Genomic DNA, 57,671 nt, shown 5'->3' with positions numbered 1-57,671 from the left:
CCAAGAAGCCCGAGCCCAAGCCCGAGCCGAAGCGCGAGGACCTCGCCAAGCTCATCGAGGACACCAAGCCGCAGGAGAAGCCGGCCCCCGCGAAATCGCAGGAGCCGGACCGCAAGTTCAGCCCGAACGACATCCGCAAGCTGCTCGAGAGCAAGGACAAGCCACAGAACGCGGCCGCCACGGGGCAGGAGGTGAACCGCACCGCCTCGCTCGGCACGCGCACGGGCAACGCCGCCCGGCTGTCGCCCGCCGATGCCGACATCCTCGGCGGCATCGTGCGCGAGCAACTGGCCCAGTGCTGGTCGCCGCCGCCGGGCGCCAATCCCGCGGTCAAGCCGATCGTGCGCATGAGCCTCAATCCGGACGGCTCGCTGAAGGCGACGCCTTCCCTGGCGAACGCGTCCGGCGAGGCCGCCTTCCGTTCGGTGGCGGACAGCGCGCTCAGGGCCGTGCGGCGCTGTGCGCCCTTCCGCATTCCCGAGCGCTTCCAGCCGTTCTATGCCGACTGGCAGGAATGGAACGTGATCCTCGATCCGAGCGAATTCCTGGGCTGACATGGTTTCGCCGTCAGCCTCATCCATAACCAACGCCCCACGGACGTCATGTCTCTCCCGGCAAGAGCCAAGAAAAGCCCGATGATGAAGACCCTGATGGCGCGCCTCGCGCTGCCGCTGATCGCGGCAATGACCCTGGTGCCGGCGGTGCTGACACCGGCGCGCGCGGAGATCACCATCACGCTCGACCGTGCGAACTTCCAGCCGCTGCCGATCGCCATCACCAATTTCGGCGGCGACGTCGAGTTCGGCGCGCGCATCGCCGAGGTCATCACCGCCAACCTGCGCCGCTGCGGCTATTTCGTGCCCATCGATGCGCAGGCCTTCGTCGAGCCCTCGCCGGCCTTCGACGCCGCGCCCCAGTTCAGCGCCTGGCAGGCGATCAACGCCCAGGCGCTGGTAACGGGGCGGGTGACGCGCGAGGGGGGCGGGCGGCTCAAGGCCGAGTTCCGCCTGTGGGACGTCTTCGCCGGCCAGCAGCTCACCGGTCAGCAGTATTTCACCGACCCGAACAACTGGCGCCGCATCGCGCATATCATCTCCGACGCCATCTTCACGCGCATCACCGGCCTCAAGGGCTTCTTCGACACGCGCGTCGTCTTCGTCGATGAATCCGGGCCGAAGGAGCAGCGGCGCAAGCGCCTCGCCATCATGGACCAGGACGGCGCCAACCTGCGCTATCTCACGCGCGGCGAGGACCTCGTCGTCACCCCGCGTTTCTCGCCGGTGGCGCAGGAGATCACCTTCATGTCGCAGCGCACGGGCGAGCAGCCGCACGTGCAGCTCCTCAACCTCGACACCGGGCAGCGCGAGATCGTCGGCAACTTCCCCGACATGACGTCGAGCCCGCGCTTCTCGCCGGACGGGCAGCGCATCGTCATGAGCCTGCAGCAGGGCGGCAACGCCAACATCTACATCATGGACCTGCGCTCGCGCACGACGACGCGCGTCACCTCGACGAACGCCATCGACACCTCGCCGTCCTTCTCGCCCGACGGCGCGCGCATCGCCTTCGAATCCGACCGCGGCGGCCGGCAGCAGATCTACGTGATGAACGTCGACGGCTCGGACGTGCAGCGCGTCTCCTTCGGCGAGGGCTCCTACGCCCAGCCGGTCTGGTCGCCGCGCGGCGACTACATCGCCTTCACGCGCCAGAAGGGCGGCACCTTCTCCATCGGCATCATGCGGCCGGACGGCACGGGCGAGCGCATCCTGACCGAGGGCTTCCACAACGAGGGGCCGAGCTGGGCGCCGAACGGCCAGTACATCATGTTCTGGCGCGATCCCGGCGGGCAGGGCGGCGGCAAGCTCTACATGGTGGACGTGACCGGCCGCGTCGAAGTGCCGGTGCCGACGCCGTCCTTCGGCTCCGACCCCGCGTGGTCGCCGCTTCTGACGGAAGTGCGCTGAGCGGGCGCGTTTACCAGCGGTTAACCCCAAGGCGAGCTTTACGGCACCTGTCGCTTTTGGGTCCCTGTCGTCAACCTCTCGTCAAGGTTGACGGCTCATTGATCAGGCTTCGTTCCGCGTCTGTCCGGTGGTCGCCGACAGCCGGAGGTGCGTCAAGGAGTTGTCAGATGATGTCCTCGCTCTTCTCGTCGGGCGGCCTCAAGGTGGCGGCCGCCGTGGCTGCGGCCCTGACGCTGGCCGCCTGCTCGTCCGACCCCAACAAGGACGGCCTCGCCGGCGGCGCCGGCGCTGCCGGCGGCTATGCCGCCCCCGGCACGGCCCAGGACTTCGTGGTGAACGTCGGCGATCGCGTCTTCTTCGAGACCGATTCCTCCGACCTGACGCCGACCGCGGTCGCGACCTTGAACAAGCAGGCGCAGTGGCTGGCGCAATATCCGCGCTACACCTTCCTCATCGAGGGCCATGCCGACGAGCGCGGCACGCGCGAGTACAACTTCTCGCTCGGCGCCCGCCGCGCGCAGACGGTGCGCGACTATCTCGCCTCGCGCGGCGTGCCCGCCTCGCGCATGCGCACGATCTCCTACGGCAAGGAGCGGCCGGTCGCGGTGTGCAACGACATCTCCTGCTGGTCGCAGAACCGTCGCGCCGTCACGGTGCTCGACGGCGGGGCCGGCGTCTGACCGGCGCTGCCCGCGCCGGAAGCGGCGCTTGCGTGGAAAGGGCCGGGCTGCAGCCATATTGTGGCCGCAACCGGCCTGTTCTGCTAGGCAAACGCGACAACCGCGGCTAATCGAATGCATCGCATGATCCAGACACTCCGAAGCATCGCCGTCGCGCTCCTCGCGGCGGCCGCTGCCATTGTCGTCCTGCCTCAAGGCGCACGCGCGCAGGATGCTGCCGACATGTTCGTGCGCCTCAACCGGCTCGAAGGGCAGGTGCGGGAGCTCTCCGGCCAGGTGGAGCAACTGCAGCACCAGAACCGGCAGCTCATGCAGACGCTGCAGCGCTTCCAGGAAGACGTGGAATTCCGCTTCCAGGAAGGGGGCGGCGCCGGCCGCTCCGGCGCGACGACGCCGCGCACCCAGCCGGCGCCTGCGCCGCAGCGGCGCGGCGACGCCTTCGACCCCTCGGCGGCGCCCGCGGCGCCGGGGGCCCCGCGCAATCTCGGCGAGGCGCCGGTCAACACGGACAACAGCGCCACGGGCGGCATCGCCATCATCGGCGACGATCCCGCGCCGGGTGCCGGCGCGCCGCTCGACATCAACTCGCTCGCGCGGGAGGCGATGGCGGCCTCCGCGCCGGCGGCGCGCAGCGGCCCGAGCATCGCCGCCACGGGCTCGACCAACCCGGCGCAGGACTACGACACGGCCGTCGCCCTGCTGCGCCAGCGCCAGTACGATGCGGCGGAGATGAGCCTGCGCCAGTTCCTCCAGTCACATCCCCGCGACCGGCTCGTGCCCGACGCGACCTTTTTCCTCGGCGAGACCTATTACCAGCGCAAGCGCTACAACGAGGCGGCCGAGCAGTACCTGAAGCTCGCCACCGACTATCCCACTGCCGGCCGCGCCCCCGAGGGGCTGCTCAAGCTCGGACAGGCGCTCAATGCCATCGGCGCCCGCGAGCAGGCCTGCGCCACCTTCGGCGAAGTCACCCGCAAATATCCGCAGGCTCCCGGAGCCGTGCGCCAGGCGGCCGAGCGCGAGCGGGCGCGCTGCTGACCCGTGAGCGGGTCTTCGCATCCTAACGACGAGCCTCTCGCGCCCGATGAGGTCGACGCAGCCTTCGCGAACCTCGCCGACAGCCGCCATCTTCTCCTTGCCGTCTCGGGCGGCCCCGATTCCCTTGCCCTTCTGATCACCGTCGCCGGCTGGCTGGACCGTGCCGGACGCAAGCCGTGCGTCAGCGTCGCCACCGTCGACCATGGCCTCAGGGCCGAAAGCACGGCCGAGGCGGAAGCTGTGGCGCGTATCTCGGCCGGCTTCGGCCTGGCGCACGCGACCCTGTGCTGGCATGGCGAGAAGCCGGCGCACGGCATCCAGGAAGCCGCCCGCGCCGCGCGCTATCGCCTGCTCGCCGACCATGCCGCCGCGATCGGCGCCGACTGCATCGTCACGGCCCATCACCGCGACGACCAGGCCGAGACGGTGCTCATGCGCCTTGCCGCGGGCAGCGGCATCGCCGGCCTGGCCGCCATGCGACCTCGGGTCGCGGCCGCGCCCGGCCTCGCGCTCGCGCGGCCGTTCCTCGCCTTCCCCAAGGCGCGCCTCGTGGCGACGGTGACGGCGGCCGGCCTTGCGGCTGCGGACGATCCCTCGAACCGGGATGCGGCCTATGCGCGGGGGCGCCTGCGCAGCCCGGTAGCTCGGGCCGCCGCCGAGACGCTCGGGTTGACGCAGGAGCGGCTCGCCCGCCTTGCCGCGCGTGCCGCGAGGGCGGACGAGGCCCTCGCGTCGGTTGCGCAGGCCGAGGCGGCCCGGCTCATCCGGCCCCTTGCGAAGGGGGGAGGGGGAGTGGAGGTGTCGGCTGAAACCTTCAACCTGCCGGAGGAGTTGATGCTACGGGTGCTCGAGCGTGCCATTGCGGAAGCCGTGGGTGCGGCGACCCGGCCGGCGGTTCCCTTGCGCCTCGAGCGGCTGGAGGCGCTGGCGGTGTCGTTGCGGCGGGCGCGCGCGGCCGGGAGCGCCATGCGCGCGACGCTGGCGGGGGCGCTCGTCGCCCTCGATGTCGCAGGTCGCGTGCACATCGGCCCCGAGCCGCCACGCAGACGCGGCCGGCACGCCCTAGAAAAGCCGCCGGTGTCTGGCTGATACGAAGGTGATACGAACTTTCCCTTAAGGGTGCTCGCGGATTGGGTTTCCCTTGGCAAGGGTTTAGCGCGATCTTAAATTAGCTTGGACATGAGTGCGGCCCGGGTTCCGGTGCCGGAAGAACAAAGCGACAGGGAAACGATGAATCCCAATTTCCGTAATTTTGCCCTCTGGGTGGTCATCTTTCTCCTGGTGCTGGCACTGGTCACGCTCTTCCAGAACCCGGGGCAGCGGCAGGCCGCGAACGAAATTCCCTATTCGCAGCTCATCGCCGACGCGGAGAACGGCCGCATCGGCTCGGTGGTGATCTCGGGCCAGAACATCACCGGCACCTATATCGGCGGGGGCGGCACCTTCACCACCTACGCGCCCTACGATCCCAACCTGATCAGCAAGCTGTCGCAGAAGGGCGTGCAGATCACGGCCAAGCCGCCGCAGGATTCGACGCCCTGGTTCATCGCGCTGCTCGTCAACTGGCTGCCGCTGCTCGTCTTCATCGGCGCCTGGATCTTCCTGTCGCGGCAGATGCAGAACGGCGCCGGCCGCGCCATGGGCTTCGGCAAGTCCAAGGCCAAGCTCCTGACCGAGGCGCACGGGCGCGTGACCTTCGAGGATGTCGCGGGCATCGAGGAGGCCAAGGAGGACCTGCAGGAGATCGTGGAGTTCCTCCGCGATCCGCAGAAGTTCCAGCGCCTCGGCGGGCGCATCCCGCGCGGCTGCCTGCTCGTCGGCCCGCCCGGCACCGGCAAGACGCTGACCGCCCGTGCCGTCGCGGGTGAAGCGAACGTGCCCTTCTTCACGATTTCGGGATCGGACTTCGTCGAGATGTTCGTCGGCGTCGGCGCGAGTCGCGTGCGCGACATGTTCGAGCAGGCGAAGAAGAACGCGCCCTGCATCATCTTCATCGACGAGATCGACGCGGTCGGCCGCCACCGCGGCGCCGGCCTCGGCGGCGGCAACGACGAGCGCGAGCAGACCCTGAACCAGCTCCTCGTCGAGATGGACGGCTTCGAGGCCAACGAGGGCGTCATCATCATCGCCGCCACCAACCGCCCGGACGTGCTGGACCCGGCGCTGCTGCGCCCCGGCCGCTTCGACCGGCAGATCGTCGTGCCGAACCCGGATGTCGCCGGCCGCGAGAAGATCCTGCGCGTGCATGTGCGCAAGGTGCCGCTCGCCCCGGATGTCGACCTCAAGGTCATCGCCCGCGGCACGCCGGGCTTCTCCGGCGCCGACCTGATGAACCTCGTCAACGAGGCGGCCCTGCTTGCCGCCCGCCGCTCCAAGCGCATCGTCACCATGCGCGAGTTCGAGGACGCCAAGGACAAGGTGATGATGGGCGCCGAGCGCCGCACCCTCGTCATGAGCGAGGAGGAGAAGCGCCTCACCGCCTATCACGAGGCCGGCCACGCCGTCGTCGCCCTCAACGTCCCGGCGACGGACCCGGTGCACAAGGCGACCATCATCCCGCGCGGCCGCGCGCTCGGCATGGTCATGCAGCTGCCGGAGCGCGACAAGCTCTCCATGAGCTACGAGCAGATGACCTCGCGCCTCGCCATCATGATGGGCGGCCGCGTGGCCGAGGAGCTCATCTTCGGCAAGGACAAGGTGACCTCCGGCGCCGCCTCCGACATCCAGCAGGCGACCAAGCTCGCCCGCATGATGGTGACGCAGTGGGGCTTCTCGGACGAGCTCGGCACCGTCATGTACGGCGAGAACCAGGACGAGGTCTTCCTCGGCATGTCCGTGGCGCGCCAGCAGAACGTCTCCGAGGCCACCTCCCAGAAGATCGACGCCGAGATCCGCCGCTTCGTCGAGGCGGGCTATGCCGAGGCGACGCGCATCCTCAAGGAGAAGGCCGAGCAGCTGGAGCTCCTGGCCAAGGGCCTGCTCGAATACGAGACGCTGACCGGCGAGGAGATCCGGGACCTGCTCGACGGCAAGCCGCCCGTGCGCGATGCCGGCGAGCCGGCGGCGCCCACGCGCCACTCGCCCGTGCCGTCGGCCGGCTTCAACCGCCCCCGCGGCGAGCCGGACGCCGGCCTCGAGCCGCAACCGCAGGCCTGATACACAATCATCCATCCCAGGCCGAACGGCGCCGTCGGGCGCCGTTCGTCTTTCTGGTCGCACGGTTGTAACCTGCGCTCATACTTTGTGAACAAAACGCGCGCATCCTTGGCCGATGCCGGATGATATATTCGCGCGGGTTCAGATAAGAGTGACCTCTTCTTGCACGCACCGAGCTCTACGCACATGACACGCAGCTTCTTCGGAACCGACGGCATCCGCGGCCGGGCCAACGGCACCATCACGCCGGAACTTGCCCTGCGCGTCGGCCAGGCGGCCGGCCTCGTCTTCCACCGCGGCGACTATCGCCACCGTGTCGTCATCGGCAAGGACACGCGCCTGTCCGGCTACATGATCGAATCGGCCCTGCAGGCCGGCTTCACCTCGGTCGGCATGGACGTGCTGCTGCTCGGGCCCGTGCCGACGCCGGCGGTCGCCATGCTGACGCGGTCCATGCGCTGCGACCTCGGCGTGATGATCTCCGCCTCGCACAACCCTTACGAGGACAACGGCATCAAGCTCTTCGGCCCGGATGGCTACAAGCTGTCCGACGAGGTGGAGAGCGAGATCGAGACGCTGATGACGAGCGACCTGACGAGCCGGCTGGCGCCGCCCGCGGGCCTCGGCCGGGCCAAGCGCATCGAGAGCGTGCACGCGCGCTACATCGAATTCGCCAAGCGCACCCTGCCGCGCCAGCTCGACCTCGAGGGCCTGCGCATCGTCGTCGACTGCGCCAACGGCGCCGCCTACAAGGTCGCGCCCGAGGCGCTTTGGGAACTGGGTGCCGAGGTCATCACCATCGGCGACGAGCCGGACGGCTTCAACATCAACCACGAGGTGGGCTCGACGGCGCCCGAGGCGCTGGTGCGCAAGGTGCGCGAGACGCGCGCCGACATCGGCATCGCGCTCGACGGCGATGCCGACCGCGTGCTCATCGTCGACGAGAAGGGCCATCTCGTGGACGGCGATCAGCTGATGGCCGTCATCGCCTCGAGCTGGCAGACCGACGGGCGCCTGTCCAAGCCCGGCATCGTCGCCACCATCATGTCGAACCTCGGCCTCGAGCGCTATCTCGCCGGCCGCGGGCTCGAGCTCGCCCGCACGGCGGTGGGCGACCGTTACGTGCTCGAGCACATGCGGGCGCACGGCTACAACCTCGGCGGCGAGCAGTCCGGCCACATCATCCTGTCCGACCATACGACGACCGGCGACGGCCTCATCGCGGCCCTGCAGCTGCTGGCCGTCCTCAAGGCGCAGGATCGGCCGGTAAGCGAGGTCTGCCATTGCTTCGAGCCGCTGCCGCAGGTCCTGAAGAACGTGCGCTACAAGGACGGCCAGCCGCTGAAGAACGATTCCGTCGTCAACGCCGTCGATGCGGCGCGCGAGCGGCTTGGCAGCAACGGACGCCTCGTCATCCGGCCCTCGGGCACCGAGCCGGTGATCCGCGTGATGGCCGAGGGCGACGACCGTGACCTCGTGGAGCAGGTGGTGGGCGACGTCTGCGACGCGCTGACCAGGGCCGCCGCCTGACGCCGGCCCAAGCCCCAGCGTCGTCCGCACAAGAGCACCAGCAACGATCGGCGATGCGGTAGCACTTCCCACCCCCGCGGGGAGGGAAGGCTGCCGGTTGCCGTCTTGCGCCATCCCGGCGGCCGGCGGCGTCGATGGCGTCTTAACGGATCGGTAGGGTTAAGCGTTAGGCTTAAGCGATATTTAACGAGTGATGCCTAGATTGCCTTCGTCTGCGGTTTTGCGGGCAAACATGATTTGCCTGGTACGAAGGAAATACTCATGGGCAGCCTGAAATCCATCGCGTGCGCCGGCCTCATGGCCGCCGGGCTCGTCTCCGGCGCCCGGGCGGCCGATCTCCTGCCTGCGCCGGCGCCATTGCCGGTGCCGGAGCCCGTCGCCTTCGGCGGCTGGTATCTGCGTGGCGACATCGGCTTCAGCAACCAGGAAGTCGACAGCCTCGACAACGCGCTCTACGACGCCAGCGTCGTGAACATCGACAAGGCCTTCGATGCGGCGCCGTTCTTCGGCGTCGGCGTCGGCTACCAGTTCAACAGCTGGTTCCGTTTCGACGTCACGGGTGAGTATCGCGCCCGGGCGAACTTCCACGGCTACGACGTCTATCCGGCCGGTCCCGGCTATTCCGCCGGCTCCAACAATTATTCGGGCTCGAAGTCCGAATGGCTGTTCCTCGCCAATGCCTATCTCGATCTCGGCACGTGGAGCGGCCTGACGCCCTTCATCGGCGCCGGCATCGGCGGCTCCTACAACACCATCCACAGCTTCCGCGACGAGAACGTGCCGAACCTCGGCTCGGCCTATGCGCGCGATGCCTCGAAGTGGAACTTCGCCTGGGCGCTCTATGCGGGCCTTGCCTATGCCGTGACGCCGAATTTCACGGTGGAACTCGGCTATCGCTACGTCAATCTGGGCGATGCGCAGAGCGGCGACATCATCACGTACACGGGCACGAACAACGTGTACAACCCGATGAAGTTCAAGGACCTGTCCTCGCACGATGTGAAGCTCGGCGTGCGCTGGATGTTCGGCGGCCCCGTGGTCGCCGAGAGCTACGAGCCGATCGTCGCCAAATACTGATCGGCTGCAGAGCGGGCCATCATCGCAGTTCTAGGAGCGCGGCGTCCTACGCCGCGCTTTTTCTTTTTGCCGACCGTCGGCGAAAGGTGTCGAGATCTTCGGTCAACATTCGTTAAGGTTAATGGTCACTTAACTTCTTGGCGGCAAGCTCCCGGCAAACGGTGGTGCCTCCCTTGCCCACGCCCATTGCGTCCGTCCCGGGAGTATTTCTCGATGCGTCATGCCTTTCTCGTCGCAGCCCTGTCCCTCGTCGTGGCGGCCCCCGTCGCTGCGGCCGAGCTTCCGCCGGCGCCGGTGCTCGATCCCGAGCCGGGGATGCTGGCGAGCGGGGAGGGGTTCTACCTGCGCGGCGACGTCGGCTACGCCATGCCGATCGACCCCGCGCTGTCCATCAACGGCCTCGGTTACATCGGGGAGCGGCTGGACAAGAACGCCACCTTCGGGCTCGGTCTCGGCTACGACTTCGGCTGGCTGCGGGCGGACGTGACGGGGGACGTCTTCGCCGAGCGCAGCCTCTCGGCCTCTGCCCCGGGCCTTGCCGCCACGGCCAAGCTCAATTCCGTCGCGGTGCTCGCCAATCTCTATGCCGACCTCGGCACGTGGTCCGGCATCACGCCCTATGTCGGCGCGGGCGCCGGTCTTGCGGTCAACCGGCTCGGTTCGGTCCGGGAGACCGTGACGGCGACCGGTGCGGACATCGCCTACGGCGGCGGCACGCGCACCGGATTCGCCTGGGCGCTGATGGCGGGTGCGGCCATCGACATCACCACCTCGCTCAAGTTCGACATCGGCTATCGCTTCGCCGATCTCGGCAAGGCGCGGGCGGCGGGCGGGGCGGTGCGCGTCGGCGACCTGCGCAGCCACGAGGTGCGCTTCGGCCTGCGCTACACCTTCGACTGAGCGGCATTCGCAACGGAATATTAAGGTTAACGAGCAATGATCAGGACCGTACTGAGGGTTGGGGAGTTCTGATCGATGCGCGCGCTTCTTCCGGGCCTGGTCATTGGTCTCGGCTGGGCTTTCGCGGCTCCGGCCGCTCACGCCGCCGATCTCGGCGACAGCTGGCTGCGCGGCTCGATGCCCGCCTATGGCGACAGCGAGCCGACCGGCGCCTGGGGCGGCTTCTACATCGGCGTGCAGGGCGGCTATTCCAACGCCAATATCGATTTCGGCACGGCGAACAGCAGCCAGATCGCCTATATCCTGCGCAATACGACGGTCGAATCCGAAGGGCGGGTGTCCAGCTGGACGACCCTGCCGGAACGCGACATGCGTAATGGCAGCTACGGCTTCCTCGTCGGCTACAACAGCCAGTGGGAGGATGTCGTCCTCGGCGTCGAGCTCAACTACAACCATACCAACCTCGACGCGCGCGCGAGCGACAGCCTTGGCCGCAGCTATGTGACGTCGGACCAGTACCGCTACAACGTCAATATCGATGCCGAGAGCCGGGTGCGCATGACGGATTACGCCACCTTGCGGGCGCGCGCCGGCTATGACCTCGGCAACTTCCTGCCCTATGCAACGCTCGGCTTCGCCATCGGCCGGGCCGACGTGTGGCGCACCACCTCGGTCGCCGCGACGGCCGTCGATCAATCGGGTGCCGGGCGGCCGAACCTGGCCCTCAACCCGAATCCGACGGTGGTGACCGAACGCAAGAAGGACACGTTCGCCTACGGTATCTCCGCGGGTCTCGGCCTCGACATCCTGCTGACCGAGAACCTCTTCCTGCGCGGCGAATACGAATACGTGCGCTTCGCCTCCTTCAGCGACGTCAACCTCAACATCCACAACGTTCGCGGTGCGCTCGCCGCGAAGTTCTGAGCGGGCGGTAACGGGCTTCGCGGGGTCTTCTGCCGCGCAACCTGCGCCTTTCACGCCACGCGCCCCCTCGCGTCCCGGACACACCGCAGCATGTGAATGATGCGGTGTGTCCGGGGCCCATTTCCATGGTGCCTTCGGCAGATTTATGTGCTGGTTCCCGGGCCGCATTCCGCTTCGCTGCATGCGCCCGGGAAACGAGGTTGCTCGTGAGCGAGCGGTGGGGGATCCCTCGACTGCCGACTGCCGACTGCCGACTGCCCCTCTGGCCCTGCGGCATCGTTGTCCAATTCCGTCGTTGACGCGGGGGCGGGGCTCGCGTATCCCCATCCGCGGGACACTTCCCCCCAACGGGAAGCGCCCATCTGAGAGGATGGATACATGTCGACGAATGCTCCCGCCGCGCGGCCCGCGCGCGCGCAGTTTTCTTCCGGCCCCTGCGCCAAGCGCCCCGGCTGGACCCTCGAAGCTCTCAACGACGCGCCGCTCGGCCGCTCCCACCGCGCCAAGGTGGGCAAGGCGAAGCTGAAGCTCGCCATCGACCTCACCCGCGAAGTGCTGAACGTGCCGGCGGACTACCGCATCGGCATCGTGCCGGCCTCCGACACCGGCGCCGTCGAGATGGCGCTGTGGTCGATGCTCGGCGCCCGCGGCGTCGACATGCTCGCCTGGGAGTCGTTCGGTGAGGGTTGGGTCACCGACGTCGTCAAGCAGCTCAAGCTCACCGACGCGCGCGTCATCAAGGCGCCCTACGGCACGCTGCCGAACCTCGCCGAGGTCGACACCAGGACGCGCGACGTCGTCTTCACCTGGAACGGCACGACCTCGGGCGTGCGCGTGCCGAATGCCGACTGGATCGCGGCCGACCGCGAAGGCCTCGCCATCTGCGACGCGACCTCCGCCGCCTTCGCGCAGGATCTCGACTGGCAGAAGCTCGATGTCGTCACCTTCTCCTGGCAGAAGGTGCTCGGCGGCGAGGCGGCGCACGGCATGCTGATCCTCTCCCCGCGCGCCGTCGCGCGGCTCGAGAGCTACACGCCGGCCTGGCCTCTGCCCAAGATCTTCCGCATGACCAAGGGCGGCAAGCTCGTTGAAGGCATCTTCCAGGGCGAGACGATCAACACGCCGTCGATGCTCTGCGTCGAGGACTATATCGACGCGCTCCAATGGGCGAAGTCGCTCGGCGGCCTCAAGGCGCTCGTCGCGAAGGCCGATGCCAATGCGAAGGCGCTCCTCGACTGGGTCGAGGCAAGCCCGTGGATCGCCAATCTCGCCGAGGATCCGGCGACGGCCTCCAATACCTCCGTCTGCCTCAAGATCGTCGATCCCGAGGTGGTGGCGAAGGGGCCCGAGACGGTCGCCGCGGTCGCCAAGGGCATCGCCGCCGCCCTCGAGAAGGAGGGCGTCGCCTATGACATCGGCGCCTATCGCGACGCGCCTCCCGGCCTGCGTATCTGGTGCGGCGCCACCGTCGAGGCGGATGACGTCAAGGCCCTGGCGGCCTGGCTCGACTGGGCCTTCGCCGCCGAGAAGGCGAAGCTCGCCGCTGCCGCCTGACGGCGGGGGCAGTCGGGAATGGGCAGTCGGCAATCGTCGATCTGCCTTCTCCGACTGCCTATCGCCTATCTGCCGATTGCCGACTGCCCAATTCCATCGAGGCGAAAACCCATGACCGCCCCCAAGGTTCTCATTTCCGACGCCCTGTCGCCCGCCGCCGTGCAGATCTTCAAGGATCGCGGCATCGAGGTCGACTTCCAGCCGAACCTCGGCAAGGACAAGGACAAGCTGGCCGAGATCATCGGCAATTACGACGGCCTCGCCATCCGCTCGGCCACCAAGGTCACGCCCAAGATCCTGGAGCAGGCCTCGCGCCTCAAGGTCATCGGCCGGGCCGGCATCGGCGTCGACAATGTCGACATCCCGGCCGCGACCGCCAAGGGTATCATCGTGATGAACACGCCCTTCGGCAATTCGATCACGACCGCCGAGCACGCGATCGCCATGATGTTCGCGCTCGCGCGCGAGATCCCCGCCGCCGACGCCTCGACCCAGGCCGGCAAGTGGGAGAAGAACCGCTTCATGGGCGTCGAGATCACCGGCAAGACGCTGGGCATCATCGGCTGCGGCAACATCGGCTCCATCGTCGCCGAGCGGGCGCTCGGCCTCAGGATGAAGGTCGTCGCCTATGATCCGTTCCTGTCGCCGGAGCGCGCGCTCGACATCGGCGTCGAGAAGGTGGAACTGGACGACCTCCTGGCCCGGGCCGACATCATCACCCTGCACACGCCGCTCACCGAAAAGACCAAGAACGTCCTCTCGGCCGAGAACATCGCCAAGACGAAGAAGGGCGTGCGCATCGTCAACTGCGCCCGCGGCGGCCTCGTGGACGAGGCGGCGCTGCGCAAGGCGCTCGACGAGGGCCATGTGGCGGGCGCGGCCTTCGACGTCTTCACCATCGAGCCGGCGACGGAGAACCCGCTCTTCGGCCACCCGAACGTCGTGTGCACGCCGCATCTCGGCGCGGCGACCACGGAGGCGCAGGAAAACGTCGCCCTGCAGGTCGCCGAGCAGATGTCGGACTACCTGCTGCGCGGCGCCATCTCCAACGCGGTGAACTTCCCCTCGATCACGGCGGAAGAGGCGCCCAAGCTCAAGCCCTTCATCGCGCTCGCGGAGAAGCTCGGCTCCTTCGCCGGTCAGCTCACCGAGACCGGCATGAAGAGCGTGCACATCACCTACGAGGGCACGGTGGCGCATCTCAACACGCGCGCCCTTTCGTCGGCGGCCATCGCCGGCCTGCTGCGCCCGATCCTGCAGGACGTCAACGTCGTGTCGGCGCCGGTCGTCGCCAAGGAACGCGGCATCGTCGTCGAGGAGACGGTGCGCGAGGCCGAGCACGACTACGACGCGCTCGTCACCCTGACGGTCGTCACCGAGCGGCAGACCCGCTCGGTCGCCGGCACGGTCTTCGCCAACGGCAAGCCGCGCATCGTCAACATCAAGGGCATCACGGTCGACGCCGAGTTCGCCCCGTCGATGATCTATGTGACGAACGAGGACAAGCCCGGCTTCATCGGCCGCTTCGCCGGCATCCTGGGCAATGCGGGCGTCAACATCGCCACCTTCGCCCTCGGCCGCGACGCCCCCGGCGGCTCCGCCATCGCGCTCGTCGAGGTGGACGGCGAGGTGCCCGCCAAGGTGCTGGAGGACATCCAGACCATCCCGGGCGTGAAGCAGGCCAAGGCGCTGACGTTCTGAGCCTCGCTCTCTCGCATGTATCTTGTGATGCCCGGCCTCGTGCCGGGCATTTACGTTTGGGTGATTGGCACGCGTCCGGTGTCGATGCCGGCAGGGCCCACGGGAGGCTGCTATCCCCTGCAATCAAACGCCAGGCACGGGTGCAGTGGCTTCCGCTGTCCTGGCCGGGCTTGTCCCGGCCATCCATGCCTTCGGCCATGGTCCCGTGGCTGCGTGGATGCCCGCGACAAGCGCGGGCATGACACGACGGGAGCCGTTGTTCCGCGACCGACGCTTCCGTCTCTAGCCGATCTTCCGCCCCAGGCGCTCGGCGATGAAGATGCCGCCGAGCACCATGGCCATGGCGACCGCGTGGTGCCAGCCGAAGGGCTCGCCGACGATGAGGACGGCGAGCAGGGCGCCGAAGACCGGCACGAGATTGACGAAGACGCCCGCGCGGCTCGGCCCGATGAGCTCGACCCCGCGCATGAAGGTGATCTGCGAGAGCAGGGACGGAAACAGCGCGACGAAGACGAGGACGAGATAGCCCTGCCAGGTCGGCCAGTAGGCGTCGCCGGCGCTGATCTCCCAGGCCAGCAGCGGCAGGGAGGTGAGGCAGGCGACGATGGCGAGCGCCAGGAAGAAGACGAGCCCGGGCACGTCCGGGCGGCCGCGCAGGGCCAGCGTGTAGCCGGTGTAGAACACGCAGGCGATCAGCATCCACACGTCGCCGATGTTGAAGGCGAGCTGCGTGATGGTGGCGATGTCGCCGTGGGTCGCCGTCATGGCGACGCCGCCGAGCGTCACGATGACGCCGACGATCTGCAGCCAGGTGGCCCTGACGCCGAAGAAGACGAGCGCGCCGATGAGCACGAGGATCGGCATCGATCCTTGCATGATCGAGATGTTGACGGCGCTCGTGTGGTGGCCGGCGAGATAGAAGAGCGCGTTGAAGCCGGTGAAGCCGAAGGCACCCATCAGGATCACGCGGAGCCGGTGGGAGGCGATCTTGCCCCAGTTGTCGCGCAGGGCCCGGCCGTAGAGCGGCAGCAGGATGAGGCAGACGACGATCCAGCGCGCCGAAGTCAGCACCATCGGCGTGATATGGCCGACCGCGAGCTTGCTCGCGACGGCATTGCCACCCCACATGAGCGTGGTGAGCGTCAGGAGCAGGTAGGCGTGATCGAGGCGATGGCGGGCGGCGGTCAACGGCTGCAGGGTCAAGGGCGGCTTCCGTGAAGATGGCGTTGCAGACTAGGGTGCTTGCCGCCGGCCCGTAAGGGGCCTAGACGCAGGGGAGCATTGCGGCAGAAGGTGTCACAGGATGCGGTTGCTGATCGTCGATGGTTATCCCGAAGATGCACGCGAGCGCCACCGCGCGGGCTTCGGCCTGACGCCGGGTGAGGCCTATGCGGCGGTCGTGAAGCGCATCGTTCCGGCCGCCGCCTGCGATATCGCATTGCCGGCCGATGCCGATGCGCAGCTGCCGTCCGGCGCCGGGCTCTCCTCCTATGATGCGGTGATCCTCACGGGCTCGCCGCTGCACGTCTACCATGACGAGGCGCCGGTGCGGCGGCAGATCGAGCTGATGCGGGCGGTCTACGACAGCGGCGTTCCGTCCTTCGGCTCGTGCTGGGGGCTGCAGGTGGCGGCGGTCGCGGCCGGCGGCACGGTGACCCCCAACCCGCTCGGGCGCGAGGTGGGTTTTGCGCGGCGAATCACGCCGAGCGAGGCGGGGCGGGGCCATGCGCTGCTCGCAGGGCGTCCCGGGGCCTTCGATGCACCCTGCGTGCATCTCGACGTCGTCGCCAGCCTGCCGGCGAACGCCATCGTGCTTGCGTCCAACGGCATGGCCGGCGTGCAGGCGGCGGAGATCCGCCACGGGCGCGGCGTCTTCTGGGGCGTGCAGTATCACCCGGAATTCTCGCTGACCGAGCTCGCCGCGATCATGGCCCGCATGGCCGAGCCGCTGGCCGACGAAGGCTTCTTCCGCGACCCGGCCGAAGTCGCCGGTTATGTCGAGGACCTCAGGACGCTCGACGCAGACCGCAGCCGCCGCGACCTCGCCTGGCGGCACGGCCTCGACGAACAGGTGCTGGAGGAGGCGCTGCGCACGCTCGAAATCCGCAATTTCGTCGCCCGCTGCCTTGGCGGCGACACGATGCGGCATTGATCTGGGAGCCGTTCCAAATCGCAGTGGGCGCATGCGCCGGGCTTGATTTTCGCCTCCCGATCGCCCAAGAGAGGGTGCAAGGAAACCCCGGCCAAGGTGAGCTTGCGCCGGGGTTTATCATGTTGATGGCCGGAAACAGCCGGAGGCTGGACGTAAATGGCGAACGTCGTGGTGGTCGGCGCCCAGTGGGGCGACGAGGGCAAGGGCAAGATCGTCGACTGGCTCTGCGAGCAGGCCGACATCGTCGCGCGCTTCCAGGGCGGGCATAATGCAGGCCACACGCTCGTCATCGGTGATGCCGTCTACAAGCTCTCGCTGCTGCCGTCCGGCGTCGTGCGCCCGGGTAAGCTCGCCGTCATCGGCAACGGCGTCGTGCTCGACCCGCAGGCGCTCGTCGACGAGATCGATCGCCTCGCCGCCCAGGGGGTGAGCATCACGCGCGACAACCTGCGCATCGCCGACAACGCCACACTCATCCTGCCGCTGCACCGCGAGCTCGATGCGCTGCGCGAGAATTCCAACGCCGGCACGCGCATCGGCACCACGCGCCGCGGCATCGGCCCGGCCTATGAGGACAAGGTCGGCCGCCGCGCCATCCGACTGATGGATCTCGCCGACCTCGAGACGCTGCCCGCCAAGATCGAGCGCCTCCTGTCGCATCACAACGCCCTGCGCCGCGGCTTCGGCCTCGCCGAGTTCGGCGCCGAGGAAATTTTCGACGAGCTTTCCGCCGTGGCGCCGAAGGTGCTGCCCTACATGGATACGGTGTGGCGCCTCCTCGACGAGGAGCGTCGCCACGGCAGCCGCATCCTCTTCGAGGGCGCGCAGGGGGCCCTGCTCGACATCGATCATGGCACCTATCCCTTCGTCACCTCCTCGCACACGGTGGCGGGCCAGGCGGCGACCGGCACCGGCCTCGGGCCGAAGGCGGTGGGCTACGTGCTCGGCATCGCCAAGGCCTATACGACGCGGGTGGGTGAGGGGCCCTTTCCGACGGAGCTCGACGACGAGATCGGGCAGCGCATCGGCGAGCGCGGCCGCGAGTTCGGCACGGTGACGGGCCGCAAGCGCCGCTGCGGCTGGTTCGACGCCGTGCTGGTGCGCCAGACGGTGCGTACCTCGGGCATCGACGGCATCGCGCTGACGAAGCTCGACATCCTCGATGGCTTCGACGAGATCAAGGTCTGCGTCGGCTATCGCCTCGACGGCGAGGTGCTCGACCACCTGCCGGCGAGCCAGGGCGCTCAGGCGCGCGTCGAGCCGGTCTACGAGACCATCGAGGGCTGGCCGGGCACGACGGCGGGCGCGCGCTCCTGGGCCGATCTGCCGGCCCAGGCCATCAAATATGTCCGGCGCATCGAGGAGTTGATCGGCGCCCCTGTCGCGCTCCTGTCGACGAGCCCCGAGCGCGACGATACGATCCTCGTGCACAACCCCTTCGAAGGTTGACGGGCCCCACGTTTTCGGGACATTCGGGAGCCGATGGCGGACTATTATCCTTTGCTCTCGCGGGCCGTGGCCGGCCTGCCGGACAACACCCCCGAGACGCGGCGCGCGATCTACGATCGGGCGCGCGTCGTGCTGCTGCAGCAGTTGCGGGCGGTCGACCCGCCGTTGTCGGAAGCCGATATCGAGCGCGAGCAGATCGCCCTCGACGACGTCATCGCGCGGATCGAGAACGAATATGCGCCGCCTGTCTATGAGGATCCCCTGGAGCCGCGCTTCGACCAGGCGGCGGGGACGGGCGCCGGCTACGATGATGATCAGGACCCTAATGCCGGTGCGAGCCCCTATGCCGGCGAGGTTGCCCGCTATGGGCCCGGCGACTACCAGCCGGCCGAGCCGCCCGACATGCCCGGCGATCACGGGGCCGCGCCCAGGGCCGAGGACGAGCGCCCGGCGCGCCCGCGCCTGTCCCCGACGCGCAGCGGCCGCGACGGCGGCGAGCGTCGCCGCACGCTGATCGTCGCCGGTGTCCTCGCCCTTGCCATCGGTGCCATCGCCGGCACGGCCCTGTGGCTGCAGCAGGAGAAGCCCGCACCGGCGCCGGACCAGGCACAGACGGAGCCCGATGAGCCGGCGCGCGAAGGCGAGACGAAGTTCAACGACCGCATCGGGGGTCCCCCGCCCGAGCAGACCCCGCCGGCGCAGCCGCAGCAGCAGGCGACGCCGCCCGGCAGCGCGGTTGCGGTCTCGCAGCGGGCCATCCTCTACGAGGAGACCGGCGACGCCAACCAGGCGCCGCGCGCCACCGGCGGCCGTGCGGTCTGGCGCCTCGACACCGTCAACGCGGGCGAGGGGCAGCCGCTCGAGACGGTGGTGCGGGCCGAGGTCTCCGTGCCGGAGGCCGGGTTCACGCTGCATCTGACGTTCCGCCGCAACACCGACGCGACGCTGCCGGCATCCCACACGGTGGAGATGACCTTCGAGGAGACGGATCCCGATCGGGCGGTGCGCGAGGTGGGCGTGCCGCAGCTCAAGACGGACGAAGGCGCGCGCGGAACGCCGCTCGCCGGGCTGCCGGTGCCGGTGACGCCGAACTTCTTCCTGGTCGGGCTGTCCAACCTCGCGAGCGACGTGGAGCGCAACACCGAGCTGCTTCGGTCGCGGTCGTGGATGGACATTCCGCTGCGCTATGCCTCGGGCCGGCGCGCGGTGCTCGCCTTCGAGAAGGGGCTGTCGGGCGAGCAGGCGCTCGAGGCGGCCCTGCGGGCCTGGGCCGGCCAGCAATAGCAAGCGTCTCGGGGAGCGCCGGTGGCGCAATTCCCGCGACTCCCATTGGGCGGGGATGCCCGCACAACAAAACGGCGGCCCTTCGGCCGCCGTTGCTCTTCAAATGCCGTTCTGCGGGGACGTCAGGCCGGGCTCAGCGCCTGGCCGTCGCCCTTCGGGGCCTCGATGCGGGCGAGACCCTGCTTGACGGCCTCCTGCACCTTCTCGAAGGCGCGGACCTCGATCTGGCGCACGCGCTCGCGGGAGACGCCGAACTCGCTGGAGAGATCCTCGAGCGTGATCGGGTCGTCGCGCAGGCGACGCGCCTCGAAGATGCGGCGCTCGCGCTCGTTGAGCACGCCGAGCGCCTGGCGCAGGGCGACGAGCCGGTTGCGGCCCTCCTCCTCCGCCACGAGGTTCGTTTCCTGGTCGTCGCTGTCGTCGACCAGCCAGTCCTGCCATTCGCCGTCGCCGTCCTGACGCAGGGGAGCGTTGAGCGAGGTGTCGCCGCCGAGGCGGCGGTTCATCTCGACCACGTCCTGCTCGGGCACGCCGAGGCGCTTGGCGATGGCCTTGACCTGTTCCGGCCGCAAGTCGCCCTCCTCATAGGCGGAGATGCGGCCCTTGGCCTTGCGCAGGTTGAAGAACAGCTTCTTCTGGCTCGCGGTCGTGCCCATCTTCACGAGCGACCACGAACGCAGGATGTACTCTTGAATCGCGGCCTTGATCCACCACATGGCGTAGGTCGCGAGACGGAAGCCCTTGTCGGGCTCGAAGCGCTTGACGGCCTGCATGAGGCCGACGTTGCCCTCGGACACCACCTCGGCGATGGGCAGGCCGTAGCCGCGGTAGCCCATCGCGATCTTCGCGACGAGCCGCAGGTGCGACGTCACGAGCTTGTGCGCCGCATCGCGGTCGCCATGCTCCCGCCACTGCTTCGCGAGCATGAATTCCTCATCGGGCTTCAGCATCGGGAAACGGCGGATCTCTTCGAGATAGCGCGAGAGCCCGCCTTCGCTGGCGAGCGTGGGAAGCGCGCTGGTAGCCATTTTCACCTCCTTTCGGCCCCCTGACGGCAGGCCGTGCGACGGCCGCCCCCTGGCCAGCCGTCTTGAACACCCTACATCCGGGAACACCTTGTCCGGAAGAGGGCGTCCGACTGTCTCAGAACCGCAGTTTCGGTCGTTGGGTTCTTCCGGCATGTGCGCTAGCGCACACGGCGAACACCGCGCCCGCGCACTATGTGTTTGTGCGCAGCGCGGCGACGAGCCCCTGCAGGTCTGCCGGCAGCGAACTTTCGAAGCTCAGTTCCTCGCCCGTCACGGGATGGGCGAAGCCCAGCTCGGCGGCGTGCAGCGCCTGACGGGAAAGCACGCTCAACGCCAGTCGCGCCTCATCGCCAAGGAGGGCGGACTTTGTCCGAAAGCCGCTGCCGTAGGTTTCGTCGCCGAGAAGCGGATGGCCGCGATGGGCAAGATGCACCCTGATCTGGTGCGTGCGCCCCGTTTCAAGCCGGCAGCGCACGAGGCTCGCCACATCCGCCGCATTCCCGGCGGCGAAACGCTCTTCCACCATATAGTGCGTGATCGCCTCGCGTCCATGGCCGGCGCGGACGACGGCCATCTTCTCCCGGTTGTGCGGGGCGCGGTCGATCGGCGCATTGATGGTGCCGGCCAGCGGCTGCGGCACGCCCCAGACCACCGCCACATAGGCCCGGTGAAGCGGCCCGGTGCGGCCGTGGTCGGCGAACTGGGCGCTCAGCCCCTTGTGCGCCTCGTCGGTCTTCGCCACCACCATGACGCCGGACGTGTCCTTGTCGAGGCGGTGCACGATGCCGGGCCGCCGGACGCCGCCGATGCCCGAGAGGCTCGCGCCGCAATGGGCGATAAGGGCGTTGACGAGGGTGCCCGTCTCGTTGCCGGGGGCCGGGTGCACGACAAGACCCGCCGGCTTGTCGATGACGATGAGCGCGTCGTCCTCGTAGAGGACGGTGAGGGGGATATCCTCGCCGGACGGTTCCGGTGCCGCCGCGGGAGGCACGGTGACGGCGACAGGAAGGCCGGCGGCGAGCTTGCGCGACGCATTCGTCTCGGCCGTCCCTCCGACCGTGACGTGGCCGTCCTTGATGAGCTGCTGAATGCGGCTGCGCGACAGGTCCGGAAGCCTGAGGGCGAGCGCGCGGTCGAGCCGCACGCCGGCATCCTGCGCCTCGGCGGTCAAATGGATGGTTTCGCCGGCATCCGCCATCTTGTCGCTCATGAGCGCTCGTCGCCCGTCACGGCGGGGCAGTCAAGCCTTCCCCCGCGCCGTGGTCGTCCCGCGCCTGTGGAGAGCTGCGGTTTTCGACACAAAGTGCCACGAGAGGGCTTGAACAGGGGGCAAAGCACTTATATAGAAGCGGCCTCACGCGAGACGCTCCCATCGTCTAGCGGTCTAGGACGTCGCCCTCTCACGGCGAAAACAGGGGTTCGAGTCCCCTTGGGAGCGCCATTCTCGTTTACTTCCAGACACTTGCAGGCTTTTTGCCAATCGGGTTGGTCCAGCGGCCGGCCGCGACGTTCCTCGCGGCGCCGGGACGTCGATGTCGTCTGCCCGAAACGTCTCATTCGCCTGCCCGCGAGCGCCGGCCGCATGCCTGCGGAGCTACGGCTGTCATCCGAATCTGTGCAGGGTAGATCCGCAAGGCCATCGCGGCTGGGAGGGGCGGATGTACTATGCGCATTCGACGGAAGACGGGCATCGCGGCAACTGGCAGCCGCTGCGTGAGCATCTCGAAGACACGGCCGTCCGCGCAGCCGCCTATGGTGCGGCTTTCAAGGCGGGCAAGGCGGCACGGCTCGCCGCGCTTCTGCATGATCTCGGCAAATACACGCCCGGCTTTGCGGCCCGGCTCGACGGCAGCAAGGTGCCGGTCGACCACTCGACGGCGGGGGCCGCCCTCGTCCTGGCACTCGCCAAAGGCGACGACCGGCTGATCGGCGAACTCATTGCCTATGTCATCGCCGGTCACCATGCCGGCCTGCCCGACAAGCAGGGCGAAAGCCTCGCCACCTTGAGCGAGCGGCTGAAGGGCTTCTCCGATGCGTCCCTCGATCCTGTCTGGCGCGCGGAGATCGCTCCCGATGCGAGCGGCCTCGTGCCGGCCTTTCGCTGGGAGCCTCCGCCGGCGCGCGGGGCGGCGCCGGCGGAGGCGGATGCCGTCCGGGCGCGGCTCGCCTTCCAGTTCGCCTTCCTCGGCCGCATGCTCTTCTCCTGCCTCGTCGATGCCGATTTCAAGGATACGGAGGGTTTCTACTGTCGCGTCGAGGGACGACAGGTCGACCGCGCGTGGCCGGCGCTCCAGGCCATCCTGCCGGAGCTGCTGGCCCGCTACGCGCGGCGGATGGAGGCGCTCGGCAGCCGCGACACGATGGTGAACAGCGTGCGCAGCGCCGTGCTCGACCACGTGCTGAGCCGCGCCGGCGAGGCGCCCGGCCTGTTCACGCTCACCGTCCCGACGGGGGGCGGCAAGACGCTCGCCTCCCTCGGCTTCGCCCTCGATCACGCCCGGATCCACGGGCATCGCCGCATCATCTACGCCATTCCCTTCACCTCCATCATCGACCAGACGGCGGCCATCTTCCGGGAACTCCTGGGCGGGGAGGTGGTTCTCGAGCACCATTCGGCCATCGACGAGGCGCGGGCGGAGCGGGCTCCCGCCGCTGCGGCGGACAGCGAAGCGGCGAGCCGGAACAAGCTGAGGCTCGCCATGGAGGACTGGGCCGCCCCCGTCGTCGTCACCACGAATGTGCAGCTGTTCGAGAGTCTTCTTGCCGCTCGCCCGGGACGCTGCCGCAAGCTGCACAACATCGCCGGCAGCATCATCATCCTCGACGAGGCGCAGACCTTGCCGCGCCCGTTGCTGGCGCCCGCCGTGGCGGCGCTGCGGGAACTGGCCACGAACTACGGCTGCAGCATCGTGCTGTGCACGGCGACGCAGCCGGCGCTCGATGCCGGCAATTTCCCGGCCGGCCATCCCGTCGGCCTGCCGCTCGCCGGCCGGGAACTGGCGCCCGAGCCGCAGGACCTGGCCCGCAAGCTTCGGCGCGTGACGCTTCGCTTCGCCGGCAAGATGGACGATGCGGCGCTCGTCGCCGCCCTCATGGACCAGAGTCAGGGCCTCGTCGTCGTCAACAGCCGCAAGCACGCGCTCGCGCTCTATCAGGCCGGGCAGGAGGCCGGGCTCGACGGGCTGGTGCATCTGTCGACCCGGCAGCACGCCGCCGACCGGCGCGCCATTCTCGCCGATGTCCGGCAGCGGCTGAAGGACGGGCATCCTTGCCGCGTCATCGCGACATCCTTGGTGGAGGCGGGGGTCGACCTCGATTTTCCAAGGGTCTGGCGGGCCGAGGCGGGCCTGGACAACGTGGCGCAGGCGGCCGGCCGATGCAACCGCGAGGGGCGGCGGCCGGTGGACGAGAGCATCGTCACGATCTTCACCGCGCCCGACCATCCTCCGCCGCCCGAGATCAAGAGTCTGAGCGGCGATCTCGGGCGCATGGCGGACAAGCACGAGGATCTCCTGTCGCCACAGGCCATGGAGGATTTCTTCGGCGAGGTCTACTGGCGCGTCGGGCCGGAGGGCGTCGACAAGAAGAAGATCCTTGCCGATTTCCGTATGCACAGGGGCGAACACGGCCCGGAGACGATCTTCGCCTATCGCTGCGTGGCCGAGAAATTCCGCATGATCGAGAGCGGCATGGAGCCGGTGATCGTGGCGAATACGCCAGAGGCGTGGTCGATCGTGGAGAGGCTCGGCAGCGCGGCCATCCCCTCCGGCGCGCTGGCGCGGGAGCTGCAGCCCTACATCGTGCAGGTGCCGCCGAAGGCTCGTGCGCTCCTTCTCGCCAACGGCCACGTCGTTTTTCGTGCAGCGGAGCAGCGTGGCGACCAGTTCGCCGTCCTCATGACGGGGAGCCTCTACCGACCCGATATCGGCCTCATATGGGAAGACGCCGGCTATCTCGGGCTGGAGCAGTGGATGGTGTAGGTCTGTAAAAGCGCGCGCCGCTGTGTAAGGCTGGTTTGCATTGGAGTGAGTCGTCCGTTGTGGGCGTGGGTCGAAATTGGTTGGGAAGTTGCAAAGACGATTGTCCGGCGGGGACGGACAACCGTCCCGCTCGCGAGGCGGCCGATTGGGGGTGGGGCATGGGCTATGGCGTCAGATTGCACGTCGTGGGCGATTACGCCTGCTTTACGAGGCCTGAGACCAAGGTTGAACGCGTTTCCTATGACGTGATGACGCCGTCGGCGGCGCGCGGCATATTGGACGCCATCCACTGGAAGCCGGCGATCCGCTGGGTCATCGACGCCATCCATGTTTTGAAGCCGGTCCGCTTCCAGTCCATCCGCCGCAACGAGGTGGGCAGCAAGATCCCCGCCGGCACGGCGAGGGCGGCCATGAACCGGGGCAGCCTGGCGGGCCTTGCGCTCAAGGTGGAGGACAGCCGCCAGCAGCGCGCCGCCACCGTCCTCGTCGACGTCGCCTATGTCATCGAGGCCCATTTCGTGCTGACGGACAAGGCCGACGGCGACGAGAACGAGGGCAAGCATCTCGACATCTTCAACCGCCGGGCCGAGCGTGGCCAGTGCTTCCACCAGCCTTGCCTCGGCACGCGCGAGTTCGCCGCCGCCTTCTCCCTCATCGCGCCGGATGCGCCGATGCCGGCGCCCGAGCCGGAACACCGGACCGACGACCTGGGCTTCGGCCGGCCGCGCGATCTCGGCCTGATGCTGTGGGACATCGACCATCAGGCGGCGGGGCGGCCGTCGCTGTTCTTCCGCGCCCGGCTCGACAACGGCGTGATGCGCGTGCCCCGTCCCGGCTCGCCGGACATTCTGCGCTGAACCTTTCGTGGCCCGCCGCCCGTGACAGGGCGTGGGCGCAAGGATTGCGAAGGTCCCCATGAGCATTCTGGCATCCCTCGCCAAAGCCTACGACCGGCTTCCGAACGTGCCGCCCTTCGGTTTCTCGACCGAGAAGATCGGCTTCGTCATCTCGCTGAACGAGGACGGCAGCGTCGCTTCCGTCACCGATCTGCGCGACGGGACGGGGAAGAAGAAGGTGCCGCGGCTGATGCAGGTGCCGCAACCGGTGAAGCGCACCGTCGCCATCGCGCCGAATTTCCTGTGGGACAAGACCTCCTACCTGCTCGGCGTCACGGCTGGCGAAGGCAAGCGGACGGCGGACGAGCACAGGGCTTTTTGCGAGATGCATCGCGGCGCCCTGGCCGGCACCGCCGATCCCGGTCTTTTGGCTCTTCTCCGCTTTCTCGACCAGTGGTCGCCCGAGCGGTTCACTCAGCCGCTGTGGCCGGAGGAGATGAAGGATCAGAATGTCATCTTCGCGCTCGAGAGTGAGCGGCTGCAGAATATCTACCTGCACGAGCGGCCCGCCGCCCGGGCGCTGTGGGTGGACGTCGGTGCGCGAAACGGCGACACCGAGGCGGTGTGCCTCGTCACGGGCACGATGGGCCCGATCGCGCGGCTGCATCCGGCGATCAAGGGGGTGTGGGGCGCGCAATCGTCCGGCGCCTCCATCGTTTCCTTCAACCTCGATGCCTTCACCTCCTACGGCCACGAGCAGGGGGAGAACGCGCCCGTCTCCGAGGCAGCCGCCTTCAAATATGCGACGGCGCTCAACGCCTTCCTCGCCGACGACAGGCATCGCATCCAGATCGGCGATGCCTCCACGGTCTTCTGGGCGGATGCTTCGGATGCGCAGGTGGCGGAGGCGGCCGAAAGCTTCTTCAATGCCTGGTTCGCATCGCAGCCGGACGAGGGGATCGAGGCCGGAAAGGTCGGCGATGCTCTCGGGCGCATGCGCCGTGGCATCCCGTTGAAGGACATCGAGCCCAAGCTCGCCGAAGGCGTCCGTTTCTATGTGCTCGGTCTTGCCCCCAATGCGGCGCGCCTGTCCATCCGCTTCTGGCTGGAGGACGATTTCGGCCGGCTCGCCGGCAATTACGCGCGCTTCGTCTCGGACATGGCGATCGAACCGCCGCCGCGCGACGGCTATCCCCCGCTCTGGCGCTATCTCGCCGAGACGGCGGTGCTCGGCAAGCGGGAGAACGTGCCGCCCAACCTCGCCGGGGAGTGGATGCGCGCCATCCTCACCGGCACGCCCTATCCGCTGACGCTGCTCGCGACCGTGCTGATGCGCATCCGCGCGGACGGGGAGATCAATGCGCTGAGGGCCGGCATGCTGCGCGCGCTCCTCGTGCGCAATTTCAAGAGGGAAAAGGAGGCTCCCGTGGCCCTCGACATCAAAAACAAGGACCCTGCCTATCTACTTGGTCGCCTGTTCGCTGCGCTGGAGAGGATGCAAGAAGTGGCTCTCGGCACTGTGAAGGCCAGTATTCGAGACAAGTTCTACGGAGCAGCGTCGGCGACGCCGCAGCGCGTCTTTCCGCTGCTTCTGCGGCTGCATCAACACCATAGAGACAAGGCTGAAAAGGGGGATAAACCCAGGCTGGCAGGATACTTTGCCAATCAGATCGCGGAAATCATGGTTGAGCTGCCGCCGACGTTCCCTGCAACCCTCTCCCTGCTGGATCAGGGCAAGTTTGCGCTCGGCTATTACCATCAATTCTATCGCCGTAAGGCCGATCAGGACCTCGAAGAGACACTGGAGGAGGCCGCCCAATGACCGCGCTCGCCAACCGCTACGATTTCGTTCTCCTGTTCGATGTCTCCAAGGGCAATCCCAACGGTGATCCCGATGCCGGCAACCTGCCGCGCCTCGATCCCGAGACGAACCACGGGCTCGTCTCGGACGTGAGCCTGAAGCGCAAGATCCGCAACTATGTCGAGCTCGCATGCGATGGCGCGCCCGGTTGCAATATCTACGTGCAGGAAGGCGCCATCCTCAACGAACAGCACCGCAAGGCCTATGTGGCGCTGCGACCGGATGACGAGAAGGCGAAGAAGGAGGGCAAGCTCAACCCGAAGAATGACGAGGAGGCGCAGCGCCTGCGCGATTTCATGTGCCGGAACTTCTTCGACGTGCGCACCTTCGGCGCCGTGATGTCCACCGGCATCAACTGCGGCCAGGTGCGCGGGCCCGTGCAGATGACCTTCGCCCAATCGGTTGAACCCATCATGCCGCAGGAAATCTCTATCACGCGCATGGCTGCGACCAACGAGGCAGAGAAGAAGCAGCGGACGGAAGGCAGCGAAGAGGACAACGGCCGCACCGACAATCGCACCATGGGCCGCAAGCATATCGTGCCCTACGGCCTCTATCGCGCCCATGGCTTCATTTCCGCCAAACTCGCCGAGCGCACCGGCTTCGGCGAAGCCGATCTCGACCTCCTGCGCGAGGCCCTCGTCTCGATGTTCGAGCATGACCGCTCGGCCGCCCGCGGGGAGATGGCGTCGCGCAAGGTCATCGCCTTCAAGCACACGAGCGCCCTTGGCAATGCGCCGGCCCATGCCTTGTTCGACCACGTCGAGATCGGCCGCAACATCGCCGGCGAGTTCCGCAAAATCGACCGGCAGATCGACAACTATCCGCCGGCACGGGCGTTTTCGGACTATTTCGTGACAATCAACCGCGCCAACCTGCCGGAGGGCGTCGAGGTCATCGAATGGCTGTGATGCCTTATGGCTGAAGACGCGTTGCCGCAGCCGGACGAGCTGGACGCCGAGCCCATTCCGCTCTCGGCGCTCCAGCATGCCGTCTATTGCCTGCGGCAGGCGGCACTCATCCATCTGGAGCGTCTGTGGGCGGAGAACCGCTTTACGGCGGAGGGGCATGTGATGCACATCGCCTCGGACCGGCCGGACAGCCGCAAGGCGCGCGGCACGCGGCGCGAGACGGCGCTCGCCATCGCCTCGCGCCGGCTCGGCATCGCCGGCGTCGCCGACCTCGTCGAGTTCCATTCCGCTCCCGGTGGAGAGGTGCCGTATCCGGTCGAGTTCAAGCGTGGCAAGCCGAAGCTGCACCGCGCCGACGAGGTGCAGCTCTGCGCGCAGGGCCTGTGCCTCGAAGAGATGACGGGGCGACCGGTGCCGGAGGGGGCGCTGTTCTACGGCGAGACGAAGCGGCGCGTCGCGGTGCCCTTCGATGCAGACCTACGCCGGCTGACCGAGGAGACGATCGGCGAGCTGCGCCGGATCTTCCGCAGCCTCGAGACGCCGAAAGCGGTCTGGCGCGCCGAGCGTTGCCGCGCCTGTTCGCTCATCGATCTCTGCCGGCCGAAGGCGTCGTCCCGCTCCGCCCGCGCCTGGTGCGAGGGCATGCTGGCGTCGTTGCTCGACGAGCAAGGGAGTGCCGCTTGAAGAAGCTGCTCAACACCTTCTATGTCACGACGGAGGCGGCGAGCCTCAGAAAGGACGGCGAGAACCTCGTGGCGCAGATCGAGGGCACCGAGCGCGCCCGCGTGCCGCTGCACATGCTGGCCTCGGTCGTTGCCTTCGGCGCCGTCCATCTTTCCCCCGCATTGATCGGGGCCTGCGCCGCAGCCGGGATCACCATCGTCCTCCTCGAGCGCAGCGGCCGCTTTCAGGCACGCATCGAGGGCCCCGTCGCCGGCAACGTGCTGCTGCGGCGGGCGCAATACCGCGCTTCCGATACGCCGGTAGAGATCGTCCGCGGCCTCGTGCTCGGCAAGGTCGCCAACCAGCGGTCGGTGCTGATGCGGAGCTTGCGCGACTACGGCGAGGAATTCTCGCCCGGGTCCAGTGAGCGGATGAGTGCGGTGGCCGATCGCCTCGCCTATATCCTGCGCCGGGCGAGCCGGGCCGACCTCGATGCCGAGGCGCTGCGCGGTGCGGAGGGCGAGGCCGCCAGCCTTTATTTCAGCGTCTTCGATCTGCTCATTCGCTCGCCGGACGCAGCGATGCGCTTTCGCGGCCGATCGCGCCGGCCACCGCTTGACCCGATCAATGCCCTGCTGTCCTTCCTCTATACACTGCTGACCCATGACTGCCGCAGCGCGGCGGAGGCGGTGGGGCTCGATCCCGCCGTCGGCTTTCTGCATCGCGACCGGCCCGGACGGCCGAGCCTTGCCCTCGACCTCATGGAGGAACTGCGCCCTGTCCTCGTCGACCGACTGGCATTGTCGCTTGTCAATCGGCGACAGGTCCGGGCGCGTGATTTCGAAACGCGGGACGGCGGGGCGGTGTGGCTGACCGAGGAAGGGCGCAGGACCGTGCTCACCGCGTGGCAGGAGCGCAAGAAGGAGGAGCGACGCCATCCCTTCCTCGAGGAGGCCGCTCCGCTCGGCCTGGTGCCTTATCTACAGGCTCAGCTTCTGGCCCGGCACCTGCGCGGCGACCTCGATGCCTATCCGCCATGGCTGTGGACGTGAGGTGCCCATGATGGTGCTGGTGACCTATGACGTGAACACGTCGGATCAAGGCGGGGCAGGGCGGCTTCGGCGCGTGGCGCGCGCCTGCCGCGATTTCGGCCAGCGGGTGCAATATTCCGTCTTCGAGATCAACGTCGATCCGGCGCAGTGGACGCTGCTGAAAGCGCGCCTCGAAAAACTCATCGCGCCCGAGCGCGACAGCCTGCGCTATTATTACCTCGGCGCCAACTGGCAGCGACGCGTCGAACACGTCGGGGCCAAGCCGGCGACAGACCTCGAAGGCCCCCTGATCGTCTAGCCGGGAGCCGGTTTCTGCCGCGAGGCGCAGCCGCCGCGCAGGCAGGGTGCGAACCGCAAGCGTGCCGGCGATCCCCGTCCGGTTCGCACATTGGACAATTCTTTGACATTGTTGATCTCTTTCTGCCTGCGGCGCGGGCGTGCCGGCCGCCCCGCCGGCGGCGGGCCGCGTTTCGTGGTCTGCGCCCGTTTTGCTCGTTGTCGCAATCAGATAAGAACGATGGGGTCGCTCCCCGTACGGGGGGCGCGGGTTGAAACGCGAGATCGTCGCGATTCGCCCCTTCGTGGAGCCGTCGCTCCCCGTACGGGGGGCGCGGGTTGAAACCTGATCCGCTCGGCCCGCCCGGCGGCGATCGCCGCGTCGCTCCCCGTACGGGGGGCGCGGGTTGAAACCTGCATCCGGCCGACGATGCGGTGCGCGTCAATGTCGCTCCCCGTACGGGGGGCGCGGGTTGAAACGATGAAGATCACCCGGTAATCGCCAACCCGCAAGGTCGCTCCCCGTACGGGGGCGCGGGTTGAAACACCATCAGCTCCGCGACGCCCTGTCGGGCCGCGTGTCGCTCCCCGTACGGGGGGCGCGGGTTGAAACGTGCGCGGGCGGATGGACGTGGCCACCGGCGCGGCGTCGCTCCCCGTACGGGGGGCGCGGGTTGAAACCAGTACTTCGCCGCCATGAGCGAGCAGTGCCGGGAGTCGCTCCCCGTACGGGAGCGCGGGTTGAAACGCCATGTCCTCACGGATGGCGTCGATCACGTCAGCGTCGCTCCCCGTACGGGAGTGCGCGTTGAAACATGTAAGGCATGTACCAGTCTTACTGCTCGCCGCTGTGCCGCCCCGCGGGGGGCGATCGTGGCCGGACGCCCTGGCGCGCTTCGGAGCGGACATTATGGAAGTGCGCGTCAAGGCCCTTCCCGGCGAGGCGTCCGGTGGCGGCGGGGCGGGGGATCTCTCGGCTGTGCGTCTCAAGCAGAGCCGCTGCTCAGGACGATATGTGAAAAATTTTAACTAAAACTGTGCTGGATCGAAGACGTTTCGAAGCGATTTCTTTAGATTTTAATTGATTCGTTACCCGGGATGAGTAGAGTGCCCCTGCTTTTTCACTGGGGGGTACTGATGCGTGCATTTCGCACTTCGATTTCCATTCTGGCTCTCGCCGTCGCCGGCCCGGTCCTTGCGGCCGACCTGCCGTCGCGGCAGATGGCCCCGATCGTGCCCGTCGGGCCGATCTTCACCTGGACCGGCTTCTATGCCGGTGTGAACGCCGGCGGCGCGTGGGAGCATGGCTCTCTTCACGTTCGCGACGAGGATACGCTCCAGTCGATCAATGTCGGCGCGGCCCTTGGCCTGAGCGATTCCGACAGCGGCGGCTTCACCGGCGGCGCGCAGATCGGCTACAACTACCAGATCGGCCAGTTCGTCCTCGGCGCCGAGGCCGATTTCAACTACATCAACGTCAGCCGCCGCATCGCCGGCGTCGTGTCGGATTTCGAGGGTGACGGCGGTTCCGTCTTCGCCAAGGCGACGGTGGACTGGTACGGCACGGTGCGCGCACGCCTCGGCTTCACGGCGACCGAGCGCCTCCTCATCTACGCCACCGGCGGTCTCGCCTATGGCCAGGTCAAGCACCGCATGACGGTCGCGGACGATATCGGCGAGGATTCCTGGGCCGGCCGCGGCAACCACACCCAGTGGGGCTGGACGCTCGGTGCGGGCCTCGAATATGCCATCACCGACAACCTGACCCTGCGCGGCGAATATCTCTACGTCGATCTCGGCGACAAGAACACGCGGCTCGGCTACACGGGGACCGACCCGGCGCTCGCCGGCGACACCCTCACGCTCAAGAGCGACACGCAGTTCAGCGTCGTCCGCGCCGGTCTCAACTACAAGTTCTGAGCGCAAGGTCTCTCCGAGGCAGCATCACGGCCGCCTGCGCCATTGCGCAGGCGGCCGTTTTCATTTTGTCGCCCATCGGGGAAATGCCCGTTCTTATGTGGGAAATATGGATATTCTCCCGTCTGGTGTGGAATTGGGGGCTTGCGGGTGTCGCGAAATGATCAATAAGTTACGTTTTTGAGACGCTTCGGGCTGTCGCCCGCAGCGGGACGAGGAGGGGGCATTGGAGCGTATCGAGCCGGCATGGCCGCCGTCGCTGTGGGCGGCCGTGACGCCGCCGGGAGGGGACTACCCGTCGCTCGCCGGTTCGGCGACCGGCGACGTCGTCGTCATCGGCGGCGGCTTCACCGGCCTGTCGACGGCGCTCCATCTCGCCGAAAGCGGCAAGCGCGTCGTGCTCCTCGAAGCCGCCGCCCCGGGCTGGGGCGCCTCGGGCCGCAACAATGGCCAGGTCATTCCCACCCTGACGCGCCCGAACCCGGACGATATCGTCGCGAGGCACGGTGCGGAGGGCGAGCGCTTCGTCGCCCTGCTGCGCGACAGCGCGTCCGTACTGTTCGACCTGGTGCGCCGCCTCGACATCCCGGCGGAGGCGGAACAGACGGGCTGGATCCAGCCCGTGCATACACCGGGGCGCATGAAGATCGCCGAGGCGCGCGTCGCCCAGTGGCGCCGCCATGGCGCGCCGGTCGAGCTGCTCGACCGCGAGCGCGTGCGCCAGATGACCGGCTCCGAGGCCTGGCACGGCGGCTTCTGGAACCGCAGCGGCGGGCACATCAATCCGCTGGCGCTCGCGCGCGGCCTCGCCCGCGCCGCGGCGGCGCAGGGCGTGAGCATCTTCGCCGGCACGCCGGCCCTGACCTTCGCCCGCGAGGGCGGCGGCTGGCGCGTCACGACGCCGCAAGGCGAGGTGCGGACGAAGGCGCTGGTGCTCGCCACCAATGCCTATACCGGGGAATTCGCCACAGAACTCGCGCCCGCCATCGCACACGAGGTGGTGCCGGTGCTGTCGTGGCAGATGGCCACCGAGCCCCTCGGCGACAATCTGCGTGCCTCGATCATTCCCGGCCGCCAGGCCGTGTCGGACACCCACGGCGACCTCTGGTTCATGCGTTACGACGCGCGCCACCGGCTCGTGACCGGAGGGGCACTCATCGCCCCGGTGAATGGCGCGGAGCGGCTCAGGCGGCGCATCGGCGAGCGGCTCAAGCGCATCTTCCCGCAGATCGGCGAGGTGCGCTTCGACCATGTGTGGAACGGCTATATCGGCATGACGACCGACTATTTCCCGCGCTTCCACCGCCTCGGGCCGGACGCCTATGCCTGGGCCGGCTGCAACGGCCGGGCGGTGGCGCTGTCGCTCAGCATCGGCCGCGAACTGGCGCGCGCCGTCGATGGCGCGGAAGTTGCTTTGCCGTTCAGCGAGCCACGGCCCCTGCCGATGCACGGACTGTTGCGGCGCCTCGCGCCGCTCAATCTCATTCTTTATCGCTGGCGTGATGCCCGCGAGATCGCTTGAATCGGTTTGAGCCTGCAGTGGAAGAGGACGACATGGCGGACAAAGCCGACGACAACACCATCAACCTTCTGCGCCGGGCCTTCGCCATGCGCGCGGCGGCCTATGCCTACATGTTCGACACGCTGCGCGAGGAGCTGGGCGAGGAAAAGGCGCTCGAGCTCGGCATGAAGGCGACCCGCCGCATGGGCGAGGACATGGGGCGCAATTTCAAGGACTACGGCCCGGGCGACCTCAACGGGCTCAAGGACGCCTTCCTCGGCGGCATCATCGAGGGCGAGCGCATGTTCTCGCCCGAGGTGCGCCGCTGCGACGGGGAGGAGCTGGAGATCTACTTCCACCGCTGCCCGCTGAAGGAAGCCTGGCAGGAGATGGGCCGCTCCGACGAGGACGTGCACAAGCTGTGCCGCATGGCGGGCGCCATCGACACGGGCCTGTTCACCGCCGCCGGCTTCACCTTCGCCGGCGAGACATGGAAGCCGGGCGAGAGCGGCTGCTGCCGCCTCAGGGTGCTGCCGGGCAAGGCGGCCTGAGACGCCGAAGACAATCGGGGAGAGTGACTGAGATGAACAGACGTGACCTTTTGATCGGCGCGGGGCTCGCCGCGCTCGTCGCCTCGGGCGGGGCGGCGCTCGCGCAGCAGCCGGTCGTCAAGATCGGCTACCAGCTGCCGCTCACGGGCAATACGGCCCAGTACGGCCAGGACTTCAAGAACGCGGCCGAGATCGCGCTCGCCAAGTTCAACGCCTCCGGCAAGCCCTTCAAGGTGGAGATCGTCTTCGAGGATTCGCGCTCGGACGCCAAGGAAGGCATCGCCATCGCGCGCAAGTTCGTCGACGACAAGCAGATCGTCGGCGTGCTCGGCGACTTCACCTCCGGCGTGTCGATGGCCTCGGCCCAGGTCTACAAGAGCGCCGGCATGCCGCAGCTGTCGCAGACGGCCTCGCATCCGGACTATGCCAAGATCTCGGAATGGCAGTTCCGCAACATCACCACCCAGGCGCAGGAAGGCCCCTATAACGCCGACTGGATGGCGGATCAGGGCTTCAAGAAGATCGCCGTCATCGCCGAGCAGACCGACTGGGGCCAGACCGTCGTCTCCAATTTCGCCGACGAGGTGAAGACAAAGGGCGGCGAGGTGGTGTTCAGCGAGTTCTTCAACCGCGGCCTCGCCGACTTCCGCCCGATCATCACCAAGATCGCGCGCGAGAAGCCGGACGCGATCTACACCGGCTTCTTTTACGAGGACGGGGCGCAGTTCCTCAAGCAGATGAAGCAGCTCGGCCTCACCATCCCGGTCTATTCCACGTCGGCCGCCTATAACCAGAAGCTCATCGAGCTTGCCGGCGCCGATGCGGAGGGCATGCATCTGACGGCGACCTTCCTGCCGTCGAACCCGGCGCCGCAGGTGCAGGAATTCGTCGCGGCCTGGAAGGAGAAGACCGGCCAGGCGGAGCCCGGCCAGTTCCCGGCCCAGGCCTATGACGCCGTCAACATCATGCTCGCCGCGCTCGAGAAGGCCTGGCCGGAGCCGACGCGCGAGAAGGTGCGCGATGCGCTCGCCGCGACCAAGGACTTCCCCGGCGTGACCGGCGACACCACCTTCGATGCCGACCGCGAGCCGGCCAAGAAGCTGACGAAGGCCGTCGTCAAGGGCGGCCAGTTCGTCGCCGTGGCCGACTGAACTGAGCTGCGGGCCGCCGGTGCGGCGGCCCGATCCACAGCCGTCATGCCCGCGCTTGGCGCGGGCATCCATGCCTCGGACGGTCGCAGCGTCAAAGGCGTGGATGGCCGGGACGAGCCCGGCCATGACGCTCGAGAGCGTCGGTCTCGAAGACCATTGGCATGAGTCCTGCGGCCTCTCCGGCCCCAACCTCCTGGCCCCAACCTCCCGGTCCCGATGGATTATTACCTGCAGCAGCTCGCCATCGGCCTTTCCCTCGGCATGGTCTATGCCCTGATGGCCATCGGCTTCACGCTGATCTTCGGCGTGCTCAACGTCGTCAACTTCGCCCATGGCGAGGTCTACACGATCGGCGCCTTTGCCGGGCTCGTGGTCATCTCGGCCTTCGCGCCGCCGCTCATCGTCGTGCTGCTCATCGTGGTGGCGGTGGGGGCGCTCGCGGGCGTCGGGCTGGAGCGCATAGCCTTCAAGCCGTTCCGGCGCTTCAGCGACGAGGCCTCGCTCAAGTCGCGCGCCATGCGCGAGGCGACGCTGATGTCGTCGCTCGCGGTGTCCATCGTCGTGCGGGAGGCGGTCGAGATCGGCTTCGGCTCGCAGTTCCAGACCGTGCCGCTCGACCGGCTGCTCAACAGCCCGATCAGCCTCGGCCCGGTCACCATCGTCTCGGGCGACGTCATCATCTTCGTGGTGGCGGCGCTGATGCTGGGCGGGCTGCAATATGTCCTCAAGCGGACCAATGTCGGGCTGTCGATCCGCGCCGTGTCGAGCAATCCGCTCGGTGCCAAATATGTCGGCATCAACACCGACCGCACCATCATCTGGACCTTTGCCGTGGGCTCGATGATGGGGGCGGCGGCCGGCATCCTCGTCGGGCTCTACTACGGCGCCATCTTCCCGAGCATGGGCTTCATCCCCGGCATCAAGGCCTTCGTCGCCATGGTCATGGGCGGGCTCTCGTCCATCCCCGGCGCGGTCATCTGCGCGCTCATCCTCGGCTTCAGCGAGAGCATCGCGACCATCTTCGTGCCCTCCGTCTGGGCCGACATGGTGGCCTACGGCTTCCTCATCGTGACGCTCATCTTCTTCCCGCGCGGCATCTTCGGCGGAGCTCGCGACCGTGTCTGACCGTCTGCGCCCCCTTCTCGTCGTCGCGGCCGTGCTCGTCCTCGTCCTCGGGGTCGTGCCGGCGGTGCTCGGCGCCCTCGACCGCAGCTATCTCTACCAGGTGGCCAATCTCGCGCTCATCTTCGTGCTGCTCGCGGCCTCCATGCATCTTGTCACCGGCGTCGCGGGGCTCCTGCAGCTCGGCCATGCCGCCTTCTACGGCGTCGGCGCCTATACGGCGGCGCTGCTCGCCACGGACGCCGGCCTCTCCTTCGGCTGGACCCTGCCGCTCGCAGGGCTCGGCGCCGCCTTCGTCGCCGTCCTCGTGGCGCTGCCAACCATGCGGCTGGTCTCGATCTATTTCGCCGTGGCGACGCTCGGCATCGGGCAGATGCTCTATCTCGTCATGCTCAACTGGGTGCCGGTGACGAAGGGGCCGAACGGCATCCTCATCACCAGCGGCCTCATGCTCTTCGGCTACGACCTGTCGCGGCCGGCCTCCGCCTATTTCGTCGTGGCCGTCGTCACGCTCGTCTCGCTGTGGGTGATCCATCGCCTGTCGCATTCCTATTACGGCAACGCGCTGCGCTCGCTGCGAGAGGACGACCAGTGCGCGGATGCCATGGGGCTCGACACCGTGCGGCTGAAGATCGAGAGCTTCGCCGTTTCCGGCTTCTTCGCCGGCATCGCCGGGGCGCTGTGGGCGCACACGGCCGGCTATATCTCGCCGGCCGATTTCTCCTTCCCGCAATCGATCCTCATCCTGGCGATGGTGGTCGTCGGCGGGCTCGGCAGCCTGCCCGGGGCGGTCATCGGGGCGCTCGTCCTCATCCTCCTGCCGGAGGTGCTCAGGCCGGTTGGCGACTTCCGCAACATCATCGTCGGCGGCGTGCTGTTCTTCTCCATCCTGCTGATGCCCAAGGGCATCATCGGCGAGGTCTCGGCGCTCGACCTCGTGCGCCGGCAGCTCGGCGGCGCCTGGCGCGGCGAAGGCACGAAGGCGGGCTCGGAGGTGGGCTGGCGATGACGACGCTTCTCACCATCAATGGCGCGACGCGCCGCTTCGGCGGCCTCACCGCGGTCGACAGCGTCTCGACCACTGTCGCCAAGGGCGAACTCGTCGGCGTCATCGGCCCGAACGGCGCCGGCAAGACGACGCTGTTCAACCTCATCTCGGGCTTCACGCCGCTCTCGGCGGGCGAGGTGCATTTCAAGGGCCGGCGCATCGACGGCCAGAAGCCCTTCCGCATCGCCCGGCTCGGCATCGGCCGCACCTTCCAGAACCTGCGCATCTTCCCGAACATGAGCGTCTTCGACAACGTCTCGATCGGGGCGGCGGGGATGCTCGGCGTCAACGCGGCGGGGGCGGTGTTCGGCGGCAAGGCGCGGAGCGAGGCCATCTCAAGGCGCGCCTGGGCGGCGCTGGAGCAGGTGGGCCTTCAGGACCTTGCGGGGGAACTCGCCGCCAACATCTCCTACGGCCGGCGCAAGTATCTCGAGATCGCCCGTGCGCTCGCCATGGAGCCGGAGCTGATCATCCTCGACGAGCCGGCGGCCGGTCTCAACGATACCGAGACGCGGGAGCTCGCCGCCTTCATCAAGCGCCTGCACGGCGAGGGCATGACGGTGCTCCTCGTCGAGCACGACATGGGCCTCGTCATGGGCATCTGCGAGCGAGTGGTGGTGCTCGCCACCGGGCGCAAGATCGCCGATGCCGCGCCCGAGGTGGTGCGCAAGGACCCGGCCGTGCTCGAAGCCTATCTCGGCGTGGAGGAATAGGGCCATGGCGCTTCTCGAAGTCCGCGACCTCCACGTGTCCATGGGCGTGCAGGAGATCCTGCACGGCATCGACATCGACCTCGGCGAAGGCGAGATCGTCGCCATGCTAGGCGCTAACGGCGTCGGCAAGACGACGCTGATGCGCGCGCTGTCGGGCATCTACCGCGTCAGGGGTGGGACGATCACGCTCGCCGGCGAGGACATCACCAACGCCCCCTCGCACGCCATCGTGGCGCGCGGCCTCTGCCAGGCGCCCGAGGGGCGGCAGATCTTCGCCACCATGAGCGTGCGCGAGAACCTCGTCCTCGGCGGTGGCCCGCAGGGCCTTGCCCGCCTCGACGAAGTGCTGCCGCTCTTCCCCATCCTCGGCGAGCGCATGGGGCAGGCGGCGGGCTCGCTCTCGGGCGGCGAGCAGCAGATGCTGTGCATCGCCCGCGCGCTGATGCGCAGCCCCAGGGTGCTGCTCCTGGACGAGCCGTCGCTCGGCCTTGCGCCCAAGCTCGTCAAGCTTATCTTCGATCTCGTCGCGCGGATCCGCGAGCAGGGCGTGTCGATCCTGATCGTCGAGCAGAATGCGCGCGGGGCGCTCAGGGTCGCCGACAGGGCCGCGGTGATGGAGGGCGGGCGCGTCGTCCTTGCCGGGCCGGCGGCCGAGCTCGCCAGCGACCCGCGCATCGTCGAGGCCTATCTCGGCGGGCATGTCGCCGGGTAGAGGAGAGGGTGATGGCTTCAGCCAGGGATACGACAGCCAAGGAGACCGCGGCGCCCCCGCCGATGCCGATGATCGAGCGCCGGCGCATCGAGGCGGAGATCCTCAAGCATGTCTACGAGACGCTGAAGGAGAGCCACGGCATCGCGGTGGCGCAGAAGGCGGTGGCGGATGCGGTGCGCCGCTCCTCCATCGAGCAGGGCGCGCGATTCGCCGCCATGCAGAACGGCGAAACCTCCATCGAGGGCTTTGCCGCGCTGCAGCCGCTGTGGACCATGGAGAACGCGCTCGAGATCGACGTGATCGAGAAGACCGAGACGACCTTCGCCTTCAACGTCACCCGCTGCCGCTATGCGGAGATGTACCAGCAGATGGGCCTCGGCGAGATCGGCCACCTGCTGTCGTGCCAGCGGGACGGCACCTTCTGCGAGGGCTATGACGACAAGCTCAAGCTCGCCCGCTCGCAGACCATCATGCAGGGCGCGAGCCACTGCGATTTTCGCTATACATACGAAAAGGCCGAAGGCTGAGAGATGTCGGCCTTTCCGCCGCGTTGCCTGACAGAATAATGACAGTCGTGCGCTTTGCCGGCTGAGTTAAGCTTTGTGGATATGAAATAAAACTGTCAGACACAGGGCGTAGCAACCTCCCCGCATGAGGGCCGGCCGCCTGGCCCGCCAGCATCAGGGAGTTGCGGAATGTCCTTCGTCAGCAAGCTGCAGATGTCTGCGGCCGCGGGTGCGCTCGTCGCCGCCTTCGCCGTTTCGCCGGCCGCCGCCGAGCGCGCCAGGTTCGAGTTCTGGTATGGCCTTACGGGCGACCTCGGCGAGCGCGTGCAGGAAACCTGCAAGCGTTTCAACGATTCGCAGCAGGAGTTCGAGGCCGTCTGCGTCGGCCAGGGCGGCTATCCCAACGCGGTGCAGAACGCCATCGCCGCCTATCGCGCCGGCAAGCAGCCCACCGTCGTGCAGGTCTATGACGGCGGCACGCTCGACCTCATGCTCTCCGGCGCCTATGTGCCGGCGCGCAAGCTGATGGCGGACAACGGCTACGAGGTGAAGTGGGACGACTACTTCTCCGGCATCGCCAATTACTACGCGACGGCAAAGGGCGAGCTCCTGTCCTTCCCCTACAATTCCTCGACGGCGATGCTCTACTGGAACAGGGATGCCTTCGCCAAGATCGGCCGCGACAAGGCCCCCGCCACCTGGGAAGAGGTGGAAGAGGTGGCGCGTGAACTGAAGAAGGCCGGCTACGACTGCCCGCTCGGCTTCAACTTCGACACCTGGCAGATCCTGGAGCAGTTCTCGGCCATCCATGGCGAGCCGATCGCCACCAAGAACAACGGCTATGACGGGCTCGACGCCGAGGTCGTGTTCAACAAGACGAAGTTCGTCGACCACGTGAAGTTCTTCAAGCGCATGGCGGACGAGGGCGTCTTCACCGTGCGCACGAAGGAGGCGGGCATGGACATCGTCCCGTCCTTCGCCTCCGGCGCCTGCCAGATGATCCAGACCTCGATCGCCGACCACGGCACCATCGGCAAGACGGCCGCCCCCAACATGAAGTGGGACGTCGCCATGCTGCCGGTGTGGAACGGCACCGAGCGCAAGAACTCGCTCGTCGGCGGCGCCTCGCTGTGGGTCCTCGCCGGCAAATCGGAGCCGGAATACAAGGGCGCCGCGGCTTTCCTGAAGTTCATCGGCACGCCGGAATCGGCCGAGTGGTGGTCGACGGTCACCGGCTACATCCCGGTCACCAACTCCGGCTTCGAGGCCATGAAGGCCAAGGGCTTCTATGACAAGGCGCCCTACAAGGGCCGCGAGCTCGCCATCGAGAGCCTGACCTTCACGCCCACGACGCCGATCACCCGCGGCATCCGCCTCGGCGGCTTCATGCAGATCCGCAAGGAGGTGACGGACGCGCTGCAGGGCATCTTCGCCGGCAAGGTCGGCGTCGAGGAAGCGCTGAACGAGGCCGCCGAGCGCTCCAACGCCGTGCTGCGCCGCTTCGAGAAGACCTACGCGGGCAAGAGCCTCCTCTGAGGCCAGCCGAACGGCCGCGGCGCCCATGCGGCGCCGCGGTCCCCCGCGTCGAGCCTCCGGAGCGAACCCGATGGAAAAGCGCGCCGTCTTCAGGGCCGGCAGCCTCGCCTACCTGCTCATCCTGCCGCAGCTGCTGCTCGTCTTCGTCTTCTTCTACTGGCCGACGGGCGCCGCGCTCTACTGGGCCTTCACGCTGGAGATGCCCTGGGGCGGCGGCAACCAGTGGGTCGGCCTCGAGAACTTCACTGCCGTGCTCAAGGACGGCAAATACTGGTCGTCGGTCGTGGCGAGCTGCGTCTTCGCCTTCGCGGCGACGGCACTGGCGCTCGCCCAGGCGCTGGTCCTCGCCCTTTTCGTCGACCGGCAGCTGCGCGGCTCCAAGGGCTTCCGCTCCTTCTACGTCTGGCCCTATGCGGTGGCGGCGCCGGCGGTGAGCCTCGCCTTCCGCTTCATCTTCGCGCCCGAGACGGGGCTCGTCGCCTTCGTCAACCAGTGGTGGCCGGGCCTGTGGAACCCGTCGATCAACGGCGCGCAGGCGATGGTGCTCGTCGTCCTGTGCTTCGCGTGGAAGTGGATCGGCTACAATTTCATCTTCCTGCTCGCGGCGCTGCAGTCGATCCCGCGGGCGCTGATGGAGGCGAGCGCCATGGACGGCGCCGGGCCGCTCAGGCGCATGCTCGACATTCAGCTGCCGCTGCTGACGCCGACCTTCTTCTTCCTGCTCGTCATCAACCTCACCGAGAGCTTCGTCGGGCCGGACAGCTTCGGCATCGTCGACATCCTCACCGAGGGCGGGCCGGCCAACGCCACCAACCTCCTCGTCTACAAGATCTATTCCGACGGCTTCAAAGGCCTCGACTATTCGGGCGCCGCGGCCCAGAGCATCATCCTCATGCTGCTCGTCATGGTGCTCACCTTCATCCAGTTCCGCTGGGTGGAGCGGCGCGTGCACTACAAGTGAGGCGGGCGAGATGATCGAGCGCACCCCCATCTTCAATGCCGTCACCTACGCCATCATGCTCGGCGGGCTCCTCGTGGTGCTGCTGCCGGTGTGGATGGCCTTCACGGCGGCGACGCAGACCGTCGAGGCGGTCAACCGCATCCCCTTCAGCTTCGCCCTCGGCGGCGAGCTTCTTACCAATCTCGGCGCGGCCTGGCAGCGGGGCGACTTCGGCACGAAGCTCGCCAACAGTTTCATCCTCGCGGCCGGCGTCACCCTGGGCAAGGTGATGATCGCGGCGCTCAGCGCCTTCTCGATCGTCTATTTCAACTACCGCCTCAGGATGATCTTCTTCTGGGTCATCTTCGTCACGCTGATGTTGCCGCTCGAGGTGCGCATCGTGCCGACCTATGCGGTGGCGGCCAACGCGCTCGCGCCGCTGCAGGCGATCCTCGACGTCACCGGCATCAGCGCGCTCATCGCCGTCCTGTCCGGCGTCGAGCTGTCTCTGCAGTGGAACCTGCTCAACTCCTATGTCGGGCTCATCCTGCCGCTGGTCGCCACCGCCACCGGCACCTTCCTCTACCGCCAGTTCTTCATGACGGTGCCGGACGAGCTCGCCGAGGCGGCGAAGATGGACGGGGCAGGGGCCTTCCGCTTCTTCGTCGAGATCCTGATGCCGCTGTCGCGCACCAACATGCTGGCGCTCGCCACCATCATGTTCGTCTACGCCTGGAACCAGTACCTGTGGCCGCTGCTCGTCACCACGGACCGGGGCACCTACGGCACCGCCATCATCGAGCTCAAGCAGATGGTGCCCAACCCCTATGGCGGCCTGCCGGACTGGAACGTCGCCATGGCGGCGGCGCTCATCGTCATGCTGCCGCCGGTCGTGGTCGTGGCGCTGATGCAGCGCTGGTTCGTGCGCGGCCTCATCGCCACCGAGAAGTGACGGAGCTCAAGGACATGTCCAGCATTTCCATCCGCAACGTGCGCAAGGCCTACGGCAAGACGCAGGTGGTGCACGGGGTCGATCTCGAATTCGCGGACGGCGCCTTCGTCGTCATCCTCGGCCCGTCCGGCTGCGGCAAGTCGACCCTGCTGCGCATGATCGCCGGGCTCGAGGAGATCACGGCGGGCGAGATCCGCATCGGCGACAAGGTCGTCAACCGGCTGGAGCCGCGCGAGCGCGGCTGCGCCATGGTGTTCCAGAACTACGCGCTCTATCCGCACATGAGCGTCGCTGGCAACATCGGCTACGCGCTCAAGGTCGCCGGCGTGCCGAAGGCGGAGCGCGAGCGGCGCGTCGCCGAGGTGGCGCGCGTCGTCGGCCTCGAGGACTACCTCAGTCGCCGGCCGGGCGAGCTCTCGGGCGGCCAGCGCCAGCGCGTCGCCATGGGCCGCGCCATCGTGCGCGAGCCCAAGGTGTTCCTGTTCGACGAGCCCTTGTCGAACCTCGACGCCAAGCTCAGGGTGCAGATGCGTGCCGAGATTCGCCGCCTGCACAAGCGCCTCGCGGCGACCTCGGTCTTCGTCACGCATGACCAGGTGGAGGCGATGACGCTGGCCGATACCCTCGTCGTCATGAACGGCGGTCGCGTCGAGCAGGTGGGCAGCCCGGCCGCGGTCTACCACCGGCCGCGCACGCGCTTCGTCGGCGCCTTCATCGGCGCCCCGGCCATGAATTTCATCGACGGCGCCATGACCCCCGACGGCTTCAACTTCGACGGCCGGCGCATCGCCGTTGAATTGCCGCTCGCCCGCGCCCATGCCGGCCGGCCGGTGGCGCTCGGCGTGCGGCCGGAGCAGGTGGAGCTCGTCGCCGCCGACAGCCCCGGCGCCCTGCCGGCGACGGTCGATTTCGTGGAGGAGCTTGGCGCCGGCCGGGTCGTCTACACCGACATCGACGGCCTGCCCTTCGCCGTGGCCTTGTCGGAGGAGACGGACCTCGCCCCGGGTGAGCGCGTCGGCCTCAAGCTCCTGCCCCAGAGCCTGCATTTCTTCGACGGCGAGACGGGGCTGCGCCTCGGCCTTGCCGAGAGCGTCGAGACGAGCCGCGCGGCGGTCGCCGCTGCCTGACTAATTCCCGAGGAGGATGGAACGCATCATGTCGCAAGCAAGCAACATCATCGCCGGCGTCGGCTTCTGCACGGGCAACGGCACCGGTGACCTCTCCGTGCTGGAGCGGGCGCTCGCCCGCCATGCGGACCTCGGCGCCGACATCGCCGAACTGTCGCTCTACAGCGAGGACCTCGTCTCCGGCGGGCGCGTGCTGCCCGAGCGGATCGGCAAGCTCGTCGAGATCACCAAGCGCTACAAGCTCGGCTACACGGTGCACGGCCTCGTCTGCTCGAACTTCATGGATGCGGTGAACCTGCCGTACCAGAAGGCGGCGATGCGGGCGATGCTGGAGCTGTGCGACCGCGTCGGGGCGAGCGTCCTCGCGCATCACTCCGGCATGGCGCCCATGAAGACGCGCGGCGAGATGGGCCTGATCGACGCCATGGAGCGCGAGGCGCTCGCCGAGATGGCCGAGGTCGCCCGCGGCTATGGCGTGCGCATCGCGCTCGAGAACATCTTCGCGATGGGCGACGACGAATACCGCCAGACGCCGTCCGAGGTTGCCGCGACGGTGGCCGCCATCGGCCATCCGAACCTCTGCGCCCTCATCGATTTCAGCCACGCCTATATCGAATCGAAGCGCCGCGGCCTCGACTGGCGGGCGGAGATCCGCGCCATGGCGCCGGTGGCCGGCCACCTGCACGTGCACGATTCCTTCGGCCGCCCCTATACGATGACGCGCTTCTTCCACCCGAGCGAGGCGATGGCGCTCGGCATCGGCGACCTGCACATGCCGCTCGGCTGGGGCGACATCCCGTGGGAGGAGATCTTTGCGGAACTCACCTTCCCGGCCGGCACGACCATGATCATGGAGATCACCGAGCGCTTCAACCCTGAGCTGCCGGCCTGCCTCGCCCGCGCCCGCGGCCTTGCCGCCCTCGCCGACGAGAAGGCCGCCGTCGCCGCGTGAAGTGGTGACGGGCGGTACCACCTGCCGTCATGCCCGCGCTCGTCGCGGGCATCCACGCCTCGAGGCATGTGCGAGGCGGCAAAATGTGGATGGCCGGGACGAGCCCGGCCATGACGGGCGGTTCGCTTGCCACGGCGTCTGCTTTGCGGAAATACCGTGCGACACATGCGCTCGGACGATAAGGACGCGCCAGAGCCGGCATCAGCCGGTGTTCCGCGCCTCCCGGTAATAGCTCGCCGAAAGTGATCCCATCATGACCATCACCACCCTGGAGCGCCTCGTCACCGCGACCACCGCCGAGCTGCGCGGGCCGGGCTACGGCATCCTGGACGAGGCGCGGCGCGTGCCGGCCGTCAAAGCGGAGCATGACCGCATCGCGGCTGACCTGCCGGCGCTCAACGCCATCGAGATGCGGCCCCTGGCGGCGGTCACGGGCGCCGCCACGACCCTGCGCGTCGCGGCGTGGAATGCGGAGCGCTGCAAGTACCACGAGGCGTCCGTCGTGCTGCTCCGGCAGGTCGATGCCGATGTCGTCCTCCTGTCGGAGATGGACATCGGCATGGCGCGATCGGGCAATGTCCACACCGTGCGGCTCCTCGCCGATGCGCTCGGCATGGGCTACGCCTTCGGCACGGAATTCGTCGAGCTCGGGCTCGGCGACACGCGCGAGCGCGTCTGGCACGCGGGGCAGACCAATGCGGTCGGCCTGCACGGCAATGCCATCCTGTCGCGGCTGCCGTTCCGCGACGCGGCGGTGATCCGCCTCGACGACGGCGGGCGGTGGTTCGCAGGGGCAGAGGTCGGGCAGCGGCGGCTCGGCGGGCGCATGGCGGTTGCCGCCCGTGTCGCGGCGGCGGCTGGCGAGCTGCTCGCCGTCTCCGTCCACCTCGAAAGCAACAGCGACGCCGCGGACCGCGCAGCCCAGGCGCGGCGCCTGCTCGCCGCGGTGGAGGACCTGGCGCCGGGGGGGCCGGTCGTCATCGGCGGGGACCTCAACACCAACGCGCTGCCCGTCGGCCCGGCCGGCGCGGAACTGCCGCTCGATGCCGTCGAGGAGGCCGAGCCGCTCTTTGCCGAGATGCGCGCCGCCGGTTTCGCCTGGCAGGCCTGCAATACGCGCCACGTCAGCCTGCGCACGCGGCCGGACGGCACGCCCGAGGCGCCGTTCACCCGGCTCGACTGGCTGTTCTGCCGCGGCGTCGCCGTGGCCGATCCGGCAACGGTGCCGGCGGTCGATGCGGCCGGCAGCGCCATCTCCGACCACGACCTCGTCGTGGCCGACGTCCGCCCGCGGCAGGGGTGAAGGTACTTCCTCCCCCACGAAGTGGCTGGGAGGGCTGGGGCGGGGGCGGTCCCGCCCGTCAGATGGGATTGGAACCGGGAGCATCGGCGATCATGTTCGGTCGCCGTCCGGTGGGCGGCGGCGCCCCCCACCCCTAACCCCTCCCCGCCGCAGGCGGGGGAGGGGGACTGGCGTGCGCTTGCGAGACAGCCGTTCGGTGATCGCCGCCGGTATTACTGCCCCGCCGCACCACCTTCGAACCAGCGCGCCAGCACCGCCCGCTCTTCGGGCGTCATCTGCGTGACGTTGCCGGGCGGCATGGCGCCGGTGAAGGCGGCCTGCATGGCGATGTCGTGGGCGCGCAGGCGGATCTCGTCACCCGTTTCCAGGAGCACGTTCTTCGGCGGCACGACGACGCCGTCCCACACCGGCTCCATCGCGTGGCACATGCTGCAGCGGCTGGTGACGATCTCCTCGACGCGGGCGAAGGTGACCGGGCCGGCCGGCGCGGCGGCGTCCATGGTGCCGCGCACGGGCCCCTTCGGCCCGAGCGCGCTCAGGAACATGACGAGGAGGAGGAGCAGGGCGGAGGCGAACCACGGCCACGTCTTCATCTCGCCCGTCTTGTGCATGGTGTTGAAGAAATGGCGGATGAGCGCGCCCATGACGATGACTGAGGCGAGGATGGCCCAGGCATATTGCGTGGCGAAGGCGAGCGGATAGTGGTTGCCGATCATGACGAAGACGACCGGCAGCGTCAGGTAGTTGTTGTGCAGCGAGCGCTGCTTGCCCTTGGCGCCGAGGGTGGGGTCCGGCGTCTCGCCGGCGATCAGCGCCGCCACCACCTTGCGCTGGTTGGGGATGATGACGAGGAAGACGTTCGCCACCATCATCGTGCCGATGAGCGCGCCCATCTGCATGAAGGCGCCGCGCCCGGAGAAGACGAGGCCGAAGCCGTAGGCGAGCGCGACGAGGAAGACGAAGCCGGCGAGGGCGAGATGGGTGTCGTTGCGGCCGAGCGGCGAGCGGCACAGGCCGTCATAGATGAGCCAGCCGAGCGCGAGGCCGCCCACGGAGAGGGCGATTGCCGCCCAGGCGGGCAGGGGCAGGACGTCGGCATCGATGAGATAGAGCTCGGCGCCCATGTAATAGACGAGCACCATCAGCGCCGCGCCGGAGAGCCAGGTGGTATAGGCCTCCCATTTGAACCAGGTCAGCTCGTCCGGCATCGATTGCGGCGCGACGAGATATTTCACCATGTTGTAGAAGCCGCCGCCGTGCACCTGCCAGGCCTCGCCATAGGCTTCCTTCGGCAGGCCTTCACGCGGCTTGAGGCTGAGGTCGAGGTGCACGAAATAGAATGACGAGCCGATCCAGGCGATGCCGGCGATGACGTGCAGCCAGCGCACGCCGAAATTGAGCCATTCCCAGACGATTGCCCCCATGCCCAGCTCCCGGTGAATCGCCCGCCCGTCCGGCGGGGCGGCATCAGCCTGCATGGGGCGTGCCAGCTCGGCAAGCGCGGTTCCGTTGCCTCGGATGCCGGGCGTGCGTGGATCGCCCTGCATCCGGTGCGGAGCTGCGGTGGTTGCCTAGAGGCTCGTGCCCGGCCTATGACTCGCGCTCCCGCCCGCCGCACGCCGGGCCTCGCGAAGCTGCACAGGACCGCCATGAGCCTCGACCCCGCCGTTGCCGCCGCCCTCGCCGAAGTCTCCACCGCCACGCTGACCACCGTTCTCCTCAAGAAGGGGCTGCGCAATGTGTGGATGCGCGGCACGCGCCCGCTCGTGCCGGGGCAGAAGCGCGTCGTCGGCCCGGCCTTCACGCTGCGCTTCGTGCCGGCGCGGGAGGATCTCGCGACGCCGGAATCCTGGTCCTCCCCCACCTCCACCCGCGCCGCCATCGAGGCGATGCCGGAGGGCGCGGTGGCCGTCGTCGATGCCATGGGCGTCACCGGTGCCGGCATCTTCGGCGACATCCTGTGCGCGCGCATGCAGAAGCGGGGCGTCGCCGCCCTCGTCACGGACGGCGTCGTGCGCGACCTGGCCGGGGTGCTCGGCACGGGCCTTCAGGTGTGGTGCCAGGGTGCGGCCGCGCCGCCTTCGGTCGCGGGCCTCACCTTCGTCGGCTGGCAGGAGCCGGTCGCCTGCGGCGGCGTCGCCGTCTTCCCCGACGATGTCGTGGTGGCGGATGACGACGGGGCCGTGCTCATTCCCCGCGCGCTGCTCGGCGACGTGGTCAAGGCCGCCGTGGCGCAGGAGAAGCTGGAAGGCTGGATCATGCGGGAGGTCGAGAGCGGCGCCGCGCTGCCGGGCCTCTACCCGCCGAACGAGGCCAACAAAGCCCGCTACGAGGCCTTTCTGGCGGCGAATGGCGGCGAGGGCTGAGCTCAACGCCCAGCATCGTTAGCAAATTCTGCACGATCTCGTGCAGAATGCCTGGGAATATGCGCGTGCTGCCATGCAGCCGGCCTGTGTGCCTCGATAACGGCGCAATCCGGCGGGTATAGCGGGACTCAGGGAGGCGAAGGAGGCCGCGGAAGCGGCTGAAACGTATTGCGTATCCGGTTGCCACAGGAAGAGAGGGGCGGCATGGGCCGCCCGCCGTGGTGTGGTTGGCTCGCCGCCGGCACTGCGCTGGCGCTCGTCCTCATGGTGGCCGAGGCGCAGGCCGGCGAACGGCCCGGCTTCTTCGCGCGCCTCTTCGGGGCCGAGGAGAAGGAGGAGGGGCCGGCCTTTCCCGTTCCCGACCCGGTCACCTACGACGTCACCTTCGATTTCCGCGGCGACACCGAGGATCTCGGCGACCGGCTGAAGGAACTGTCCAACCTCGAGAAGCTGAAGAACGACCCGCCCTCGGGCGGCGTCGGCCTGCAAAGGCGCGCCGAGGGCGACAAGCAGCAGCTCCTCGGCGCGCTGTCGGCCTTCGGCTATTACCAGCCGCGCGTCGACATCACCGTGGCGGGCGTCGACGTATCCTCGCCGCAGGCCCCGCAGCGCATCGATGCCATCCGCACCCGCGGCTCGGTGCCGGTGCGCGTCACGATCACCTTCGGGCCGCGCTTCACCTTCTCGCGCCTTGCCGTCGTCGATGAAGCGACGGGGCGGCCCCTCGCGCCGCCCGCCGGCTGGGCCGCGGCCAAGCTCGTGCCGGGAGAGCCGGCCCAGAGCGCGGCCGTGCTCGCCGGCGAGCGGGCCATCGTCGCGGCCCTGCGCGAAGAAGGCTACGCCTTCGCCGCCGTGCCGCGGCGGGAGGCGGTGGTCGACCACGCGACCCGCACGATGGACGTGACCTTCTTCGTCGCGCCCGGGCGCAAGGCGCGTTTCGGCCGCGTGACGGTCCAGGGGACCGAGCGGCTCGATCCCTCCTTCGTCGAGGAGCGGGTGCCGTTCAAAACGGGCGACCTCTTCTCGCCCGAGCCTCTGGCCGATCTGAGGCGCGACCTCGGCGAATACGACGTCTTCAGCTCGGTGCGCATCCGCGAGGGCGATGCGCTCGATCCCGACGGCACCCTGCCCATCACCATCGAGGTGCAGGAGCGGGCGCGGCGCTTCATCGGCTTCGGCGCGAAATATTCGACGACCGAGGGGCCGGGCATTAACGCCTATTGGGGGCACCGCAACCTCTTCGGCGGAGCCGAGCGGCTGCGCCTCGACGCCCAGGTGTCGGGCACCGACATCAACTCGATCGGCGTGACCGGCAAGAAGGCCGAGTGGCAGGACAAGGTCGGCTACCGCTTCGGCGCCACCTTCACCAAGCCGGGCATCATCACGGCGAAGGACGACCTCGTCGTGCAGGCGGCATACCTGCGCGAGGTGACGGAGAGCTATTCGCGCCAGGGCTTCGTCGGCGCTATCGCCCTCAAGCGGCGTTTCACGCGGGAGTGGTCGGGCCAGATCGGCCTCGACATCGAGCGCGCCAAATACCTGCGCGGCTACGACACCGATTTCGACACCGGGCGCTGGTATACGCTCGTCGGCGTGCCGGTGCAGGTCGACTACGACAGCACCAACGACAAGCTCGATCCCAAGCGCGGCATCCGAGCCTCGGTCACGGTGGAACCGTTCTCGAGCCTCCTTGGTTCGACGGTGGATATGACCATGGTCAAGGCGAGCCTCTCCGGTTACTGGGCGATCGACGCCACGGAGCGCTTCGTGCTTGCAGGACGTGTGGGGTTCGGCAGCCTCATCGGGGCCGATCTCCGCGACATCCCGCCGCCGCGCCGGTTCTATGCCGGCGGCGGCGGGTCCGTGCGCGGCTACGATTACCAGAGCCTCGGGCCGAAGAACGTCTTCGGCCAGCCCATCGGCGGGCGCAGCGTGCTTGAGGCTTCCGCTGAGCTGCGCATGAAGGTGACGGACACGATCGGCATCGTGCCCTTCGTCGATGCGGGCATGGCCTATCGCTCGAGCTATCCCGATTTCGACGAACCCATGCGCTATTCGGCGGGCATCGGCCTGCGCTACTATACCGCCATCGGGCCGCTGAGGCTCGATATCGCCCGTGGCCTCAACAGGGAGAGGGGCGATCCGCCCTTCGGCCTCTACATCAGCCTGGGGCAGGCATTCTGATGCGCCGCTCGAGCAAGGCGGGCCGCGTCGCCCGCGCCATCCTCCTCACCGTCGTCGGGGCGGTCGCTCTCGTCGTCATGGCTGCCGTGCTCCTGACGCGCACCGATGCCGGCCGCGCGCAGCTGGTGCGGCTCGTCGAGGCCCTGGCGAGCAGCCCCGACATGCGCCTTTCCATCGGCCGGCTCGACGGCCCGGTGCCCTTCGACATGACGGTGAGCGACGTCTCCGTCGCCGATCGCGACGGGGTGTGGCTGACGCTCGACCGCGCGCGTCTCGCCTGGCGGCCGCTGTCGCTGCTCTCGGGGGTGGTCGAAGTGACGGCGGTGGAGGCCGGGCGTCTCGCCGTGACCCGCCCGCCCGTTCCCGGCACCGAGCCGGCGGCCGAAAGCGCCGGCCTGCCGCGGCTGCCGGTCGGCGTCATCGTCGAGCAGCTCGCCGTCGATGAGATCGCCCTCGGCGAGGCGCTCATCGGGGAGCCGGTGCAACTCGCCGTCAGCGGCAACGCGCGGCTCGTCGATCCGGCCGACGGGCTGTCCGGCGAGATCGCCGTCCGGCGAACGGACGGGGTCGCCGCCACCGTCGACGGCACTCTGCGCTTCGTGCCCGACACCCAGCAGCTCGTCGTCGACCTCAGGGCGGCGGAGCCCGCCGGCGGCATCGTCTCGCGCCTTGCGAACCTGCCGGAGCTGCCGCCGCTCGACTTCACCGTGCGCGGCGACGGCCCGCTCGACGACTGGCGCGGGGACCTCGTGCTGACGCTCGGCGCGAGCGCCGAAGCACGGGCCACCGCGACCATCACGCGCGACGACGACGGCCGTGTGCTCGCCCTCGACGGCACGGCCGACATCGCGGCCTTGCTGCCGGACCGCTATGCGCCCCTCGCCACCGGCGAGGCCACGCTGCGGGCACGGGGAAAACGGTTCGACGACGGGCGCATCGAGATCGGCGAGATCTTCGCCGAAGGCGCCGGCGGCCGCGTGACGGGCTCCGGTGCCCTCGACGAGGCCCGCGATGCCGTGAGCGGCCGCCTCGTCCTCTCCCTGCCGTCGGCCATGCCCTATGCGGCGCTCGCGCCGGTCGCGCTGTCCTGGCAGGGGCTCGAGGTGACGGCGACGGTGGACGGCCCGCTGTCGCGGCCCAGGCTCGACCTGTCCGCCACCGGCAACGCCCTGTCGATTGCGGAGAACGCCATCGGCCGCGCCGTCATCGGTCTCAAGGCCGAGGCGCTGGGACCGCCGTTGCAGCCGGACACGCGCTTTGCCTTCGACGCCACGGCCGATCTCTCGGGGCTCGCGCCGCAGGCGCCCGAGCTGGCCGGAGTCATCGGCGATGAGGCGCGCCTGACCGCGAATGGCACCGCCACACTGGGCGGCGCCGATATCGCCGCCCTTCGGCTCGATCTGGCGCCGCTGGCCGCGACCTTCTCCGGCACCGTCACGAGCGATGCGGTGGATGGCAAGGTCAATGTGGAGCGAGCCGACCTTGCGGCGCTGCGCGCCTTCACGGACCAGCCGCTCGCCGGCGTCGTGGCGCTCACCGGGGATGTCTCCGCAAGCTTCGACCTGACACAGCTCGCGGTGACGCTCAACGGCATGGCGCGCGACCTCGCGACGGGTGTCGCGCAGGCCGACGGCCTTCTCGGCCGCAATGTCCGGCTGTCCGGCGGTTTCCGCCGCAATGCGGACGGCAGCTTCGGCTTCGAGCGCTTCTCCGTCTCGGGCGCCCATGTCGGCCTCATCGCCGACGGCTCGGCGACGGCGGACCGGGCCAATGTCACGGCCAAGCTCGACCTGCCGGACCTCTCGCAGCTCGATGCGCGCGTTACCGGACGCGGCAATGTGGATGCGACGCTGACCGGCTCGCTCGATGCGCTCGATGCGCGCCTGCGCCTGACCATCGACGAGGCGAGCGCCCTCGGCCGGCCGATCGAGCGGCTGACGGCTGACATCGAGGCCCAGGATGTCACGGGCGCTGCCACAGGCCAGCTCACGCTGTCGGGCAGCGTCGACGGCAAGCCGGCGACCGGCAGCGGCCGCTTCGCGCGGGATGCGGCGGGGGCGGTGGCGGTATCGGATCTCGACATCGGCCTCGGCTCCGTCCGCGCGCAGGGCGCGTTCGACATCTCGCCGGCTTCGCTGGCGAGCGGGCGGCTGACGCTCCGGGCCGGCGACCTCGGCGATGTCGCGCCGCTGCTGCTCATCGAGATGGCCGGCGCGGTCGACCTCGACCTGACCCTGTCCGCCGAGGCCGGCCGTCAGAACCTCGCCGCCAAGGGGCGCGTGTCCGATTTCGCGGGCTTCGGCGCATCGCTTGCCGTGGCCGATGTCGACGTGCGTGTGCGCGACCTGCTCGGCCAACTCGCGGCCGACGGCAAGGTCGCGCTCGAGAGGCTCGCGGTTGCGGGCGTGGACATGCCGCGGGCGGAGATCTCGGCGGAAGGGACGCGCGAGGCGACGCGCCTCGTCCTTAACGGCGTCGTGCGCGGGGTCGATGTCGCCGCCACCGCGCAGGTCGCCATGCGCCCGGACGAGACGGTCGTGACGCTGGACAGCGCCAGTGCCTCGCGCGGCGCCCAGCGCGTCACCGTCGCCCGCGGGGCGGCGTTCACCCTGCGCGGCGGGGCGGTCACGATCCGCGATTTCACGGTCAATGCCAACGGCGGCTCGTTCGCGGTCTCCGGCTCGGCCGGCGAGCGTCTCGATCTTGCCGTCACGGCCCGCAACCTGCCGCTCACCGTCGCCGAACTCGCCGAGCCGGGCCTGGGCCTTGCCGGCCAGCTGTCGGGCGAGGCGCAGATCTCCGGCACCGCGACCCGGCCCGACGGGCGTTACCGGCTGTCGGTCAGCGGCTTCACCATGCCGCAGATCCGCGACGCCGGCCTGACGCCGCTCGCCATCGAGGCGAGCGGGACGCTGGCGGACGGCCGGGCGGGGATCGACGCCTCGGTGCGCGGCATATCGGAGGCGCCGATCCGCATCACCGGCTCACTGCCGACGACCCCAGACGGCAACCTCGACCTCACCGTCGCCGGCCGCATCGACCTTGCCATCGCCAACCGGCTCGCAGCCGGCGACGGCCAGCGCTATGCCGGCTCGGCCACGGCGGACCTGCGCCTCACCGGTACCATGGCCGCGCCGCGGGCGCAGGGCACGGTGCGCCTCGTCGGCGGCCGTTTCGAGGACGTCGTCAACGGCGTCCTCCTCGCCGACATCAATGCGACGATCACCGGCTCCGAGCGCGAGCTCGTCATCCAGAGCCTCACGGCGCGGGCGCGCAACGGCGGCGCGATCACCGGCAGCGGGCGCATCGCGCTCGATCCGGCCGCAGGCTTTCCGGGCAACATCACCCTGCGGGCGACGAATGCCCAGCTCATCTCCAACGATACGACCAATGCCGTCGTCGGACTCGACCTCGCGGTCTCCGGCCCCATGGCCACGACCCCGCGGGTTTCGGGCCGCGTGACGGTCGAGAACCTGCAGATCTTCGTGCCGGACCGCCTGCCGCCGTCGGTGACGCCGATCGAGGTGCGGCACAAGAATGCGCCGCCGCGCGTCGCCGAGCGCGCCAGGGCCGAGCGGGAGCGGCGGGCGCGCGCCGCGGGCGGGGCCTTCGACGCCGCACTCGACATCACGGTGGACGCCTCGTCGGGGCGCGTGCTGGTGCGCGGCCAGGGCATCAATGCCGAGCTCGGCGGCACGCTCACGATCCGCGGCACGTCGTCGAACCCGATCGTCGACGGCGGCTTCACCATGCGCCGCGGCACCTTCCAGGTTCTCGGCCGGCGCCTCACCTTCACGCGCGGCAACGTCACCTTCCCCGGCACGCTCGATCCACAGGTCGACTTCGTGGCCGAGGCGCCGGCAGGCGACGTGACGGCGCGCGTCGCTGTCGATGGCATCGCCTCGCGTCCGGATGTGCGCTTCTCCTCCTCGCCCGAGCTGCCGCAGGACGAGGTGCTGGCGCGGCTTCTCTTCGGCAAGCCCTCAGGCAACCTGACGGCCGGCCAGGCGCTGCAGCTGGCGCAGGCGGTGGCGCAGTTCGCCGGCGGCAACCGGGTGCTCGACGACCTCAGCCGCTCGCTCGGCGTCGATGCGGTCGACATCGACACCGACGCCAGGGGCAACGTGGCCGTCGGCATCGGCAAGCGCATCGACGACAACATCTATCTCGGCGTCAAGCAGGGCGCGACGCCGGGTTCGAGCCGCGTGACCGTCGACATCGACATCACCGACCGCATCAAGCTGCAGGGCGAGGCGGGCGCCGACGGCTCGAGCGCCGTCGGCATCGGCATGGAATGGGACTACTGAGGGAGGGGCGCGGCTTCCCTGGGGACGGTGTCGCGCTTGTCCGGCTTCGGCGGGACGTCCGAAAAACGCCCGAAGATCATGTCCGGTGCACTGGTATTGTGACGCGAGGGCACGACGCGTCCGGTCCACAGCTCGGTCGCCTCGCCGCCCGGGAAGGTCATGACCGGGGATTCACCCCAGCCCTTGGCGCCGGGGGCGCGCCAGGCGACGCGCGCCGTGTCGGAATTGGCCTCCATCACATACATCGAGCGCAGCGCCGCGAAGGGCCTGCCCTGCGGCAGGTCGCCGGAGAAGGAGACGTCGAGCGCGACGTGCTCCTCGTCGAGGGCGGCGAGCCGGACCTTGCCCTCGCCGCCGTCGACGAAGGCGAGCGTGAAGGTCCGCGTCGCGGGATCGAAGGCGATGTCCTTCAGCGCCACGATCGGGCGCCCCTCATCCTTGACGGGGCCGACGAGGAAGGAGCTGCCGTAGGCCGTCCAGCGCATGTCGCCGGGTGGTATGGGGCGGGCCCGCCAGTAGCCGTCCGGCGGGTAGAGCACGAGCACTTCCTCGGCGCGCTCCTTGTAGCGCACCCAGACCTGGAGGAGGTGCAGCCCGTGCTCGACACGGTCGCCGACGCGCACCGGCACGTCGTTGGGCCGCCAGAAGGAGGGATAAGTATAGCCGACCAGCCACAGGTCGGGCGCTTCATAGAAGGTGACGCGGCGCGGCTCGGCCACATGCACGGGGTCACCCTCCATGTCGCAGCTCGTCCAGTCGGCCGCCCAGCGGTCCGTGTTGAGCATGCCGAGATAGACGGGGTGCACCGCCTGGATGCGGAAGTGCTTCACGGCCGGATTGGTGAAGGTGAGGCTGACGTTGTCCTTCTCGGCGCACAGCACGGGCTCGCTGCCGTTGTCGACACGGGCGGCAAGCTCGGCAGCGCCGGCGGAGGGTATGGCGGCGGCAAGAAGGCCTGCGGCGAGCAGGCCCCGAATGGTTCTCGACATGCGTTGTCCTGTGAAAAAAGGCGGTTTCCTGCCGCTCAGGGCCTCGTTGCAGCGAGCGTCGCATAGACATCGCCCGAATTGGCGCGATGGGGCAATGCGGCGAGATGGTCCCGCATCGCCTCGGCAGCGACCGGCTCGGCGAAGGCGAGGCGCTGCTCCTCGCCGAGCGACAGGTTGAAGCGGTAGCGGCCGAGATCGGCGAGCCGGTCGAGGCAGCGCCCGGCGACGTCGCGGGCGATGGTGGTGAACTCGAAGGACAGCGCCGGCAGCGGCTGCGACAGCCCGGCAAGGACCGCGTCCTCGAAGCCCTCGACGTCGATCTTGACGAAGGCCGGCAGGCCATGGCGGGCGATCAGCGCATCGAGGCTCGTCATCGGCACCGACAGGGTGCGGTCCCAGCGCTGCTCGCGCCAGCCATCGGCATCGCGCGCGGCGGCGAGGAACGCGCCGGAGGCCGTGGTGACGGTGGGATTGGCGCTGTTGACGTGGAGTTCGGCAGTTCCCTCCGCCGCGCCGACGGCGGCTTCGACGAGGATCACGTCCCGGTCGCGGCCATGGACGAGACGCAGGAGGCGCATCGGCCCCGGCTGCGGCTCGACCGCGACGACACGCGCACCGATGCGGCGGAAGGACGAGGTCCGGTCGCCGACATGGGCGCCGATGTCGAAGGCAAGGTCCCCGGGGGCGAGGAAGCGGCGGTGGAGCGCATCCATGGCGCGATGGCGGGCGCGGTTGCCGTGATAGAGGACGAGGGAGCGGGCGAGCCCGCGCCATTCGGTCAAGGTGGCGCCGAGCCTGCTCATGCGGCGACGGCCACCGGCTGCGGTGCCGGGCGTGCGAGGGCCGCGATCTCGGCAGGCTCGTCGAATTCCTCGGGGATGGCGCAGAGCCGATGCCGCGCGAGGAAAGCGCCGAAGGCCGGCCGCGCGGTGACGACGGCGAAGGGGATGGCGAGAAGATAGCCCGCCGTGAGCGGCAGGCTCCACAGGAGGGCGGCCGGCGAGGCCCAGGCCAGCGCGCCGCAGACGAGGAGGCCGAACAGGGTCTGCGGCCACAGCCCGGCCGCTGCCGTCGCCCAGGACAGGGCATGGGCATCCCGCTCCTGGCCGTTCCAGCCCACATGTGCCCGCCCGGCGAGGAGGCCGAGCATGAAGAGGCTGGTGCGGAAGGAGGAGACCGCTCCCTGCAGGAAGGCGAAGACGATCTCGATGGCGGCCGAGAGGCCGAAGCGCACCCCGCCGCCGTAGCGGGCGAGCCCGCCGCGCGTCAGCGCGATGTCGGCGAGGCCGGCGAGCTTGGGAAAGAGGCAGATGAACAGGAAAAGGCTGTAGAGGCCGGCCGCCAGGGCCGTCGGGAAGGCGCCGGCCGCCTGTGCCTCGCGCACCGCGAAGGGCAACAGCGCGATCATCGCCGTCATGGCCGGCAGGCCGAAGAACATCAGGATGGCCCACAGGAGCTGGAAACGGCTCATCGGGTGGAGGCCCGGCAGGCCGAGAAGCCTGGCGTATTGCATGTTGCCGAGGCACCAGCGCAGGTCCCGGCGGACGAAATCCATGACCGTGGGCGGGTTCTCCTCCCAGCTGCCGCCCTCGACCGGCAGGACGCGCACCTCGTAGCCGGCGCGGCGCATGAGCGCGGCCTCGACCTGGTCGTGCGACAGGATGGAGCCGCCGAGCGGGGGGCGGCCGCGGAGCAGCGGAAGATGGCAGTCGTCGCGAAAGGGCGCGATGCGCACGAGCGCATTGTGGCCCCAGAAGGGCCCGCAATCGCCGGCCCAC

Annotated in this window: 47 protein-coding genes, 1 tRNA gene and 1 CRISPR repeat array (2 of these 49 only partly in view); of the genes, 41 read left to right on the top strand and 7 right to left on the bottom strand. The window is 68.7% G+C overall.

Annotated features, from left to right (window positions below; all coding sequences use genetic code 11):
• The 12 genes from AL346_RS03010 to serA form a co-directional block, all read left to right on the top strand.
• A protein-coding gene (locus tag AL346_RS03010; protein ID WP_156332664.1) for a cell envelope integrity protein TolA crosses the window boundary here: on the top strand, positions 1–554 show its 3' portion. 526 nt of this gene lie to the left of the window's left edge; the window shows 554 of its 1,080 coding nt (coding positions 527–1,080); its start codon lies off the left edge, out of view; its stop codon occupies positions 552–554.
• A gap of 81 nt (positions 555–635) precedes the next feature.
• Positions 636–1,964 (top strand): Tol-Pal system beta propeller repeat protein TolB, encoded by a 1,329-nt coding sequence (gene tolB, locus AL346_RS03005; protein WP_019404014.1) that lies wholly within the window; start codon positions 636–638, stop codon positions 1,962–1,964.
• A 167-nt stretch (positions 1,965–2,131) separates the two neighbouring features.
• Positions 2,132–2,644 (top strand): peptidoglycan-associated lipoprotein Pal, encoded by a 513-nt coding sequence (gene pal / locus AL346_RS03000; protein WP_019404013.1) that lies wholly within the window; start codon positions 2,132–2,134, stop codon positions 2,642–2,644.
• Positions 2,645–2,767: 123 nt separating this feature from the next.
• The gene (gene ybgF / locus AL346_RS02995) at positions 2,768–3,682 is read left to right on the top strand and encodes a tol-pal system protein YbgF (RefSeq protein ID WP_019404012.1); all 915 of its coding nucleotides are present in this window, start codon (positions 2,768–2,770) and stop codon (positions 3,680–3,682) included.
• A gap of 3 nt (positions 3,683–3,685) precedes the next feature.
• Positions 3,686–4,771, top strand: coding sequence for a tRNA lysidine(34) synthetase TilS (gene tilS, locus AL346_RS02990; RefSeq protein WP_019404011.1), 1,086 nt, complete (start codon positions 3,686–3,688; stop codon positions 4,769–4,771).
• A 141-nt stretch (positions 4,772–4,912) separates the two neighbouring features.
• Positions 4,913–6,838, top strand: coding sequence for an ATP-dependent zinc metalloprotease FtsH (gene ftsH / locus AL346_RS02985; RefSeq protein WP_053193250.1), 1,926 nt, complete (start codon positions 4,913–4,915; stop codon positions 6,836–6,838).
• Positions 6,839–7,024: 186 nt separating this feature from the next.
• Positions 7,025–8,368, top strand: a complete 1,344-nt coding sequence (gene glmM / locus AL346_RS02980; RefSeq protein ID WP_019404009.1) for a phosphoglucosamine mutase — start codon at positions 7,025–7,027, stop codon at positions 8,366–8,368.
• Between the two features lie 261 nt (positions 8,369–8,629).
• Positions 8,630–9,445, top strand: a complete 816-nt coding sequence (locus tag AL346_RS02975) for an outer membrane protein (protein WP_019404008.1) — start codon at positions 8,630–8,632, stop codon at positions 9,443–9,445.
• A gap of 213 nt (positions 9,446–9,658) precedes the next feature.
• A complete protein-coding gene (locus tag AL346_RS02970) occupies positions 9,659–10,345 on the top strand; it encodes an outer membrane protein (RefSeq protein ID WP_019404007.1) in 687 nt (228 codons plus the stop codon).
• Between the two features lie 75 nt (positions 10,346–10,420).
• A complete protein-coding gene (locus AL346_RS02965; protein WP_019404006.1) occupies positions 10,421–11,269 on the top strand; it encodes an outer membrane protein in 849 nt (282 codons plus the stop codon).
• 378 nt (positions 11,270–11,647) lie between these two features.
• Positions 11,648–12,823 carry a phosphoserine transaminase gene (locus AL346_RS02960; RefSeq protein ID WP_019404005.1) on the top strand — a complete coding sequence of 392 codons (1,176 nt, stop codon included), beginning with the start codon at positions 11,648–11,650 and terminating at the stop codon, positions 12,821–12,823.
• Between the two features lie 111 nt (positions 12,824–12,934).
• Positions 12,935–14,524, top strand: a complete 1,590-nt coding sequence (gene serA / locus AL346_RS02955; RefSeq protein ID WP_019404004.1) for a phosphoglycerate dehydrogenase — start codon at positions 12,935–12,937, stop codon at positions 14,522–14,524.
• Between the two features lie 282 nt (positions 14,525–14,806).
• Here serA and AL346_RS02950 read toward each other — a convergent pair whose 3' ends face one another.
• Positions 14,807–15,727, bottom strand: a complete 921-nt coding sequence (locus AL346_RS02950) for a DMT family transporter (RefSeq protein ID WP_019404003.1) — start codon at positions 15,725–15,727, stop codon at positions 14,807–14,809.
• Between the two features lie 100 nt (positions 15,728–15,827).
• Between AL346_RS02950 and AL346_RS02945 the strand changes: the two genes are divergently transcribed.
• The 3 genes from AL346_RS02945 (at position 15,828) to AL346_RS02935 (ending at position 19,409) form a co-directional block, all read left to right on the top strand.
• The gene (locus AL346_RS02945; protein ID WP_040405335.1) at positions 15,828–16,676 is read left to right on the top strand and encodes a type 1 glutamine amidotransferase; all 849 of its coding nucleotides are present in this window, start codon (positions 15,828–15,830) and stop codon (positions 16,674–16,676) included.
• A gap of 156 nt (positions 16,677–16,832) precedes the next feature.
• Entirely contained in the window at positions 16,833–18,125 is a 1,293-nt protein-coding gene (locus AL346_RS02940) for an adenylosuccinate synthase (protein ID WP_019404001.1), read from the top strand.
• A gap of 33 nt (positions 18,126–18,158) precedes the next feature.
• The gene (locus AL346_RS02935) at positions 18,159–19,409 is read left to right on the top strand and encodes a hypothetical protein (protein ID WP_053193247.1); all 1,251 of its coding nucleotides are present in this window, start codon (positions 18,159–18,161) and stop codon (positions 19,407–19,409) included.
• Positions 19,410–19,531: 122 nt separating this feature from the next.
• Here the strand turns inward: AL346_RS02935 and rpoH are convergent, their stop codons facing one another.
• A complete protein-coding gene (gene rpoH, locus AL346_RS02930; protein ID WP_019403920.1) occupies positions 19,532–20,437 on the bottom strand; it encodes an RNA polymerase sigma factor RpoH in 906 nt (301 codons plus the stop codon).
• 190 nt (positions 20,438–20,627) lie between these two features.
• On the bottom strand, positions 20,628–21,647 hold the full coding sequence (locus AL346_RS02925) for an RluA family pseudouridine synthase (protein WP_019403921.1): 1,020 nt from the start codon (positions 21,645–21,647) through the stop codon (positions 20,628–20,630).
• 155 nt (positions 21,648–21,802) lie between these two features.
• Here AL346_RS02925 and AL346_RS02920 point away from each other — a divergent pair.
• The 23 genes from AL346_RS02920 (at position 21,803) to AL346_RS02810 (ending at position 46,047) form a co-directional block, all read left to right on the top strand.
• Positions 21,803–21,878, top strand: a tRNA-Glu gene (locus tag AL346_RS02920).
• A 217-nt stretch (positions 21,879–22,095) separates the two neighbouring features.
• Positions 22,096–24,417 carry a CRISPR-associated helicase/endonuclease Cas3 gene (locus tag AL346_RS02915; protein ID WP_019403922.1) on the top strand — a complete coding sequence of 774 codons (2,322 nt, stop codon included), beginning with the start codon at positions 22,096–22,098 and terminating at the stop codon, positions 24,415–24,417.
• A 158-nt stretch (positions 24,418–24,575) separates the two neighbouring features.
• Complete coding sequence (gene cas5c, locus AL346_RS02910) at positions 24,576–25,274, top strand: type I-C CRISPR-associated protein Cas5c (RefSeq protein ID WP_019403923.1); 699 nt, start codon at positions 24,576–24,578, stop codon at positions 25,272–25,274.
• A gap of 58 nt (positions 25,275–25,332) precedes the next feature.
• On the top strand, positions 25,333–27,075 hold the full coding sequence (cas8c, locus tag AL346_RS02905) for a type I-C CRISPR-associated protein Cas8c/Csd1 (protein ID WP_019403924.1): 1,743 nt from the start codon (positions 25,333–25,335) through the stop codon (positions 27,073–27,075).
• On the top strand, positions 27,072–28,025 hold the full coding sequence (cas7c, locus tag AL346_RS02900; protein WP_019403925.1) for a type I-C CRISPR-associated protein Cas7/Csd2: 954 nt from the start codon (positions 27,072–27,074) through the stop codon (positions 28,023–28,025). The genes cas8c and cas7c overlap by 4 nt, the downstream gene beginning before the upstream one ends.
• Before the next feature lie 6 nt (positions 28,026–28,031).
• On the top strand, positions 28,032–28,709 hold the full coding sequence (cas4, locus tag AL346_RS02895) for a CRISPR-associated protein Cas4 (protein WP_026015435.1): 678 nt from the start codon (positions 28,032–28,034) through the stop codon (positions 28,707–28,709).
• Complete coding sequence (gene cas1c / locus AL346_RS02890; RefSeq protein ID WP_053193242.1) at positions 28,706–29,740, top strand: type I-C CRISPR-associated endonuclease Cas1c; 1,035 nt, start codon at positions 28,706–28,708, stop codon at positions 29,738–29,740. The genes cas4 and cas1c overlap by 4 nt, the downstream gene beginning before the upstream one ends.
• A gap of 7 nt (positions 29,741–29,747) precedes the next feature.
• On the top strand, positions 29,748–30,038 hold the full coding sequence (gene cas2 / locus AL346_RS02885) for a CRISPR-associated endonuclease Cas2 (RefSeq protein ID WP_019403929.1): 291 nt from the start codon (positions 29,748–29,750) through the stop codon (positions 30,036–30,038).
• A 224-nt stretch (positions 30,039–30,262) separates the two neighbouring features.
• A CRISPR array of direct repeats spans positions 30,263–30,818; the repeat unit is 19 nt; unit sequence GTCGCTCCCCGTACGGGGG.
• A 335-nt stretch (positions 30,819–31,153) separates the two neighbouring features.
• A complete protein-coding gene (locus AL346_RS02880) occupies positions 31,154–31,936 on the top strand; it encodes an outer membrane protein (RefSeq protein WP_019403930.1) in 783 nt (260 codons plus the stop codon).
• A 223-nt stretch (positions 31,937–32,159) separates the two neighbouring features.
• On the top strand, positions 32,160–33,455 hold the full coding sequence (locus AL346_RS02875) for an FAD-binding oxidoreductase (RefSeq protein ID WP_019403931.1): 1,296 nt from the start codon (positions 32,160–32,162) through the stop codon (positions 33,453–33,455).
• A gap of 32 nt (positions 33,456–33,487) precedes the next feature.
• Positions 33,488–33,985, top strand: coding sequence for an L-2-amino-thiazoline-4-carboxylic acid hydrolase (locus tag AL346_RS02870; protein WP_019403932.1), 498 nt, complete (start codon positions 33,488–33,490; stop codon positions 33,983–33,985).
• Between the two features lie 32 nt (positions 33,986–34,017).
• Positions 34,018–35,136 (top strand): ABC transporter substrate-binding protein, encoded by a 1,119-nt coding sequence (locus AL346_RS02865; protein WP_040405291.1) that lies wholly within the window; start codon positions 34,018–34,020, stop codon positions 35,134–35,136.
• A gap of 216 nt (positions 35,137–35,352) precedes the next feature.
• Positions 35,353–36,261 carry a branched-chain amino acid ABC transporter permease gene (locus AL346_RS02860; protein ID WP_019403934.1) on the top strand — a complete coding sequence of 303 codons (909 nt, stop codon included), beginning with the start codon at positions 35,353–35,355 and terminating at the stop codon, positions 36,259–36,261.
• Entirely contained in the window at positions 36,254–37,267 is a 1,014-nt protein-coding gene (locus tag AL346_RS02855) for a branched-chain amino acid ABC transporter permease (protein ID WP_019403935.1), read from the top strand. Before AL346_RS02860 ends, AL346_RS02855 begins: the two co-directional genes overlap by 8 nt.
• Complete coding sequence (locus AL346_RS02850) at positions 37,264–38,019, top strand: ABC transporter ATP-binding protein (RefSeq protein ID WP_019403936.1); 756 nt, start codon at positions 37,264–37,266, stop codon at positions 38,017–38,019. Before AL346_RS02855 ends, AL346_RS02850 begins: the two co-directional genes overlap by 4 nt.
• Positions 38,020–38,023: 4 nt before the next feature.
• The gene (locus AL346_RS02845; RefSeq protein ID WP_019403937.1) at positions 38,024–38,731 is read left to right on the top strand and encodes an ABC transporter ATP-binding protein; all 708 of its coding nucleotides are present in this window, start codon (positions 38,024–38,026) and stop codon (positions 38,729–38,731) included.
• Between the two features lie 11 nt (positions 38,732–38,742).
• Complete coding sequence (locus tag AL346_RS02840; protein WP_245258939.1) at positions 38,743–39,258, top strand: L-2-amino-thiazoline-4-carboxylic acid hydrolase; 516 nt, start codon at positions 38,743–38,745, stop codon at positions 39,256–39,258.
• Between the two features lie 168 nt (positions 39,259–39,426).
• On the top strand, positions 39,427–40,773 hold the full coding sequence (locus AL346_RS02835; RefSeq protein WP_053193231.1) for an extracellular solute-binding protein: 1,347 nt from the start codon (positions 39,427–39,429) through the stop codon (positions 40,771–40,773).
• A gap of 70 nt (positions 40,774–40,843) precedes the next feature.
• The gene (locus tag AL346_RS02830; RefSeq protein WP_019403940.1) at positions 40,844–41,734 is read left to right on the top strand and encodes an ABC transporter permease subunit; all 891 of its coding nucleotides are present in this window, start codon (positions 40,844–40,846) and stop codon (positions 41,732–41,734) included.
• A gap of 10 nt (positions 41,735–41,744) precedes the next feature.
• Positions 41,745–42,665: an ABC transporter permease subunit gene (locus AL346_RS02825; RefSeq protein WP_019403941.1), complete on the top strand. Its 921-nt coding sequence runs from the start codon at positions 41,745–41,747 to the stop codon at positions 42,663–42,665.
• A gap of 14 nt (positions 42,666–42,679) precedes the next feature.
• Positions 42,680–43,792 carry a sn-glycerol-3-phosphate import ATP-binding protein UgpC gene (locus tag AL346_RS02820; RefSeq protein ID WP_040405300.1) on the top strand — a complete coding sequence of 371 codons (1,113 nt, stop codon included), beginning with the start codon at positions 42,680–42,682 and terminating at the stop codon, positions 43,790–43,792.
• A gap of 28 nt (positions 43,793–43,820) precedes the next feature.
• Positions 43,821–44,744 carry a sugar phosphate isomerase/epimerase gene (locus AL346_RS02815; RefSeq protein WP_245258940.1) on the top strand — a complete coding sequence of 308 codons (924 nt, stop codon included), beginning with the start codon at positions 43,821–43,823 and terminating at the stop codon, positions 44,742–44,744.
• A gap of 253 nt (positions 44,745–44,997) precedes the next feature.
• On the top strand, positions 44,998–46,047 hold the full coding sequence (locus AL346_RS02810) for an endonuclease/exonuclease/phosphatase family protein (protein WP_019403944.1): 1,050 nt from the start codon (positions 44,998–45,000) through the stop codon (positions 46,045–46,047).
• A gap of 212 nt (positions 46,048–46,259) precedes the next feature.
• Here the strand turns inward: AL346_RS02810 and AL346_RS02805 are convergent, their stop codons facing one another.
• A complete protein-coding gene (locus AL346_RS02805; RefSeq protein WP_040405302.1) occupies positions 46,260–47,471 on the bottom strand; it encodes a urate hydroxylase PuuD in 1,212 nt (403 codons plus the stop codon).
• A gap of 225 nt (positions 47,472–47,696) precedes the next feature.
• Here AL346_RS02805 and AL346_RS02800 point away from each other — a divergent pair, with 225 nt between their 5' ends.
• The 3 genes from AL346_RS02800 to AL346_RS02790 all read left to right on the top strand — a co-directional run bounded on the left by AL346_RS02800 (position 47,697) and on the right by AL346_RS02790 (position 54,904).
• Complete coding sequence (locus tag AL346_RS02800) at positions 47,697–48,413, top strand: ribonuclease activity regulator RraA (protein WP_019403946.1); 717 nt, start codon at positions 47,697–47,699, stop codon at positions 48,411–48,413.
• Positions 48,414–48,617: 204 nt separating this feature from the next.
• The gene (locus tag AL346_RS02795; RefSeq protein WP_019403947.1) at positions 48,618–50,597 is read left to right on the top strand and encodes an autotransporter assembly complex family protein; all 1,980 of its coding nucleotides are present in this window, start codon (positions 48,618–48,620) and stop codon (positions 50,595–50,597) included.
• A complete protein-coding gene (locus tag AL346_RS02790; RefSeq protein ID WP_019403948.1) occupies positions 50,597–54,904 on the top strand; it encodes a translocation/assembly module TamB domain-containing protein in 4,308 nt (1,435 codons plus the stop codon). Before AL346_RS02795 ends, AL346_RS02790 begins: the two co-directional genes overlap by 1 nt.
• Here AL346_RS02790 and AL346_RS02785 read toward each other — a convergent pair.
• The 3 genes in view from AL346_RS02785 to mdoH are tightly spaced (at most 35 nt apart) and all read right to left on the bottom strand, a layout consistent with a single transcriptional unit that may run on beyond the window.
• Positions 54,898–55,893: a hypothetical protein gene (locus tag AL346_RS02785; RefSeq protein ID WP_019403949.1), complete on the bottom strand. Its 996-nt coding sequence runs from the start codon at positions 55,891–55,893 to the stop codon at positions 54,898–54,900. The genes AL346_RS02790 and AL346_RS02785 overlap by 7 nt on opposite strands.
• Positions 55,894–55,928: 35 nt before the next feature.
• On the bottom strand, positions 55,929–56,696 hold the full coding sequence (locus AL346_RS02780) for an FkbM family methyltransferase (protein WP_019403950.1): 768 nt from the start codon (positions 56,694–56,696) through the stop codon (positions 55,929–55,931).
• Positions 56,693–57,671 carry the 3' portion of a glucans biosynthesis glucosyltransferase MdoH gene (gene mdoH / locus AL346_RS02775; protein ID WP_050996727.1) on the bottom strand. Its footprint extends 851 nt past the window's final position, so only the last 979 of its 1,830 coding nucleotides appear in the window; its start codon lies off the right edge, out of view — the gene reads right to left on this strand; it ends in the stop codon at positions 56,693–56,695. The genes AL346_RS02780 and mdoH overlap by 4 nt, the downstream gene beginning before the upstream one ends.

Source organism: Chelatococcus sp. CO-6, from assembly GCF_001271345.1.
Lineage (GTDB): Bacteria > Pseudomonadota > Alphaproteobacteria > Rhizobiales > Beijerinckiaceae > Chelatococcus_A > Chelatococcus_A caeni.
Note: the sequence above shows the minus strand (reverse complement) of the source record. Positions and strands in the feature narration are given on the sequence as shown.

What these genes read in the sequence shown, in the direction of transcription:
- tolB (WP_019404014.1), top strand. Translation starts at nt 636, where the DNA reads ATGATGAAGACCCTGATGGCGCGCCTCGCGCTGCCGCTGATCGCGGCA.
- pal (WP_019404013.1), top strand. Translation starts at nt 2,132, where the DNA reads ATGATGTCCTCGCTCTTCTCGTCGGGCGGCCTCAAGGTGGCGGCCGCC.
- ybgF (WP_019404012.1), top strand. Translation starts at nt 2,768, where the DNA reads ATGATCCAGACACTCCGAAGCATCGCCGTCGCGCTCCTCGCGGCGGCC.
- ftsH (WP_053193250.1), top strand. Translation starts at nt 4,913, where the DNA reads ATGAATCCCAATTTCCGTAATTTTGCCCTCTGGGTGGTCATCTTTCTC.
- glmM (WP_019404009.1), top strand. Translation starts at nt 7,025, where the DNA reads ATGACACGCAGCTTCTTCGGAACCGACGGCATCCGCGGCCGGGCCAAC.
- AL346_RS02975 (WP_019404008.1), top strand. Translation starts at nt 8,630, where the DNA reads ATGGGCAGCCTGAAATCCATCGCGTGCGCCGGCCTCATGGCCGCCGGG.
- AL346_RS02970 (WP_019404007.1), top strand. Translation starts at nt 9,659, where the DNA reads ATGCGTCATGCCTTTCTCGTCGCAGCCCTGTCCCTCGTCGTGGCGGCC.
- AL346_RS02965 (WP_019404006.1), top strand. Translation starts at nt 10,421, where the DNA reads ATGCGCGCGCTTCTTCCGGGCCTGGTCATTGGTCTCGGCTGGGCTTTC.
- AL346_RS02960 (WP_019404005.1), top strand. Translation starts at nt 11,648, where the DNA reads ATGTCGACGAATGCTCCCGCCGCGCGGCCCGCGCGCGCGCAGTTTTCT.
- serA (WP_019404004.1), top strand. Translation starts at nt 12,935, where the DNA reads ATGACCGCCCCCAAGGTTCTCATTTCCGACGCCCTGTCGCCCGCCGCC.
- AL346_RS02945 (WP_040405335.1), top strand. Translation starts at nt 15,828, where the DNA reads ATGCGGTTGCTGATCGTCGATGGTTATCCCGAAGATGCACGCGAGCGC.
- AL346_RS02940 (WP_019404001.1), top strand. Translation starts at nt 16,833, where the DNA reads ATGGCGAACGTCGTGGTGGTCGGCGCCCAGTGGGGCGACGAGGGCAAG.
- AL346_RS02935 (WP_053193247.1), top strand. Translation starts at nt 18,159, where the DNA reads ATGGCGGACTATTATCCTTTGCTCTCGCGGGCCGTGGCCGGCCTGCCG.
- rpoH (WP_019403920.1), bottom strand. Translation starts at nt 20,437, where the DNA reads ATGGCTACCAGCGCGCTTCCCACGCTCGCCAGCGAAGGCGGGCTCTCG.
- AL346_RS02925 (WP_019403921.1), bottom strand. Translation starts at nt 21,647, where the DNA reads ATGAGCGACAAGATGGCGGATGCCGGCGAAACCATCCATTTGACCGCC.
- AL346_RS02915 (WP_019403922.1), top strand. Translation starts at nt 22,096, where the DNA reads ATGTACTATGCGCATTCGACGGAAGACGGGCATCGCGGCAACTGGCAG.
- cas5c (WP_019403923.1), top strand. Translation starts at nt 24,576, where the DNA reads ATGGGCTATGGCGTCAGATTGCACGTCGTGGGCGATTACGCCTGCTTT.
- cas8c (WP_019403924.1), top strand. Translation starts at nt 25,333, where the DNA reads ATGAGCATTCTGGCATCCCTCGCCAAAGCCTACGACCGGCTTCCGAAC.
- cas7c (WP_019403925.1), top strand. Translation starts at nt 27,072, where the DNA reads ATGACCGCGCTCGCCAACCGCTACGATTTCGTTCTCCTGTTCGATGTC.
- cas4 (WP_026015435.1), top strand. Translation starts at nt 28,032, where the DNA reads ATGGCTGAAGACGCGTTGCCGCAGCCGGACGAGCTGGACGCCGAGCCC.
- cas2 (WP_019403929.1), top strand. Translation starts at nt 29,748, where the DNA reads ATGATGGTGCTGGTGACCTATGACGTGAACACGTCGGATCAAGGCGGG.
- AL346_RS02880 (WP_019403930.1), top strand. Translation starts at nt 31,154, where the DNA reads ATGCGTGCATTTCGCACTTCGATTTCCATTCTGGCTCTCGCCGTCGCC.
- AL346_RS02870 (WP_019403932.1), top strand. Translation starts at nt 33,488, where the DNA reads ATGGCGGACAAAGCCGACGACAACACCATCAACCTTCTGCGCCGGGCC.
- AL346_RS02865 (WP_040405291.1), top strand. Translation starts at nt 34,018, where the DNA reads ATGAACAGACGTGACCTTTTGATCGGCGCGGGGCTCGCCGCGCTCGTC.
- AL346_RS02860 (WP_019403934.1), top strand. Translation starts at nt 35,353, where the DNA reads ATGGATTATTACCTGCAGCAGCTCGCCATCGGCCTTTCCCTCGGCATG.
- AL346_RS02850 (WP_019403936.1), top strand. Translation starts at nt 37,264, where the DNA reads ATGACGACGCTTCTCACCATCAATGGCGCGACGCGCCGCTTCGGCGGC.
- AL346_RS02845 (WP_019403937.1), top strand. Translation starts at nt 38,024, where the DNA reads ATGGCGCTTCTCGAAGTCCGCGACCTCCACGTGTCCATGGGCGTGCAG.
- AL346_RS02840 (WP_245258939.1), top strand. Translation starts at nt 38,743, where the DNA reads ATGGCTTCAGCCAGGGATACGACAGCCAAGGAGACCGCGGCGCCCCCG.
- AL346_RS02835 (WP_053193231.1), top strand. Translation starts at nt 39,427, where the DNA reads ATGTCCTTCGTCAGCAAGCTGCAGATGTCTGCGGCCGCGGGTGCGCTC.
- AL346_RS02830 (WP_019403940.1), top strand. Translation starts at nt 40,844, where the DNA reads ATGGAAAAGCGCGCCGTCTTCAGGGCCGGCAGCCTCGCCTACCTGCTC.
- AL346_RS02825 (WP_019403941.1), top strand. Translation starts at nt 41,745, where the DNA reads ATGATCGAGCGCACCCCCATCTTCAATGCCGTCACCTACGCCATCATG.
- AL346_RS02820 (WP_040405300.1), top strand. Translation starts at nt 42,680, where the DNA reads ATGTCCAGCATTTCCATCCGCAACGTGCGCAAGGCCTACGGCAAGACG.
- AL346_RS02815 (WP_245258940.1), top strand. Translation starts at nt 43,821, where the DNA reads ATGTCGCAAGCAAGCAACATCATCGCCGGCGTCGGCTTCTGCACGGGC.
- AL346_RS02810 (WP_019403944.1), top strand. Translation starts at nt 44,998, where the DNA reads ATGACCATCACCACCCTGGAGCGCCTCGTCACCGCGACCACCGCCGAG.
- AL346_RS02805 (WP_040405302.1), bottom strand. Translation starts at nt 47,471, where the DNA reads ATGGGGGCAATCGTCTGGGAATGGCTCAATTTCGGCGTGCGCTGGCTG.
- AL346_RS02800 (WP_019403946.1), top strand. Translation starts at nt 47,697, where the DNA reads ATGAGCCTCGACCCCGCCGTTGCCGCCGCCCTCGCCGAAGTCTCCACC.
- AL346_RS02795 (WP_019403947.1), top strand. Translation starts at nt 48,618, where the DNA reads ATGGGCCGCCCGCCGTGGTGTGGTTGGCTCGCCGCCGGCACTGCGCTG.
- AL346_RS02790 (WP_019403948.1), top strand. Translation starts at nt 50,597, where the DNA reads ATGCGCCGCTCGAGCAAGGCGGGCCGCGTCGCCCGCGCCATCCTCCTC.
- AL346_RS02785 (WP_019403949.1), bottom strand. Translation starts at nt 55,893, where the DNA reads ATGTCGAGAACCATTCGGGGCCTGCTCGCCGCAGGCCTTCTTGCCGCC.
- AL346_RS02780 (WP_019403950.1), bottom strand. Translation starts at nt 56,696, where the DNA reads ATGAGCAGGCTCGGCGCCACCTTGACCGAATGGCGCGGGCTCGCCCGC.